We start from the raw sequence: 54,678 nt of genomic DNA, 5'->3' as shown, positions 1-54,678 counted from the left end.
ACCTCGATCGTCTCGACCTGCACGTCGGGCGCGTCGGCGTTCACCGGCACCAGGTAGTCGCCGAGGCTGGCGTTGGCCCAGCGCCCCTGGACGGGGTCCATGTGCGTGGCCTCCAGCAGGGCGTGGCTCAGGCCCCAGAGCATGCCGCCCATGAGCTGGCTGTGCGCGGCCCGCCGGTTGAGCACCCGCCCGGGAGCGAAGACGCCGGTCATCCTGCGCACCCGCACGAGGCCGAGGTCGGCGTCCACCGCCACCTCGGCGAACTGGGCGCCGAAGGTCATGCTGGCGTACTGGTCGCTCGGCGGCGGCGGGTCATAGGAGCCGACGACCTCGACGTCGCTCAGGTGGTTGCGCCGCATGAGGTCGGTGTAGGTCTCGCCGCGGTCGGCATGGTTGCGCACCATCATGCAGCCGTCCTTGACGACCACGTCGTCGGGGGCGGTGCCGTACAGCGGTGACTTGACGTCGGCGATCGCCGTGCGGACGAGCTCACCGCGAAGGGCGACGGCGGCCGCGTGGACGCCCGAGCTGATCACGCCGGTGCCGGCCGAGCCGACCGCAGCGACGGTGTTGGGCAGGGCAGTATCGCCGTGCTCCATGCGTACCGCGTCGATCCCGATGCCCAGCCCGTCGGCCGCCACCTGGGCCACCGCCGTCGTCACCCCCGTGCCGAACTCGGCGAAGGAGGCCTGGATGACCGCACGGCCGTCGGCGTAGAGCCGGGCGCGGGCCCGCTGCGGGGTGAACACGGGAGCGACCGGGTAGCACGCGGTGGCCATGCCCATGCCGATGAGCAGGTCGCCCTCCCTGTGCGAGCGCGGACGCGGATCTCGCCGCTCCCAGCCGAACAACTCGGCGCCGCGCGCGTAGCACTCCTTCAGCCCCTTGCTGGACCACGGCCTGCCGCTTTCCGGATCGACGTCGGCGTGGTTGACCAGCCGCAGCTCGAGCGGGTCCATGCCCAGCTCGTAGGCCAGCTCGTCCATCGTGGTCTCGAGCACGACCATCCCCTCGGACTCGCCGGGACCGCGGATGAACGACGGCGTGATGGTGTTGGCCTTGATCAGGCGGTAGACGCTCTCGTAGTTCGGGCACGCGTAGAGCGAGGCCGAACAACCGAGCGCGGTGCCGGCCCAGTCGTCGAACACCGAGGTCGGCGAGAGCTTGTGGTGGCGGATGGCGGTCAGGCGCCCGTCGGCGCGCGCGCCGAGGACCAGGTACTGCTCCTGCTCCTCTCGATGGCCCACCGAGTCGAACATCTGCTCGCGGGTGAGCGCGAGCCGTACCGGCCGGCCGACGTGCCTGGCCGCCAGCGCGGCCAGCGCCGGATGGTCCCAGATCATGGCCTTGGCGCCGAAGCTGCCGCCCACGAAGGTGGAGATGACCCTGACCTGCGACACCGGCACGCCGAGCTGGGCGGCGACCGTGAGCTGCGTGGCGTTCGGGCCCTGGGTGGCGTCCCAGAGGGTGAGCAGGTCGCCGTCCCACATCGCGGTCGTCGCCGAGGTCTCGATCGGGTTGTGATGGTTGGCGGCGCAGTGGAAGGTCACCGTCAGGCGGACGTCCGCCTCGCTCAGCCCCGCGTCGACGTCCCCCCTGGTGACCCGTCCCGGGACCATGCCGGCGAAGATCCGGTCCGCCTCGTACATCCAGCCTCGGCCCTGCTCGACCGTCGTGATCGCCGGTGTCTCCTCGTAGGTGACGCGCACGAGACGGGCCGCCTGCTCGGCGCGTTCGAGCGTGTCGGCGATCACGATGGCGATGTGCTGGCCCGCGTAGTGGACGACGTCGTCGCGCATCGGAAAGAAGCTCTGCCCCGGGGCCGCCGTACCCGCCAGAGAGGGCATCAGCGGAGGCTGCCGGTCGGCGATCGGGCCGAGGTTGTGATGGGTCACGATCGCCAGGACTCCGTCGGCCCGCTCGGCCTCGCCGGTGTCGATGGCCGTGATCCGGCCGCTCGGCACCCGCGCGCCGATCAGCACCGCGTGGACGAGCCCGGGCAGCGCGATCTCCGCCGAGTAGCGCGCGGCGCCCGTGACCTTCTGGCGCCCGTCGATCCGCTCGACCGGCTCTCCGATGGCGGTCATCGTTCCTCTCCCAGTGTCATCGCCGTCTCCAGCGCCCTGACCATGGTCCGCTGGGCCAGCTCGATCTTGAAGGCGTTCATCGAACGGGGAACCGCCGCCGACATCTCCGCGCGGGCGGCCCGTACGAAGGCGTCGCCGTCCGCACGCGCGCCGGTCAGCAGCCGCTCCGCCTCCCTGGCCCGCCATGGCTTGGTCGCCACGCCGCCCAGCGCCAGCCGTACCTCCGCCACGGTGCCGTCCTCGACTCGCATCGCCGCGGCCGCCGACGTCAGCGCGAACTCGTACGACTCCCTGTCACGGACCTTGAGGTAGGTCGAGCGCCGTGCGATGGGTACGGCGGGCACGTCGATCGCGGTGATCAGCTCACCGTGCTCCAGCGGGTGTTCCAGGTGCGGCGTCTCGCCGGGAAGGAGGAAGAAGTCGTCGATCGGGATCTCCCGCGTACCGCCCGGCCCCTCCACGCGCACGACCGCGTCGAGCGCGACCAGCGCCACGGCGACATCGGAGGGATGGGTGGCGATGCAGTGCTCGCTGGTGCCGAGGACGGCGTGGCCCCTGTTGACGCCGGGGATCGCGGCGCAGCCGCTGCCGGGCTCGCGCTTGTCGCAGGGCGAGTGCGCGTCGCGGAAGTAGCCGCAGCGCACTCGCTGCATGAGGTTGCCGCCCATGGTCGCCATGTTGCGGAGCTGGGCCGAGGCGCCGAGCAGCAGCGCCCTGGAGATCATCGCGTACCGGCCGATGACCGCCGGAGCCATGGCCACGTCACTCATCCTGGCCAGCGCGCCGATGCGCAGCCCGCCGTCCGGGAGGTCCTCGATCAGGGTGAGCGGCAGATCGTTGATGTCCACCAGCCGCTGCGACCATTCGGTGCCGATGCGCAGCATGTCGATCTTGGTCGTGCCGCCGGCCAGGAAGGCGCTGGTCTGATCCCCGGCGACGGCGGTGATCGCGTCGGCCACGTCGGCGACCCGCGCGTAGCTAAACGGTCGCATCCCGCACCTCCCTGATCGCCTGCCGGATGTTGGGATAGGCGGCGCACCGGCACAGGTTGCCGCTCATCCACTCGCCGATCTCGGCGTCGTCACCCGCGTGCCCTTCCTCGAGGAGCGCGACGGCCGACATGATCTGACCCGGCGTGCAGTAGCCGCACTGGAACGCGTCGTTCTTCACGAACGCGGCCTGGACGGGGTGCAGCCGGCCGTTCGCGAGCCCTTCGATCGTCGTCACCTCGCGGCCCTCACAGGCGATGGCGAGGGTCAGGCACGACACCACCCGCCGCCCGTCCACGTGTACGGTGCACGCTCCGCAGGCGCCCTGGTTGCAGCCCTTCTTGGTGCCCGTCATGTCCAGGCGTTCGCGCAGGGCGTCGAGCAGGCTCACCCTGGGCTCGATCTCCAGCGAACGGGTCACACCGTTGATCGACAGCTTCACGTGGACGGCGTTCGGACCTCGGTCGGCGCTGGGCATGATGGGACTCCCTCCTCGCGGTACACCACAGGGGAGGTTCCCAACCGTCGGTAGACTCAAGGACAGAAGTCCCAAAAGCACCCATTACCGGATATGTCGCCCGCCCCGTGCGGCCGAATCCGGGGGCCGTGACCCGGGGTTCGGGCCCGGCTGAAGGCGTCCTCGAACGCGCCCGCAGGACCGCGCGTCGCGCGGCACGGCCCACCGGCACGTCACTTCACGGCTAGATGATCTACGCCTTGTTCCCGGCTATAGGTGAAAGGGTGCGTGCGCTTTTCACGGAGACATGGGGAGCCACAGTGGGCGTGCAGCAATCGCTCTTCGGTCCGGAGCCGAGCGCCGCCGTCACTAAGCCCATGGGGGATCATCTCCACCGGCTCAAGGCGTTGATCCTGGTCAAAGCGGCGCCGAATCCCTCCCACACCCACGGCGAGACGGTATGCGTGGCCGGGATCCGTACCGACTTACAAGCCGCCGGGTGGCTCCGCCTGTACCCCGTCAACGTCCGGGCGCTCGACGACCCCAACGCGTTCAGGAAGTACGACGTCATCGAATTCGACGCCCGACCGGCGCGCAACGATCCCCGGTGCGAGAGCTGGCGGCCGGTGCTGACGACGATCCGCACCGTGGGCCGCCTCAAGAGCTGGCGGCAACGCGCCGCATGGATCGACGAGCACGTCGGCGATTCGATGTGCGATCTGCTCGACGCGGTCCGCGACCATCCGCCCGCGCGCTCGCTCGCCGCGATACGGCCGCGGGAGATCGACGGCATCACCATCGACGCCCACCCCGGATGGACTCCTGAGGAGCAGGCGAAGATCACGAACTACGTCGCCCAGCTCGGGCTGTTCGGCGACACGTCCAGACGCGCGCTCGAAGCCCCTCGTTTCAAGGCCCGGTACCGCTACCGCTGCGGTTCACGGCGCTGCAGGGGGCACCGCCAGGGGTTGATCGACTGGGAGTTCGTCGCACATCAGCGCAGGCTCTCCGGCTGGGACGACGCGAGCGCCAAAGCCGAACTCCGCAGCCGCTGGTTGGACGGCATGTGCGGCGACGACAAGGACACCGTCTTCTATGTGGGCAACCAGGCCAAGCGACAGCACGTGTTCAGCGTGCTCGGACTGTTCTACCCCTCGCGTTAGGACAGCCGGCGGGCCAGGTCCAGCACGACGGAGCGATGGCAGCGACGCTCGTCGGCCTCGAAGCACAGCACCGCGACCGGTCCCTTGCGAGCCCACGCCGCGATCTCCTCCACCGCCGCTTCGGCCTCGGGCGTGGCGACGTGAGCCAGGTAGTTGTCCCGCGCCACGGCGAGCTCGTCCGGCGAGCCCGCGAACCCCGCCCGGTTCCACCTGGGGTTGCCGAGCCTCGGCAGGTGGACGTACTCGATACCGCGCTCGGCCACGGCCGCGGCCAGGCGCCGCTTGCTGAGCCCCGGCTTGCGGGAGATCGGGTTGAGGCGAACGTCGACCAGCGCGACCAGGTCGTACGCCAGGGCATCCGCCACGACCTCGTCGAGGGACCTGCCCTCGTAGCCGATCCCCACGATGCGCGAGCTCTGAGCTGCGGTCACGGGGTGACGATACCTGCCGTGCGCGTCGCCGACACGGCCTTGTCCTGTTTCATCGCGCTCCTGTGGCACCGCGCCCCTTCCATGACAGCCTGTCGGCAAACGCGGGATCCCTGACCCGCGCAGTCTCCGGGCGGCGCGATCTCCCGGCAGGCGGTCTCCGGCCGGCGCGGTCTCCGCCCTGCGCGGTCTCCGCCCTGCGCGGTCTCCCGGGCGGCGCGGCCTCCCGGCCGGCGTCCCCTTCCGGTCGGTGTGTTCTCCGGGCCCGTGCGGGCTTTCGGCCGGGGCGTGCCGTCAGTGGGCGGTCCAGCCGCCGTCGACCGGGAGGATCGCGCCGGTGATGTAGGAGGCGGCGGGGCCGGCCAGCAGGAGCGCGGCCGCGGTCAGCTCGCCCGTCTCCGCCCAGCGGCCGGCCGGGACCTGATGGTCGAGGAAGTTCCGCACCTGCGGGTCGTCGTCGACGTTCTCGTTGAGGGGCGTGCGGAACGGCCCGGGGGCCAGGGCGTTGACGCAGATGCCGGTGCCGGCCAGTTCGACCGCCAGGCTCCTGGTGAGCTGGACCACCGCGCCCTTGCTGGCGGCGTAGCCCGCCCTACCGGCGGCGCCGACCAGGCCGAGGGCGCTGGCCAGTGTGACGATGCGGCCGTATCCCCCGGCCCGCATGTGCGGGACGGCTGCCTGGCAGGCCACGAACGTGCCGACGACGTTGACCTCCAGGCAGCGGCGGAGGGTGGCCGCGTCCAGGTCGCCGAGCTCTCCCCTGGCCTGGACGCCCGCGCTGGTCACCAGGATGTCCAGGCGTCCGAACCGGGTGGCGACCTCGTCCACGACCCGGCGTACGGCGTGCTCGTCGGTGACGTCGCAGGCCAGCCCGAGTGCCGGCCGGCCGGTGTCGGTCGCGATCCGGGCGGCGGCCTCCTCGCTGGTGTCCTCATAACGGCCGACGACCGTGACGGTCGCGCCGGCCTCGCTGAGGGCCCGCGCGATGGCGTGACCCAGCCCTGAGGTGCCACCGGTGACGACCGCGACCTGCCCGGTCAGATCCTCGCCCACGCCGCCGCCTCGCTCATGTCGTTCCCTCACCGCGCCCCGTTCGGCCGAACGTCGCCCTTCACCTGCCGAATCCTAACGGGACACGGTCCGGCCGGATCCGCGCGGAAATCTTCTCGGAAATCCAGCCATCCGCCGGCCCCCCAGCCCCGAATCAAGCGTCGAGGACTCCGGCCGGGCCCCTCTCGACCAGTAGGCACACACATCCAAAGGATCACTCGCATGAAGCTCCGGACCAACCGGCGTGCCCTGATCGGGCTGGCCGCCGCGGCGGCGCTGACCGCCTCGTCCCTCGCCCTGCTGCACCCCACGACCAGCACCGCGTCCTCGCACCGCGAGGCTCCGCTGATCGCCGGTGACCCGCGCAACGACAACACCGACGTCTACGCGTTCGTCAGCCCCGACAAGCCGGACACGGTGACCCTGCTCGCGAACTTCCTCCCCTTCGAGGAGCCTAACGGGGGCCCCAACTTCTACACCTTCGACACCCAGTCCCGCTACAACGTCAAGATCGACAGCAACGGTGACGCGCTCCCCGACATCACCTACCAGTGGACGTTCCGCGACGAGGACCGGCGCGGCAACACCACGTTCCTCTACAACAACGGCCCCGTCACCTCCATCGACGACCCGAACCTGCTGTTCAGGCAGCGCTACACGCTCCAGCGGATCACCCCCCACGGGGTCACCACGCTGGTCAGGAACGGCGTCGTCGCCCCCAGCAACACCGGGGCCGCGTCCATGCCCTCCTACGCCACGCTGCGCGCCCAGTCGATCACCTCCGTGCGTGGGGGCGGCAGATCGTTCGCGGGCCAGTCCGACGACTCCTTCTTCCTCGACCTGCGCGTCTTCGACCTGCTGTACGGCGGCAACCTGTCCGAGGTCGGCCAGGACACCCTCAAGGGGTACGGCGTGCAGACGCTGGCCCTGCAGGTGCCGAAGGACGCGGTGGCGCTCAAGGGAGACGCCAAGCGCAATCCCGTCATCGGCGTGTGGTCGACCGTGGACAAGTGGAGCCCGCAGGGCTTCAAGCAGGTCTCCCGCCTGGGACAGCCGCTGGTCAACGAGGTCGTCCTGCCGGCCGGGCTGAAGGACGCCTTCAACTCCGTGAGCCCCGACAAGGACGCGGGCCTGCCGGCCGTCGTCAAGCGGGTCACCAGCCCTGAGGTCCCGCGGCTGCTGGAGAAGATCTACGGCCTGAAGGCTCCCAAGACCCCGCGCAACGACCTGGTCGAGATCTTCCTCACCGGTGTCGCCAAGGACAACGGTCCGATCAAGGCCGACCTCAACTCGCAGATCCTCAACAAGGACGCCGGCAAGCTGCGTCCCTCCGAGATGCTGCGGCTGAACATGTCCGTCCCGCCGACCGCCTCCCCCAACAGGCTCGGTGTGCTGGCGGGTGACCTGCAGGGCTTCCCGAACGGCCGCCGTCTCACCGACGACGTCGTGGACATCGCCCTCCAGGCCATGGCCGGCGCCGCCCAGACCGGCAAGCTCGTCGACGCCCTGGCCGCGGGAGACAAGGTGGACGCCAACGACAAGGCGTTCGGCATGTCCTTCCCCTACGTCGCGCTCCCCGGCAACGCCTCGGTCAACACCGGCTCGGCGCGCTGAGCCCGCCGCGGGGCCGGGCACCCCGGCCCCGCGTCTCGTCTGCGACACCCGCACCCCTTCCACCGGAGGTCATCGTGATGCCATCGCGACGCGGGGTGGTGCTCGCCGCAGGCGGCCTGATACTGGCCGTCGCACTGACCATCGCCGCGACCCTGCTCCCCTCGTCCGCTCCGCCGGCCGCCTCGGCGCCCGCCCCCGCCGCGCAGGTCGAGACGGCCCTGTCCGCCACGTCCGCTCGCGCGGCCGTCGACGCGCTGAACGCCAGACTGCGGCGGCTGCCGCTCGATCACCACGCGTGGGCGCAGCTCGGCGCCGCCTACGTCCAGGAGGCCAGGATCACCTCCGACCCGTCCCTCTACGCGCGGGCCCAGCAGGCCCTCGACCGCGCGGGCGCGCTGGCTCCCGGCGATCCGGCCACCCTGACGGGAAGCGCGGCCCTGGCCGCGGGACGGCACGACTTCGCGCGGGCCGTACGGCTGGCCCGCCAGGCGATCGACGCCAACCCGTACGGCGCGACCGCCTACGGGGTGCTCTCCGACGCCTCCACGCAACTCGGCCGCTACGACGACGCCGCGAAGGCCGCCGACCAGATGATGGCGCTGCGCCCTGGTATCTCCTCCTACACGCGCGCCTCCTACGCCGCCGAGCTGCGCGGCGACCTCACCCAGGCCCGCAAGCTCCTGGACTACGCGCTCCTCGACGCCTACGCCCCCGAGGACGTCGCCTACGCACGCTTCTCGCTCGGCGAGCTGTCGTTGCACGCGGGCGATCTGCCCGCCGCCGCCGAGCAGTACCAGCTGGCGCTGGACGTCGCGCCCGCCTTCACCCCCGCGCTCGCCGGGCGGGCCAGAGCGGCCGCGCTGTCGGGGCGGCTCCCGCAGGCGCTGGACGACTACACGGCGCTGGTCGCCCGCCTGCCGCTGCCGCAGTACATCATCGAGTACGGCGAGGTCCTCGCCGCGGCGGGCCGCGACCCCTCCCCGCAGTGGAGGCTGCTGGAGGCCCAGCGCGCGCTCATGGACGCCGCTGCCGTGAAGGACGACCTGACGTGGGCCGAGTTCGAGGCCGACCACGGCTCACCGGCCAAGGCGGTGGCCCATGCCCGCGCCGAGTACGCCCGTCACCCCAACCTGTCGGCCGCCGACGCCCTGGCGTGGGCGCTCCACCGGGCGGGACGCGACCGCGAGGCCCTGCCGTACGCGGTCAAGGCCACCTCGACCGGCTGGCGTAACGCGCTCGTGCTCCGGCACCGCGCCGCCATCGAGCGCGCGCTCGGCGACACCGCCGCGGCCGCCCGCACCACCGCCCGCGCAGAGGCGGCCAACCCCACGTTCGTGCCCGCCCTTCCCGCCCTCGCGAGGTTCTCATGAAACGGTACGGCCGCGCGGCCGGCCTGTGCGCCGCTCTGGCGCTGGCGTCCGCGCTGATGGTGACGACCGCGCAGCCTGCGGCCGCCGAGGGCGGCAGGCTCGCCCACCCGCTCGGCAACTTCACCGTCAACCACTACGACGGCCTGAAGGTGCTGCCCGACCGGATCGAGAACCTCGCGATCGTGGACAGCGCCGAACTGCCGACACTGCAGGCCAAGCCGTCGGTCGACGCCGACGGGAACGGCGCGGTCTCGGACGCGGAGCGCGACACGCACGCCGCGGCGCAGTGCGCCGCGCTCGCCTCGGCTCAGCGGCTCACCGTGAACGGCGCGGCCAGGCCGTGGCGGGTCACCGAGGCGGGCTACGGCTACACGCCCGGCCAGGGTGGGCTGTGGACCAGCCGCCTGACCTGCCGGCTGAGAGCGGACGGCGAGCCGGGGACCGTCGGGTTCAGCAACGGCTTCCTCACCGACCGCATCGGCTGGCGAGAGATCACCGCGGTGGCCGAAGGCGTCCGGCTGGCCCGTTCGACGGTGCCCGCCGCCAGCGTCAGCCAGGAGCTGCGCCGCTACCCCGACGACCTGCTGTCCAGCCCGCTCGACCAGCGCACCGCCGACCTGTCCGTCGTCAGGGGCGCGGGAGCGGGCTCGGGTACCGCCACGCCCGTCCTGCCTCTTCCCGCCGGAGGCCCGATCGGCGACGCGCTCGCGACGCTCGACCGCACCTTCACCGGGCTGGTGGGCGCCGAGTCGCTCACACTGCCGCTGGGGGTGCTCGCGGTGCTGCTGGCCGCCGTCCTCGGAGCGGGGCACGCGCTGATCCCCGGGCACGGCAAGACCGTCATGGCCGCCTACCTGGCAGGGCGCAGGGGCCGGCCGAGGGACGCGCTGCTCGTCGGCGCGACGGTGACCGCGACCCACACGGCCGGTGTGCTGGTGGTGGGGCTGCTGCTGACCGTGTTCTCGAGTCTCGCGGGTGAGACGGTGCTGGCCTGGCTGGGTACGGCGGGCGGCCTGCTGATCACCGCCATCGGAGCGGGGCTGGCCCGTTCGGCATGGAGGTCGGCTGCTACGGGCACCGCCGCCACCGCCTTCCACGGACACGGACACGGACACGGGCACGAGCACGAGCACGGGCACGGACACGGACACGGACACGGACATGGGCACGGGCACGGACACGGACATGGGCACGGGCCTGGGCACGGGCCCGAGGATGGGCATGGCCATGGGGACGGCCGCGGGGACGGGCACGAGCAGGGGCACGGGCGCCTGGAGGCGTCCGCGACGGCGACCCTTCTGAAGGAGCGGCCGCAACAGGACTCCGCCTTCACCCCCGTCTCACGGGCCCCCGGCCGTCGCGGCCTCATCGGTCTCGGCGTCGCGGGAGGTCTGGTCCCCAGCCCGTCCGCGCTGGTCGTGCTGCTGGGCGCGATCGCGCTGGGCCGCACGTGGTTCGGCGTCGCCCTCGTCCTCGCCTACGGCCTCGGCATGGCTGCCACGCTGACCGCCACCGGCCTCCTGCTGGTCAAGCTGGCCGCCCGCCTCGACCGGCTCGCGCACGCGGGGCGGGCCCTGCCGGCCCGGCTGTCGGCCCTCGCGCCCGGGGCCACCGCGCTCCTCGTGGTGCTGCTCGGTCTGGGCCTCACCCTGAGAAGTCTCGGCGACCTCCTCTGAACCCACCTTTCGGAGCGGCCCCGGAAGCCCGCCGCTCTGAGCCGCCCTGGGCTCACCGTCCAGACCGGCCCCGAAGCCCGCTGTTCGGGCCGCCCCGGAGCCCGCCCTCCCCTTGAGACCGCCCCGGACCACGGCCCCGGTCCGCGGTGAGAGGGCCGGTGGGGTCGCGGGCCCCGGGGTGCAGGGGCCGGAGAGCGCGTGGGTGGGCACGGGGGCATTGACAGCCGGCCCGTGCGCGCTGGAGCGTGATGCACGCGGGCCACGAATCATCGCATCGCACCCGTCCACTAGCCGAGCGGCTGCGAATGACCAGTATGCGGATGGTGACGGGAGGGCACATGCGGTCGGAGCCGGAGTCGGAACGGGACCGGTCGGGCGACGGCCGAAGTCCCGGGTTGGAGGAACTGCTGGGCCGGGTGGCCCGCGGCGACCGTTCCTCGTTCGAGCAGGTCTACGAGCTGGTGGCGGCACGAGTCTTCGGCATGGTGGTCCGCGTTCTGCGCGATCGGGCGCAGAGCGAGGAGGTCGCGCAGGAGGTCCTCGTGGAGGTGTGGCGCAACGCCGCCCGCTACGAGCCCGGTCGCGGTTCGGCCATGGCCTGGATCATGACGATCGCCCATCGCCGCGCCATCGACAGGGTTCGCTCGGCCAGCGCGGTCACCGAGCGCGAGGACAGGGTCGCGCGCATGGACGTGCGCAGGCCCTTCGACGAGGTCGCCGAGTCGGTGGAGAACAGCCTGGAGCGTGAACGGCTGCGCAGGTGCCTGACGGGATTGACGGAGCTGCAACGGGAGTCGGTGACGTTCGCCTACTTCGGCGGTTACTCCTACCGTGAGGTCGCCGAGCTGCTCAAGGTTCCGCTCGGCACCGTGAAGGCCCGCATGCGCGACGGCCTCATCCGGTTGCGCGATTGCCTGGGAGTGGAGCGATGAACGGCGGGCAGGACGTGCACATGCTGGCGGGCGCCTACGCGCTGGACGCCATCGACGACGAGTTGGAGCGCAGGCGCTTCGAGGCGCACCTCGACGGGTGCGGCGACTGCGCGCAGGAGGTCAGAGGGCTCGCCGAGACGACCGCCCGCCTCGGCCAGGCGATGGCCCAGACGCCGCCGCCCGAGCTGAGGAGCCGGGTGATGGCCGAGATCGGCCAGGTGCGGCAGCTTCCTCCGGTCGTGGCGCGGCCGGGATCCCGCCACAGGTTCGCCCGGCGGAGGGTGGACGGACGGGTCGCCAAGGCGGTCGCCGCTGTGGGAGTGGCCGCGGCGGTCGCGCTGGGCGCGCTCGCCTACCAGGCCAGGACCGAGCTGGACGATCTGCGCGCGGCCAACAGGCAGGTGGAGGCGGTTCTGGCCGCGCCCGACGCGCGGCGGGCGAGCGTCAAGGAAGGGCAGGGCGTCGAAGGCACCGTGGTGCTCTCCCGCTCGACGGGGCGGATGGTGTTCATCGCCTCGGGTCTCGAGCCGCTTCCCGGTGACAAGACCTACCAGCTCTGGCAGCTCTCGCCTGGGCAGGCGCATCCGGCCGGGTTGCTGCGACCGGATGACAGCGGCTACACGGCGCCGACGCTGGCCGTACCGGTGTCGGGGGCGACGTCGGTCGGGCTGACCGTCGAGCCGGCGGGCGGCTCGGCCGCCCCGACCACGACTCCGCTGCTGGTGATGGACATCCCGGCCGCCTGACCTGGATGCCTGTCACCGCTCCGCATCGGTGGCAGGCCGATGGGCGAGGTAGGCCGAGGTCAGCGACGTGTGGTCACCGTCGAAGATCGCGATCGTGCCCGCGCGGGGCGCCAGCCCCGTGCCGCACCCGATCTCCAGCACGGTGGCCGTGGGCGCCAGCGCCCTCCAGCGGATGGCGCTGGTACCAGCTCGGACCGAACAGCCGGATCTCGTCGACCCCGCCGATCAGCGCCGTGAAGTGGGGCTGCTCACTGCGCGGACCTACCCGGGGCCCCGCCTGCCTCGCGGGGTCTTCCCGGCCCGCTCAGTCGAGGGCGACCGCGGACACCTTGGTGTGGATCTCGGACACCAGGAACAGCCGCTGCCCGCCGAGCCTGAACAGCGAGGTGTGGGCCAGCCCGATGAGGTCGCGCGAGTAAGCGGGCCCCATGGCGCCACCCGATCCGTCGGAGAGCTTCAGCCGGTACGGCTGGGGCGGCTCCTCGTAGGTTCCGTCCCGCATGACCACGACGGTCTCGCGGTCGATCGCGACGGGGATCGCGGTCGCCTCCTCGCCCAGGCTCCTGCTCCAGAGCAACTCGGCCTTCGGGAGGTCGATCGCCACGACGGCGTTGCTGGAGCGGTAGTCGTTGACCCTGCGCTCCTTCGTGATCGTCACCATGGTGCGGCCGGTGACGAGCGTCCTGAACCGGCCGCGATCGGTGCCGGTGAGACCCACGGCGGACATGTCGAGCGTGCCGTACTCGCCGGTCTGCGGGATCGTCGTGACCCGCTTCCCGTCCTTGCCGAGGACCAGGTAGCGCGGCTCGCCCATGACGGCGGCCAGCACGACGGGTTCGGCCGCGACCAGCCAGGTGGCCACGCCCGAGTCGCGGCCCACCTGCTCGGCGGTCAGGTCGGTCCGCCAGCGCCTGGCGCCGGTCGAGGCGTTCACGCCGAGCACCGCCACGGGGTAGGCCCTGTCACACGAGGCGAGCATGACGGCGCCGTCGGGCGCGGCCAGCACGTCGGTGAAGGCGCAAGAGCCACCGTCGCCCTTGCCGCGCGTGTCCTTGGTCTCCCAGCGTTTGGCGCCGTCCGCCAGGTCGTATCCGACGGCGCTGGAGCCGTATGCGACGACGACGGCCCGTCCCACGATCGCGAGTGAGGTCCGGTCGGGCGGGGACAGGCCGCCTCTGCGCAGTGAGCGGTAGTTGCCGGTGTCCCTGAGGTCGGCGCTCCACAACCGCGTGCCGGTGGCGAGGTCGACGAGCGTGATCGCCGTGCAGTCCACGTGCGTCATGCCCTGAACCACCTCCGATGCCCTGATGGAGCCGTAGGCCAGGACCGCCGTGCCGTTCTGGGACTCCTGGCCGACGCCGCAGAACTTCCCGCCGTCGGGAGGCGGCAGCTTCCAGCGCGGCTTGCCCGTCACGGCGGCGCGGGCGACCACGCCGGCGGCGTCCGCGCGGACGAGGAGTCCGGCGGCGAGCCACGAACCGAACGATCCCGCGTGTCCCCCGCGATCCCTGGCGGTGGCGGCCACCGCCCACGCCTGCTTGCCGGTCAGTTCGGCTCGCACGCTCGGGGAGGCCTGCGCCGCCGGCTCGTCGCGGGAGCCGCCGTCGGCCGGGGAGCCGGCGCCGCCGTCCCACGGGCGTGCGAGGACGACGACGGCTCCCGCCACCACGACCGCCAGGAGCACGACGCCGGCCAGGGCGGGAACGAGCCGGCCCCTGCCTCGGCGGGGCCCCTGCGGAGGTCGCGGATACGGAGGTCGCGGGTATGGAGGCTGTCGGTACGGCGGTCGCCGATCCCCCTGATGCACAGCAGTCACCTTAGTAACGGGACCGAGACAATGGGCTCAAGCGGGACCTCTTCCGCGAGCCGACCAGCGGACGCGCGGCGTCCCGTGCCCACCACCCGATACGGCTCGGCCGGCCGGCTGCCATGTGCGCGCGGCCGCCGCCGCGTCTACGGAGGGCAGGCGGTGGAGGGTGGCCGGCCGTCCTCGACTGTCGCGATGGGGTCGCCGGCGAGATGGCGCAGCGCGTCCCTCAGCACGGTGCGCGCGGTGTCGTCGAGCCCGGCCAGCAGCCGGTCCTCGATCGCCTGGATGGCGGCCCGAGCGGCCTGGAGCGCGTCGTTTCCCGTGGGGGTGACCTCGATGATGCGCGCCCGGCGGTCGGCCGGGTCGGGGCGGCGCTGGACCAGGCCGGCGCCTTCGAGCTCGTCCAGGATGACGACCAGCTTGCTCTTGTCGACCGATATGGCCTGAGCGAGGGCGAGCTGGGTGGGGGCGGGAGCCTCGACGACCGCCATCAGCACCGTGTAGCCCCACAGGCTCATCCCGTGCTCGACCACGGCCGCGGCCTCCGCCGTGGCCAGCCCCTGCTTGAGCCGGGCGAAAAGCCAGTGGAGGTCATCGTGCAACGAGCCGGCGGTCATGGCCCTCATAGTAGCAAGAACAAATCTTCTTGACTTGAAACCATCTTGTTCTATATTGATTTCAATCTCAGATCATCTGAAGCGAGGAGTAATTTTCGATGGACACTGATCTCAACGGCCGCGTGGTCATGGTCACCGGCGCGTCGAGCGGGATCGGCGCCGCCACCGCCCGCGCCTACGGGCGGGAGGGCGCCCGAGTGGCGATCACCTACCGATCCGGGAGGGACAAGGCCGAGAAGGTCGCGGCGGACGTCGAGGCGGCGGGCGGGCAGGCCCACGTCGTCCCCCTCGACCTGGACGATCCCCCGAGCATCGATCGGGCCGTCGCGGACGTCATCGAACACTGGGGCGGCATCGACGTCCTGGTGGCCAATGCCGTCCAATGGGGCGGTGACGGGCCGCCTGACCCGTCCACCAGGTTCGAGGACGTCCCGGTGGCGGCATGGGAGTCGATGACCCGGGCCAACCTGGTCGGGACCGCGGCCTCGGTGCGCGCGGTCCTGCCCGGCATGCGCGCGAAGGAGTGGGGCCGCATCGTGCTGATCTCCTCGGGCGTCGCCGAGGAAGGCCTGCCGGGACCAGGCCCCTACGGCACCGCCAAGGCGGGACTGTACGGGCTCGCCCGCGGCCTCGCGTGGAACGCCGGCAGGGACGGGATCCTGGTCAACGTCGTGGCGCCGGGCCTGACCCTGACCGAGAGCCGCCCCGGCATCCCGCAGGCCGTCCTCGACACGCTCGCCGCCGCCACCCCGAGCCGCAGGCTGTCCGACCCCGACGACGTGGCCAGGCTGATCGTCTTCCTGGGGTCGGGGGCCAACGGCAACCTCACCGGCGAGCTGGTCCGCGAAGGATCCTCAGCGGCCCGCGCGCCCCACATCGGCGGCTGACCCGACGCGCCCACCACCGGCCCGGCGGGCGACGTCCCCCGCCGCGAAGACTCTCGGAGCGGCCGCCGGGCACGGGTCGACGCTCACCCTCATGACGGGCTCCCCCTTCACCAGGCGACCGGCAGCGCGTGCACGCCGTAGACGGCCATGTCCGTGCGCAGCGGGATCTCCTCGCCGTCCGCCGCGAGACGCAGGCCGGGGAAGCGGCGCAGCAGGGCGTAGGCGAGACGCATCTCGATCCTGGCCAGCTGCCGGCCCAGGCACTGGTGGATGCCGTGGCCGAAGGCGAGGTGTCCCGGGCCTGCTCTCCGGGTCGAAGGACTCCGAGCCGGCGATGCGGCCCACCCCCGTCCGCAGCAGGCTGGTCGCGGCGGTCCCCGCCCTGCGGGCGCGGTGAACGGGTTCCAGATGCTCGACACGTCGGCGCCCGCCGGGTCGCGACCTCGGGGACACAATTCCTTACAGCGTAATGTATTCTCTTCCTCGGGAACGGCTTACGCCGTATAGAGATCATGGAGAGGACGAGCACATGCCATCCGCGACCCTTCACGACGGATCCACGATCGAGATGGAGATCCACGGCGCAGGACCGACCCTCCTCCTGCCGGTCAACCCCGCGCCGGCGGAGGAAGGCCCCCAGGCCGAGGAGATGCGCAAGTGGGGCGCCGACCCCTCTCTCGGCCACTCCCTCATCACCGGGCTGAGCGACGCGTTCCGCGTCGTGGCCTTCGACTACGAGGGGCACGTCCTGAGCGTGCCGAAACCCGGCACGCTCACCCCCGACAACATCGCGGCGGATGTGCTCGCCATCGCCGACGCGGCGGGCGCCGACCGCTTCGCCTACTACGGGTACTCGTGGCTGGCCGTGCTCGGCATCCAGCTCGCGATCCGCACCGATCGCCTCACGGCGCTCGTCCTCGGCGGCTACCCGCCCGTCGACGGGCCCTACGGCGACATGCTCAAGGTGACCACCGCCGCCCACCGGATGGCCGTCGACAAGCCGGAACCGGCGTCCACCAAGGGGGAGCCGGGCGACTGGTCGAGCGTCACGGTGTCGATGTCGCACGACCAGACCCGCCAGTTCATGACGCTCTACCTGGCGCTGCGGGACTTCGACGACCGGGCCGCCCAGGACCGGATCACCTGCCCCAGGCTGTGCTTCGCCGGGTCGGCCGACACGATCGTGTACGGGCCCGAATGGGGGGACGCGCGCGTGGACATCGCCGGGCCCGTCCTCGCCGGGCGGGCCGAGCTCCAGCGGCTCGGCTGGCAGGTGCGCGTCCTCGACGGGCTCGACCACATGCAGGCCATGCAGGCGGGCCAGGTCCTTCCCGTCATCAGGCCGTGGCTGGCCGCCGAGCTCTCGTCAGTCGCGGGCTGACACCACGCGCCCCTGGCCGGAGGACCCGGGCGCGACCTGGTCGCGCCCGGGTTCGGCGAGGATGGCCGTCGTCGGGAGGCGGGCCTCCACCAGGGTGCCGCCGCCTCGACGGGAGGTGATGACGCAGGAGCCGCCGAGCTCCGCCGCGCGCTCGCGCATCGACGACGTGCCGACGCCTGCCCTGCCGTCAGGACGCAGGCCCACGCCGTCGTCCTCGACGCCGACCACGAACTGCGCCGCCTCGCGGACCAGGGCGATCCTCACCGTGGAAGCCCCCGCGTGCCGCCGCACGTTCGTGACCGCCTCCTGCGTGATCCGGTACGCGGCCACCTCGACGGCCGCCGGCAGGTCGCCGAGCTCGCCGTCCACCGTCACCTCGACGGCCGTCCCCGCCTCGCCGATCGTGGCCAGCGTCGCCTCCGCGAGCTGCCGCACCGCCTCCGCCAGGCCGAGGTCGTCGAGCGCGGGCGGCCTCAGGCCGTACACCAGCTCGCGGATGTCGCCCGTGACCGCCTCCATCCCGGAATGCAGGTCCTTGAGCAGGTCGTCCGCGGTGCCGGGGGCGCGCTTGATGCTGATGCGGGCGATGTTGATCGTCATGGCCATCGCGCCCAGTGTCTGTCCGAGCCCGTCGTGCAGGTCGCGGCGCAGCCGCCGGCGTTCCTCCTCGCGGGCGGCCAGGATGCGCTCCCTCGAGCGCTGCAGATCGGCGGCCATACGCGTGGCGTGCGCCACGTCGGCGACGTACGGCAGCAGCGTCGCGATGACCCGCTCGTCGTGCGCGGCGGCGAACCTGCGCGCCCCCGGGCGGCCGATGAACAGGTGGCCGACCGGCTCGCCGTGCCAGACCAGGGAGATCTCGCGCGGTGCGGGGCCGGTGTCGCCGCTCTGGACGGACAGGCCGCCGGTCACCCTTACGGCCGCGCCGTCCACCGCCAGCCCGTCGCGCACGACCTCGACCACCACGCCCAGCGCCTCGGCAGGATCGGCCCGCCTGACCTCGTGCGTGAGCCGTTCGGCCAGGAGCCGGGGGTCGCCGACGGGACCGTACATCAGCCGGTCCACCGCCCGTTGCAGGGCGCGGCGCATCGGCTGGAAGAACGCTCCTGAGAACAGCGCCGCGGCGAGCCCCGCGACCTGGTGGTACTCGGCGACCAGCAGGCTCGACACGGCGCCCACGCCGAAGTAGACGCCGCTGACCGCCGCGATGAGACCCGCGGCCACGAAGGCGCGGCTGATGACGGTGTCGATGCCGAACAGCCGGTATCGCAGCACCGACGCCATGACGGCGACGGGGATCAGCCCGGTCCAGACGACGGCCGGCGCCCAGTAGTCGTCGCCGAGCAGCAGGAAGACTATGTAGATCGCGAACGCGACGAGCGGCCAGGCGATCTGGCGCCGGGTCGCGGGGTCGCCCCTGCGAAAGCGGGTGACGAGCGCGAGCAGTGCCACGACGACGCACACCTCCATGGCGAGGTAGGCCGCCTCGTAGAGCTGGGCGTGGACCGGCGCGAGCGCCTCGATCTTCAACGGGTTGGGGATGACCGTGGGACGCGGCAGCGCGGCGGGAGGGGGCTTGGGCCGGACGGCGAGGAGGAAGGCGAGCGTGGCGAACACGACCGTGCTCACCACGAGATGCACCCTCCACCGGGGCGAGGGCAGCCTGCCGTCCGGCGAGAGCAGCGGCACCAGCATCGCGAGTGTCCCGCCGCCCAGCGCCCACGCGGTGGTCGAGACGATGCGCAGCACGCCCGCCGCGTCCAGCGATCCCGCGCCCGCCGCGTGGAACATCAGCATCGCGGTGGCGACGCTGATCGCGGCGGCGAAGCCACCTGCGCACATGAGCCAGCCGACGACGAGCCGCGGCCGCCGCGACACCACGAAGGCGCCGACGAGAGGGAACGCGAGCCCGGCCGTGTGGTCGGGCGTGGCGGGGACGTTGGGCCGCCATGCCGCGGGCAGCCGCGCCTGGATCAGGAACGCCGCCACCACGGCGAACAGGGACATGACCGCGACACTCCACGCGACGACGCGCGTCCACGCAGCTCCCCGACCTTCCACCCGGGGATTATGTCCGGAATGAGGCGGCGCCCGCCAGCCAGGGCGCGCCACCGCTTCCGGACGGCGCGAGCGCCCAGGTCAGTCCCTCCCCTGCCAGGTCGTCACGCAGGCCTCGTTGCCCTCAGCGTCGGCCAGGACCCAGAAGGCGGGCGCCGCTGTGTCGGACAGCAGCACGCCGCCGGCCGCCAGCGCGGCCTTGATGCGGAGTGGGGCCTCGTCGTGCGGGACCGAAATGTCGAAGTGGATCCTGTTGCGCTGCGGCCGAGGCGCGTCCATCTGCTGGAACCAGATCGCGGGTCCCTGTCCGACGGGGTCGACGAGGGGATCCTCGGGCCCTGACGCGCCCGCCTCGTCGGTGTAGCCCATCACGGCCTTCCAGAACGGGCGGATCCCGGCGATGTCGAGGGCGTCGATCGCGATCTCGACGATCTGCACCGACCGCGGGCCCTGGTCGCCGATCTCGGCGTCGGCGCGCAGCCCCAGCTCGCTCACGGCCGCGGAGATCCGGCGGGCGAGCTCGACCTCCAGCGGCGTCACCCAGCCCGTGGCGAGGGACTGGAGCGTGAGGACCACCCGATCCGCGCGCACGTCCATCCACAGGCTTTCGTCGCCGTCACCGCCCGCCGTGGCCGCAGCGCGGGCCGCGACCTCGGCCGCCTGTGCCAGCGACCTCACGGGCACCGACGTGCGCGCGGCTCCCAGCACGAAGCGCCAGCCCGAGCCGCCGATCGCGTCCGAGATCTCCCGCCTGCTCAGTCTCAGTGTCATGGCGACATGATCCCAGCGGCTCAGGCGCCGGCGACCTCGTCGTAGGTGAGCCGGGACTTCGCCACGTACTCGCGGTGCTCCTCGGCCCACCTGATGAGCGAGCTGACCTCGACCGACAGCGTCGCGCCCGCGGGCGTCAGCTCGTAGTCCACCCTCGGTGGGGACGTCGGCGTCACGGTCCTGGCCACCAGCCCGTCTCGCTCCAGGCTTCTCAGTGTCAGGGTCAGCATCCGCTGGGAGATCCCCTCGACGGCCCGCCGTAGCTCGGAGTAGCGCCGGGGCCCGGTGCCGAGCAGCGCCATGACCAGCACGCTCCACTTGTCGCCGACCCTGTCGAGAACGTCGCGCAGCTCGCAGGTCGCGGGCAGGTCGCGCACATCGATGTGCGTAGGGCTGGGCAATGTGCCGTCTTCCGTCATCCCGGCATTGTGCAACAGACTCAAGGCACGCACAAGAAGTAACCAACGCACAGAAGGTAAGGATGGATCGGATATGAGAGCGGTAGCGTTCCACGACTTCGGCGCCACCCCCACGAGCGTCGAGCTGCCCGTGCCCCAGCCCGCGGCGGGCGAGGTGCTCGTTCAGGTCACGGCCTCCTCCGTCAACGGGTTCGACCTGGCCGCACTGGGCGGCTACCTCAAGGGGGTGTACGAGTACGAGTTCCCCGTGGTGATCGGCAAGGACTTCGCCGGCAGGGTGGCGGCGACGGGCGAAGGAGTGACAGGACTGGCCGTCGGCGACGAGGTGTTCGGCGTCGTCCTGCGACCCACGCTCGGGCAGGGCGGCTTCGCCGAGTACGTGGCGGTGACCGCGGACCACGGCATCGCGCCCATCCCCGACGGGCTCGACCACGCCCGGGCGGGGGCGCTCGGGCTGGCGGGCACCGCGGCGCTCAACGCGGTCGACGCGGTGGCTCCGCTCGCGGGGGAGACGGTGCTCATCTCGGGCGCGACCGGCGGCGTCGGCGCGTTCGCGATCCAGCTTGCCGCCGCCCGCGGCGCCACCGTCATCGCCACCGCCGCCCCCGGCGAGCAGACCGCGTTCGTGACAGCGCTCGGTGCCCGCCACGCCGTCGACCCCGCCGACCTGGCCACGCGGGTGCGCGACCTCGCGCCTGACGGCGTGGCCGCCGCACTGCATCTCGCAGGGGACGGCGACGCGGTCGCGGGACTGCTCGCCCCAGGTGGCCGGTTCGTCTCCACCATGCACCACGTCCCCGACACGACCGAGCTCGGCATCACGGCGAGCACGGTCATGGCCGCCCCGGACAGGGCGACGCTCGGCAGGCTCGCCGCCGACGTGGTCGCGGGCCGCCTCCGTGTCCCCGTCGCCAGGGTCTACCCCCTGGAGGAGAGCGGGCGCGCCATCGCCGACTTCACCGGCGGGACGCTGGGCAAGCTCGGCATCACCATCTAAATGACCGCATTCGTCCGAGCATGACCAGGTACGGGAGCTATTTGACCGGTATTTATCGATCACGTGATTGGCCGCGCAGATGCCAGATCCTAATGTCACGTGTATGACGTCAGGAAGAGGTGGTGAGCGGGAGCGCATTCTCCAGGCCGCGACCAGGCTCTTCGCCGCGCTCGGCTACGACGCGACCGAGATCGTCCAGATCGCGGAGGCGGCGGGACTGAGCACGAAGGCCGTGAGCTCGCAGTTCGGCGCCAAGCGGGATCTCTACCTCGCGGTCATGGAACGCGCCCACGCCTCACACGCGGCCGTCGTGGAAGAACGGGTCAAGGCCCTGCAGGCCGCCCCGCCCGCGGAGAAGGTGGCCGCGGTGCACCGGTTCATCGACGCCTACATCGACTTCGCCGCCGAGCATCCCGAGGTGCCCGCTCTCTGGATGCACCGGTGGCTGGCCGACGCCAGCGACGCAGGCAACCTCGAGGCGGAGTACGTGCAGCCGCTGGCCGAGTTCGCCATCGAGAACATCATCCCCGCCACGGAGGCGGAGGACGCCGACGTGCACTACACGATCAACACGCTCGTCTGGTGCGTGCACGGATTCGTTCTCAGCGGGGTGTTCGACGCGGCCGGACGGCGGCGGGGCGCCGACGACCCGCGCGCGATGCGGCGCTTCCGCGCTCACATGCACCAGATGATCCACCGCACTCTCGGCCTGCCGGGGTCCCCTCCCCCGGCCCGCTGAGGATCCCGCCGTCCGTTGAGGATCCCTCTGCCCGTTGAGGATCTCGGCGTCACTTGAGGATCTCGGCGAAGGCCTCGACGAACGGGCGCTGCTCCTGGCCGACGTGGTGCAGGTAGATCTCGTCGAACCCCTGCTCGCCGTACGAGTGCAGGAGTTCCGCGTGGCGGCCCACGTCGGCAGAGACGTGCACGACCTCGGCCACCTTCTCGGGCGGGACGTCCTCGGAGACGATGTCGAACAGCTCCACGCTGTCCAGGTCCCAGCAGACCGGCGGCGGGAAGACGTTCGAGCGCCACTGGTCGTGGGCCAGCGACAGCGCCTCCTGCTCGGTGGGAGCCCAGCTCAGATGAACCTGTACCCGCAGCGGGCCGCGCCCGCCCGCCTCCCTGTAGGCCCGTGCCACACCCGCCGCCTGGGGCCCGCCCACGGTGATCAGCCCGTCCGCCCATTCGGCGCACCAGCGCGCGGTCGGCTCGCTCACCGCCGCGCCGACGAGTGCGGGCGGGTCGGCGGGCAGCGTCCACAGCCTGGCCCTGTCCACCGTGACGAGCCCGTCATGAGTGACCTCCTCCCCCGCCAGCAGCGCCCTGATCACGTCCACGCACTCGCGCAGCCGCGCGTTGCGCACCTGCTTGCGCGGCCACCGCTCACCGGTGATGTGCTCGTTGGACGCCTCGCCGCTCCCGAGCGCCGCCCAGAACCTGCCTGGATACATGGCGGCGAGAGTGGCGACGGCCTGTGCGATGATCGCCGGGTGGTAGCGCTGACCTGGGGCGTTGACCACGCCGAACGGCAACGACGTGCGCTCGAGCGCGGCGCCGAGCCAGGACCAGGCGAACCCCGACTCACCCTGCCGGGCGCTCCACGGCGAGAAGTGGTCCGACGACATTGCCGCGCCGAAGCCGGCCTCCTCCGCGGCCGCGACCGCGTCGAGGAGCGCCCTGGGCGAGACCTGCTCGTGCGAGGCGTGGAATCCGTAGGTAGGCATGGAGCCCCTGCTACCCGATCACGTTCGCGGCGAACCTCGTGGGCCGTTGGCCTCGCGCTCGTCGCCCTTCAAGGGGGATGCTGGGTAGATGGCCGCATCCTCACGTTCGTGACATGGGAGGCGTCATGAATACCAAGGAGTGGACCGTCAAGATCCTCATCAGCGAGGACGACGAGGACAAGCGCACCTCGGCCACGGCCGTGCTGTACGCGCCCGACAACCGACGGCACGAGAGCGTCGGCTACGCCCGCCGCAACCCCGACGACCGGCCCGTCCCCGAGATCGGCGACGAGCTGGCGGCGGGGCGCGCGCTGATGGACCTGGCCGACAAACTCCTCGGCGACGGCGCCGAGGACATCGCCGAACTCTCGGGCCCTGCCCGAGCCGTCTGACGTTCGCCCGGCGCAGCCTCGAGGCGGGCCCCACCACCTGGCCGCCCGCCTTGTCGGCCTGCCCCGGCGACAGGGCCGGACGGTGAGGCTCAGGCCCGGATGGGCGCGCCGACCGCGTGCAGGTGCCTGAGCATCTCCCTGTACGACTCGATCAGCCCCGTCTCGTAGTACGGCACGTCGATCTCGGCGCAGTGCCGCCGGACGATCGCCTGGGCCAGGCGCAGGTGCGGCGTCGGCATGTTCGGGAACAGGTGGTGCTCGATCTGGTAGTTCAGGCCGCCCATCGCCACGTCGACGAACCGGCCGCCGCGCACGCCGCGGGTGGTCAGCACCTGCCTGCGCAGGTAGTCCAGCTTCTCTCCCGGCTTCAGCGTGGGCATGCCCTTGTGGCCTGGAGCGAACACCGATCCCATGTAGACGCCCCAGAGCCCCTGGTGCACGGCGAAGAAGAGCAGCGCCTTGAGCGGAGAGAGCACCAGGAACAGCGCGCCGAGGTAGCCGAAGACGTGCAGCATGAGCAGGGCGCCCTCGACGAGCCGGTGCTTCGTGTTCGGCCTGAACAGCGCCCGGAAGCCGGAGACGTGCAGGTTCAGGCCTTCGAGCAGCAGCAACGGATAGAACAGGAACGCCTGGCGGCGGCCGACGAACCTGGCGACCCCCCGGCTCACCCTGGCCTGGTCCGTGGACCACACCAGGATGTCGGGAGAGACGTCGGGGTCCAGCTCCTCGTGGTTGGGGTTGGCGTGGTGCCTGGTGTGCTTGTCCATCCACCAGCCGTATCCCATGCCCACGAGCAGGTTGCCGGCGACCCACCCGGCCAACCGGCTCGGGCGTTCGGTGCGGAAGACCTGGCGGTGGGCGATGTCGTGCCCCAGCAGCGCCACCTGGGCGAACACGATCGCGAAGAAGGCGGCCACGAGGATCTGCCACCAGGAGTCTCCGAGCGCGACGAAGGCGGCCAGTCCGCCGGCGTACAGGCCGCCGACCGCGACCATCCTGGCCGCGTAGTAGCCGGGCCGCCGCCGCATCAGCCCCGCCGCCGTCACGCGCTGGAGGAGCCGGGCGTAGTCGCTGCCGGTCGCGGGCCTGGCAGTCTGGTCAATGGTCATAGGGGCGAGTCTGTAGAAGATCCCGCACCCGGAGAATGCCGCTGTCCCCCGCGTGGGCAGGGGGGCCAGCACTACCGGCAGAGGAAGGCGAGGGCGTCGCGGGCGAAGCGCCTGTCGGTGAACGTGGCGTTGTGACCGCGGTTCTCGTACACCACGAGCCGGGCACGGGGAATGCCGTCGACGGTCTCCCTGGCCAGCTCGAGCGGGTAGACCAGGTCCTTCGCCCCCTGGATCAGCAGCGTGGGGGCGCTGATCCCGCCCAGTCCGGCGCCCAGGTCGAACCCGTCTTCGGCGTGCAGGACGGCGACCGCGTCGGTGCGGTCACCACGCGCGCCGTCCGACAGCCACAGCAGGGGCCGCAGCAGGAGCCTGCCCAGCGGCGAGGTGGTGACGATGTCGGCCAGCGCCGGGCTGGGACGCCGTCCGTCCAGGGCACGTGTCATGTAGGCGCGCTGCGCCCGGCGGCCGAGGGGGCCGAGGGTGCGTGCCGTACCGCCGAGGACCAGGCGGTCGACCAGCGCCGGGTGGTCGGCGGCGAGCTGCAGCGCGATGGACCCGCCGGTGGAGATGGCCAGCACGGGCACGGGGCCCTCGAACGCGGCGGCGAACCGCTCGGCGTACACCTGCGCCAGCTCGGGCATCGTGATCGTGGCAGGCAGCCCCACGGGCCGGTTGACCAGGCGCACGTCGAAGCGGGCGGCGAACGGCCGCAGCATCCGCATGGCCGACCAGCGGGCGCTCCCGGTGATCTCACCGCCCCGAGGAGTGAACAGCAGGACGGCCAGCGGCGACGCGCTCATGAGGTCAGCCCTTCGGTCACGGCGTCGATGAGCCGGTCCATCACCGCGGGGTAGAGCTCCTTGTCCAGGTGGTCGGCGTGCAGCGGGGTGAGCAGCACCGCGCGGAGGACGCCCAGCAGCACTTCAGGGTCGCCGTCGAGGTGGTCGCGCAGGAAGTCCAGCAGGCCGCCCATCGGACCGCCGGCCGCCACCGCCATGCGCTCGGGGGTGAGCCTGGCGGCGACGGCGGCCATCTCCTCGGGGTGCGCCATGAGCCTGCGGTAGAGCGGGTTGGCGTTCAGCTCGGCGACGGTGGCCCGCAGGAAGCGGCGCAGCGCGTCGCGCGGGTCACCGCCGCCGAGCAGCGCCTCGTCGATGAGACGCCGTCTGACCTGCTCGTTCTGTCGGAGCGCGGCCTCGAAGTAGAGGTCCTCCTTGGAGGGGAAGAAGGCGTAGAGCGAGGTCTTCGCGATCCCGGCGGGAGCGGTCAGCTCCTCCAGCGAGGTCTTGCGCAGTCCCTGCGTGGCGAACAGACGCGTGGCGGTGTCGAGCAGGCGCTCGGTGATCCGCTCCCGTTCCCCTTCGGTGAAGGCGGCCGGCATGGCTATCTCCATATGAACAAAATGGTTTTTCGTTCATAGTAGCTCCTACGCGTCCGGCCGCGGTCAGCCTAGGGGCGCTCGGGCGAACTCCCTCATGCCCTCCCCGAACCCGATGGCGGCGGTGAACCCCAGTTCCTTGCCCGCGAGGGACGGCGAGGCCACGATGTGGCGCACGTCGCCGAGCCGGTACTCCCCCGTCGTGACCGGCTCGGGCCCGCCCCGCTCGGCGGCCAGCGCCGCGGCCATCTCACCCACGGTGTGCGGCTCGCCGCTGGCGACGTTGTAGGCGGCCAGCGTGCCGGGTCTGCCCGCGTCGAGCGCGGCCACGTTCGCCCTCGCCACGTCGCGTACGTGCACGAAGTCGCGGCGCTGCCCGCCGTCCTCGAAGACCCTCGGCGCCCTGCCCGCCTCCAGGGCGGAACGGAAGATCGCCGCCACTCCCGAGTACGGCGTGTCCCTCGGCATGCGCGGGCCGTACACGTTGTGATAGCGCAGCGCCACCGCCACGCCGCCGGTCTCCCTGGCCCAGTTGGCGGCCAGGTGCTCCTGGGCGAGCTTGGTCGTGGCGTAGGCGTTGCGCGGATCCATCGGCGCGTCCTCCCCGATCGACGCGGATGTGAGCGCCGCTCCGCATCGTGGGCAACGCGGCTCGAAGAAGCCCCGTACCAGGTCGTCCTCCGCGCGGGCGGCCGGACGGACCGCGCCGTGCTCGGCGCAGTCGTAGGCGCCCTCGCCGTACACCACCATCGACGAGGCGAGCACCAGCCTGCCGACACCGTGCCTCGCCATCGCGGCCAGGAGGACGGCGGTTCCGTACACGTTGACGGCGGCGTAGTCGGGCAGGTCGGCCACGTCGACGCCCAGCCCGACCTTGGCCGCCTGATGCACGACGACCTCCGCGCCGGGCATCAGCCTGTCCACGGCCGCACCGTCCCTGACGTCGGCGCCCGCCCGCAGGTCGAGGCCGGCCACCTCATGGCCGGCCTCGGTCAAGGCCTCGGCGACGTGACTTCCGATGAACCCGGCCGAGCCGGTGAGCAGTACCTTCACGCCGCCGAGACTAAGCCGATCCCTCTCTCCGGGGCAGTACCCGGCGAAAGACGTCAGCGGACGGTAAGGACCGGGCGGTACGGCGAGCGCCGAACCGCCCGGGTGGAGCTATCCGCAGTGCTCGAAGGGGCTGTCGTAGACGGACGAGCCCGCCTTGCCGCCCCACTTGACGCACTTGTCGGCCGCGCTGGCGCGCACCGGGCCCGCGTAGTACTCGAAGCTGCCGCTGTCGGTGACGCGTGCCTTGCCCTGCACCTCCAGGTAGGCGGTGGTGGCGGTGGGCGTGCCGAGCGAGGTCTTCTTGATCGTGGCGACGCAGTTGTTGCCGTTGCCCGAGTTGTACAGCAGGTAGACCGTGCCCGCCGTGCCCAGGGCCGCCGAGTCGATCACCTTGTAGCCGCTGCCGCACACCGACTCGGCGGTGTGCGGGTTGCCGCCGCCGCTTCCGCCGGTGACGTACTGCATGTACTTGGTCCAGTCCCAGTTCGGGCCAGGGTCGGTGTGGTCGGACTCGGGGACCTGGTTGTGCCCGACGATGTGGGTGCGGTCCTTGGGGATGCCGTACCGGTCGGCGATGTTGCGGGTCAGCGCCGCCGAGGCCCGGTACATCGAGTCGGTGAACCAGGAGGCGTTGTTGACGTAGCCCTCGTGCTCGATGCCCACCGAGCGCCTGTTGTAGGTGCCCGCGTGGAAGGCCCTGTCCTTCTCCCTGACCATCTGCGTGATGTCGCCGTCGGAGGAGCGGACGACGTAGTGCGCCGACGTGGGATCCGGCCTGGGACCGGTCTGGAACCAGGAGATCGTCCCGGCGTAGGAGCCCTGGGCCACGTGGATGACGATGCGGTCGATCACGTCGCTGGTGGGACGGTTGGAGACCGCGTAGTTGCTGCTGTGGGCGGGCACCCAGTGGGCCGACGGGTAGTCGACGGCCGCGGCGGCCAAGCTGCGGTTCAAGTCCTTGGCCTTGGCGTACGTGCCCCGGTCGGGCTGGACCGAGCGCGGCTGCACGGTGACGGTCTCGCCGTCGGGCGTGTCGGCGTCGACACCCTTGCCCAGCAGGTCGTAGACGGTGTCGGCGTACAGCCTGGCCACGTCGGGCGAGGCGGCGTTGCCGTACTTGGCCACCGCCGGGTACCACTTGGCCGCGTCCTTGCGTGCCGTGGCGTCCAGGCCGAGCTCGTCGGCGTAGGCGCGCAGGACGGCCGCGCCGCCGGCGATGTTGGCCGCGTCGTCGGCTTTCAGCGCGGAGGCGGGCTGGTTCGTCAGCGTGGCCGCCCGCTCCAGCGTGTGGACGGTGGGGTTGCTGACCAGGTGCATCACGCCGTAGCCGCCGCTCGCGCTGGGCTCGCCCTTATGCCCGTCGAGGTGGGTCTCGGCGTAGGCGAGGGTGACCAGCAGGTCGCGCGGGACCTCATAGGTCGTGGCCGCGCGGGCGAACGCGTCGGTCATGGGATCGGCGGCGACGGCGTTCGCCGGCTGTCCCATCAGGAGGGAAAGGGGGATGAGCGAGCCGGTCAGCAGGGCAGCCGAACGGCGGAGTCGAGCCTTCACAGGTTCTCCTCGGAGGATGGGGGGTCGATCGAAGAAGCCGGCTCCCGCGCGGGGAGCCGGTGCTCGCGCGTCAACTGCCGCAGTGCTCGAAGGGGCTGTCGTAGACGGCCGAGCCGACCTTGCCGCCCCACTTGACGCACTTGCCGGGGGCGCTGCCGCGCACGGGGCCGGCGAAGTAGGCGAAGTTGCCGGTGTCGGCGGCGCGGGCCTTGCCCTGCACTTCGAGGTACGCGCTGACGGCGGTGGCCTGGCCCAGCGAGGTCTTCTTGATCGTGGCGACGCAGTTGCTGCCGTTGCCCGAGTTGTACAGCAGGTAGACGGTGCCGGCGGTGCCCAGGGCGGCCGAGTCGACGACCTTGTAGCCGCTGCCGCAGACGGACTGCGCGGTGTGCGGGTTGGTGCTGCCGCCGCCCCCTCCGCCGCCGCACTTGTTCTTCGACGTGAGGGTCTGCACGCCGGCCTGGTAGTTGAAGGTGGACCCGTTGAAGACGGCCTTGCGGATGTTTCCGGGGTAGCCGGTGCCCTGGCGCACCTCATAGTGCAGGTGCGGCGAGATGTTGTTGCCGGGCCTGCTGGTGTTGCCCACCGTGCCGATCTTCTGGCCCTGGGCGACGTGGGCGCCCGCGCTGACGGAGCGGTTGGTCAGGTGCGCGTAGAAGGTCTGCCAGCCGCCACCGTGGTCGATCTTGACCAGGTTGCCGAAACCGTTGAGGGACCCCTGGTGGGAGGAGATGACGACGGTGCCCGCCGCGGCGGCGACGACGGTGTCACCGCGGTCGGCGTCGGGCGTGCTGCCCCTGTTGAAGTCGATCTCGTAGGCCCTGTGCGCGCTGCTGCCGATGTTCTTGCCGGTCCAGGTCTGGCCGCAGGGGAAGGGGAGCTGGAAGTTGGTCGACGCCATGAGGGTCACCGACCGCTCGGCCACGTTGACCTCGTTCGGCGGGTCGTTGTTCTCGTCGGGCGTGGCGGTCGGGGCGGGCGTGGGGGTCTGCGTGGAGGTGGGGCTCGGCGAGGGGCTGGCCGGTGGGTTCGCGGCGGCCGCGGCCGTCGCGCCGGTGAGCCCGAGGATGCCGGGTAACAGGACACATCCAGCAGTGATCATCAGCTTGAGTCTCACGTTGATCCTTTCTGGATGCCGGTGGGCGTGCGGCCCCGCCGGCATGGAAGAGGTCGGCCGTCGCATCGCGCATGAGGTGCGGATTTCCGGCCATTCACCCGCCGATGCGCGTCGCACATCGTGCGGAGGAGCCCGTCACGGATGTCTCACCGTTCAGGGTGGCGTTGGCTCCTGAGCTGAAGTGGTGATCAGCTTGCCACGCCCTCACCAGAAAAGGGGAGATATCAGGCCAATTTGCTTACCGAAGAGGCGAATACGAGCATTCGGACCGGCTCCTGCCTGCGGAGACGCAAGATTTTTCGTCTGGGCGCCGTGCCCTGGCCGCGGGCATGCCGGAGCGGGCCTCCGCGCCGGTCGTGAGCGCGCGGCGCGAAGGCCCGGATACGGCGGGCGGTCAGCCCGCGAGCAGCTTGTCCGCCGGGATGATCTGGCGCGGAATGCTCGGGCTCGACCAGCGCAGTTCGGCGATGGCGTCGTAGCCCTTGTCGTAGAACTCCATCGTGATGTCGTGCGCACCCGCGCTCAGCGCGATCTGTCCGGTGTCGTCACGCTTGGAGTGGTCGGTCCAGTTGTCGACGAGCAGCGTGCCGTCCACCCACAGCCGCACGCCGTCGTCGCTGGTGGTGATGAAGGTGTAGGTCTCCGCCCTGTCGGCGACGACCTTGCCCGTCCAGCGCGCGCTGAAGGTGTCGGGCGCGATGGCAGGATCAGGGCCGCCCGAGCCCCAGTCGAAGTTCACGGTGGCGTCGATCCTGCTCACCTTGGGTCCGGTGAGGTCGAGGTTGTCGAAGTAGGTCGCCGACAGCCCCTGCTGGTCGATCACCAGGGTGGTCACCGATCCCGGGGGCAGCGTCACGGTGGACTTTCCTGCCGCGATGGCCGCGGTCCCGGTCTTGTGCGGGACCCAGGCGTCCGACGTGCTCCGCCAGATCGCCGCGGTGCCCGCGGTCACCCCGGTGAGCGCGAGGGCCGCCTCGACGGGCTCGGTGCCGACGTTGACCATGACCACGTTCTTGGCGTGGTCGGAGGCGAACACGTGCAGCTTGTCGCTGGTGGCGCCCGCCTGCACGATCGTCGTGCCGAAAGGCCTGAAGAGCCCCTCGCCGGTGTACATCCCGATGCCGTGGTAGATGGGCAGCGGGTCGCTGCGCGGGATGCCGCCCTCGCCCTTCGTGCTGGTCAGGCCGAGCTGGCCGTTCTTGTCGCCGTACTGGAAGGCGCCGGCGCCCGCGTGCAGCATCTGCCCGAGCGCCGCCGCTCCCCACACCGTGTTGAAGTGCGTCAGCGTACGGTGCCCGTCGTCGTCCTTGAAGTCGGAGTTGAACTCGCCGATCTGCAGCGGGATCGGGTGGCCGAGGATCGACTCGGCCAGGCCGCTCACCTGCTTGATGTCGGTCTCGTACGAGCGGATCACCTCACCGAGGAGCTTCTCGTCGGTGATGGGCTCGTCGCCGTTGCCGTAGTCGTGGTAGTCGAGGAAGTCGACCCGGTCGCCGGCACCCTGGAGCAGAGCCCTGATGTGGTCGAGGTCGTTCCACGCCGTGGCGGGGCCGCCCACCTTCACCGCGGGATTCTCGGCGTGCAGGGCGTCAGCGATCATGGTGAAGCGCCTGGTGTACTCCGCGGCCGGCATCTCCGGCTTGTCCGGTGTGCAGGCGCAGTTGAGCTCGTTGCCCAGGATGAAGCGCTGGAGCGGCCTGCCCGTGGCGGCGAAGTGCCGGTACAGGGCCACGGCGTCGTCGCGGTTGACCTCCGCGGTCTGCCGCCCGTCCACCTGGAGGATGACGACGGGTTCGGCGCCCAGGTCCCGGATGGCGGCGATCCAGGCGTCGCCGGTCACCTCCGTGGCGCACTTGTAGCCGCCGCATACGATGGGGCTGGCGTGGTTGCCCGGCTCCTGGTAGTGGAGCTCTATCCGCATCCGGCCGACCCCGAGCTTGCGCAGGTGGTCGCGGTGCTTGCTGTCGTTGGTGATGTACGAGCCCTCGCCGTACCCCGTGATCGAGACGCCGAAGTCGGCGGGAGAGATCGTCCTGATCGGCTTGGTGAAGTCCACCGAGACGGTGGCGGCCACGGCCGCCCCCGCCGGTGCGCCCGCCGGCCAGATCACCGCGGCGGCGGCTAAACCGCTCGCGAGAACGGCGCGCAGCGTACGCCGTGCCAGTGCACTCATCCTTCTCCTGTCAGAAAAGTCCACAAGATCCCGTGGATCATGACATAGCCGGATGACCAAGGAGTTACATGTGAAGGATTTCCTGTTCGGCTACTCTCCGCGACATTTCCACTACCTCGCCACTCCGGCGAACACGCCGTGATCGGCCGCTGACCACGCGTTCGCGCTGCCCGGCAGGGACGGGCTCAGGCCGGCCTCGCCTCGGGGTAGGCGCCGCGGATGTCACTGAGCGCGATCTCGGCGGCCCTGCGCATGGCGGCGACCACCTGCTCGGGCGGGTCGGCCCGCTGTACCGTGACGATGGCGGCCGCGGTGACGGCGCCCACGACCGCCCCGACCACGGCCGCCGCCGCGACCGGATCGAGCGTGCCGGGATAGGCCTTGCCCAGCGCGTCGGCGATCGCCGTCTGCGCGTCGGCGAGCCGCTGAAGCATCCGCGCACGCACCTCGGGAACCGACAGGATGAGCCGCACGCGCGTGTAGGCCAGGCCGCTGGCCAGCCCGGTGTCGCCGACATGGGCGATCATCTCGTCGACCGCTCGCAGGAGGAGGTCCGCGGCGTGCTCGCCGGGCGGGCGGTCCTCGACGATCCGCAGGCCGGCCGCCACCCGCTCCTCCGTGTCGGCCAGGAGCAGGTCCTCCTTGGTGGGGAAGTGAAGGAAGAAGGTCCTGGTGGACACGTCGGCGTCGGCCGCGATCCGCGCGACCGTGGTCCGCTCGTAGCCCTCGCTCTCGAACAGTTCCAGCGCCGCCGCGATCAACGCCTCGCGGGTGCGCTGCTTCTTGCGTTCCCTCAACCCCATGCCGCAACGTTACTACATGAGATGAATCAATGCATTGACTGCACTAATGCAGATGATGTAGCCATAGAGCCATGGACAAGCGCACCTATGTGGTCACCGGAGCCGCCTCGGGGATCGGCGCGGCCACCGCGACCCTCCTGACGAAGACCGGCGCGAGAGTGATCCGATGCGACCTTCGCGACGCGGACGTCGCGGCCGATCTGGCCACGCCCTCAGGACGGGACCGGCTCGTCGCCGAGGTCACCGCGGCCGCCGACGGGGTGATCGACGGACTGGTGGCCGTGGCCGGCATCGGCGCGGCCGATCCCGTCACGGTCCGGCTGAACTACTTCGGCACGATCGCCTGCCTGGAAGGCCTCCGGCCGCTGCTCACCGCCTCCGCGCGCCCGCGGGCCGCCGTCGTCTCCTCGCTGAGCGCGATCGTCGCCGCGGACGAGGCGATCGTGCGGGCCTGCCTCGCCCACGACGAGAGCGCCGCGGCCGCCGCCGCGGAGGCGGCCGTCCTCACAGGCCAGGGACGGATCGTGTACCCCTCCACCAAACGGGCGCTCGACATCTGGCTGCGCCGCACGGCCCCTGGGCCCGGCTGGGCGGGTGCGGGGATCCCGCTCAACGCGGTCGCGCCCGGCGTGGTCGACACCCCCGCCGCCCGGACCATGGTCTTCGAAGACCCCGCGACCGCCGAGGCCGTCCAGGCCATGATGCCGCAACCGCTCGGCTTCCCCGGCCCTGTCGACGCCGTGGCCTCCCTCCTCGCGTGGACCGTGAGCGAGGCCAACTCCTTCATGACCGGCCAGGTGCTGTACATCGACGGCGGCGCGGAGGCACTCCTGCGCGGGGAGGCGACCGTCGAGGCTGGTTAGGGTGGCCCAGACCGGCCGAATCGGAAGGACCGCCCATGCTGAGCCTGACGCGGACCGACGTCGAGAGCCTGCTCGACGCGACCGACTACATCGATCTCGTCCAGGACGCCTTCGCCGCCCCGCCTGCGTTGCGTGGGACGGGAAAGGGCCGCCTGGACGCCGACGAGATCATCGTGTTCGACTCGACCGGCACCGCCGTTCAGGACGTGGCCGCCGCCCGGGCCCTCTACGCGGCGGCCCTGAGCCGTGGCGCCGGAACCGTGCTGCCCCTCTGGGACTGACCCGGCTCAGGCCGGCGGGCGACAAGCGACGGGCCGCAAGTGACGGGCGGCTCAGCCGCCGCCGTGCAGCCGCCGGCGCAGCGCGAGGTACTCCCTGCCCTCCCCGGTGATCGTCACGTAACGCCTGAGGTCGAACTCCTCGTCGCGGCCGGCGTGGTCCTGCGGGATCGCGTTCAGTCCCCTGAGGTCCGTCGGTTCGATGAACCCCATCGCGTCCAGGCGCTCCAGCTCCAGTTGCAGTTTGCGGTCCTGCCTGAACCTGACCCAGGCGGGCTCCTGCCCCGCCAGCTTGCTCAGGTGGTCCCACTCGTACTTGGTCACCACGCCGGTCAGCGCCACCCGCAGCGCCTCGACCTCGGATTCCAGCGCGCTCTGCCTGGCCTCGGCCCTGGCCAGGCGGGCGCTGACCCCGCCGGACCCGACGGACAGGTCCGTGATCGAGTAGGAGGAGGCCGACAGCCAGACGCCCGCGAGGAGGGCGAGCGCCAGGATGATCTCGGGGACGCCGAGCCTGTCGCCCTCGGGCACCAGTCCCAGCGGGACGGCCAGGACGTAGGCGAGATACGCCGCGGCGATGACCGCCGCGCAGGCCATGCCCAGGCGGCGCAGCGCCGTCTCCACCATGGGTCCACCTCCGGCCGAGGAGCGGCGGCCGCCCGGCCGCCCTGCCCACAGGCTCGTCTCGCGGGGCGGCCGCGTCAACGCCTCACCCGAGTGCGGCGGCCGCATCGGGTACGCGGGTCTCGGCCAGGCGCGGCGGGCGACGGTAGCCGGTGGAGGGCGGGCGCTCGGGGATCGTCAGCCTGGCCCGCCGTACCCGCTCGTAGGGGATCGTGGACAGCAGGTGGGAGATCATGTTGATCCTGGCCCGCCGCTTGTCCTCGCTCTCCACGTCGTACCAGGGCGCCTCGGGGATGTTGGTGTGGATGAGCATCTCGTCCTTGGCCCTGGAGTACTCCTCCCATCTGGTGATCGACTCCAGGTCCATCTCCGACAGCTTCCACTGCCGCATCGGGTCGTCGAGCCGGTCGTGGAATCGCCGCTCCTGCTCCTCGTCGCTCACCGAGAACCAGTACTTGCGCAGCAGGATGCCCTCCTCGACCAGCAACCGCTCGAAGATCGGACACTGATGGAGAAACCTCGCGTACTCCTCCTGCGTGCAGAAGCCCATCACGCGCTCGACGCCGGCCCTGTTGTACCAGCTGCGATCGAACAGCACGATCTCCCCCGCGGCGGGCAGATGCTGCACGTACCGCTGGAAGTACCACTGCGACTGCTCCCGCCCGGTGGGCGCGGGCAGCGCGACGATCCTGGCGACCCGCGGGTTGAGGTACTCGGCCACCCGCTTGATCGTGCCGCCCTTGCCCGCCGCGTCGCGTCCCTCGAAGATGACCACGACCCGCTGCCCCTCGGCGCGCACCCACTCCTGGAGTTTCACCAGCTCGCCCTGCAGGCGGAGGAGCTCTTTCCTGTACAGCTTGCCCGGCAGCCTGTCCCGTCCCATGCCTTCGGATGGTAGACGGAGCGACCTCAGCGGGCGCTGAGCGTCATGGCCGCCACGGCGAGCAGCATCCCTCCCGACACGTCGGTCAGCCGCCTGGCCGCCTTCGGCGTTCCCGTGAACCCCCGTCCCGCGCGGGCGGTGACGAGCGCGGGACCGCGGGAGAAGAAGCGGCGGGCCGATTCTGCCGCCGACCGTGTGTGACGCGGTCAGGCGCCGCGCAGGTCAGCAGCCGTCGGTCCCGCATGCCGCGCCCGTGAGTGGCCATGGCAGCGCGTCCTCGATCGCCCTGCGCAGCGCCGCGGTGTCGGGGACGCCCTCGACGCGGTGGCGCCCGTTGATGAGAATGGTCGGGACGACGGTGATCTCGTGGGCTCCGGCCTCGGCGAGCGCGGCCCTGTGCGCCTCGCCGTACGCGCCGGTGGTGAGGGCGCCGCGGTAGTCGGCCGCGGGCAGGCCGAGCTCCGCGGCCAGCCCGGTCAGGATCTCCACGTCCCCGATGTCCAGCCCTTCCTGGAAGAACGCGCGCAGCAGCCGGTCGTTGTAGGCGCCGCCGAGCCCGTGCTCCCTGGCGTACTGGTAGCCCTCGAAGGCGAGCCTGGTGTACGGCTGGGGCGACACGTCGGGTAGATGGATGGCGACGCCCATCCGGCGCGCCATCGGGTAGACCGCCCTGCGCCACACGCTCTGCAGGTAGTCGCCCTCGGGTCGCAGCGTCGGGCTCGGCTCGGCGCGCAGCTCGAACGGCATCCATTCCACCTCGACGTCCAGCCCCGCGACGGCCTCGTCGATGGGCTTCTTCGCCAGCAGACAGAACAGGCACACATAGTCGGACCAGACTCGCAGGTGGACGCTCATCGGGGGTTTCTCCAGATCGTGAAGGGGGTGTCGGCGCCGGGGATCGGCATGTGCTCGGCGGGCATGTCCCACTGCTCGGTCGGGACGGCGAACAGGCTGTAGGACGAGACGTAGTCGAAGCCCGCCTCCGCTGCGGCGTGCCGGTCGGCGGCGAAGACGACCCTGCCGATGCCCGACCACAGTGCGGCGGTGTAGCAGAGCGGGCACGGCTCACCCGAGGCCAGCAGCGTGGCGCCGGCGACGGCGCGCAGCCCGTGGCGGCCGGCGGCGTCGCGGATGGCGACGATCTCGGCGTGAGCGGTGGGGTCGCGATGGGCGCGCACCCGGTTGACGCCGGTGCCGAGGACGGTGCCGTCGGCCGCGACGACGAGGCCTGCGAACGGAATCCCGCCCGCCTCCACCTCGACGGTGGCCAGGTCGACGGTTTCGGCGAGCCGCGCCGGCAGCCAGGAGGGGTTCGTGGCATTCATTGCTTGTACATGCATATTGCTATCGTAAACCAAGGGTGCCGCGGTCGCACGCCTACCTCCGGGGTAATCGCGGTGCCGCGCCTGGCATGGCGAGAATAGGCGTCCCGATAGAGCAGACCGGAGGGGGCCAGTCATGACCGCATCCACGCGCGCCGTGGTGGAGGAGCTTCTGCGCAGGATCGGCGCGGGCGACCCCGAGCGCGTCGCCGAGCTGTACGCCGACGGCTGCGACTGGAAACTGGACTGGCCGGAGGCCGAGCACGGCAGGGCCGAGACCCCGTGGATCCGCCACCGGTCCTCGCGCGCCGACGCCGCGGAGCACTATCGGCAGCTCGGTGAGCACCACCTGCCCGAGCAGGTCGCCACCGAGATCGAGCGGATCCTGGTGGACGGCGACGACGCGGTCGTGCTCGGCGAGATCCGCCAGGCCGCACGGTCGACGGGGCGGGCCTACCGTTCGCGGTTCGCCCTGCACCTCACGATCGAGGACGGCCTGGTGACCCGGCATCACGTCTACGAGGACAGCCTGGCCGTCGCGCAGGCGTTCGCCGTGAACGACCGCTGAGCCCCACCATCCCGGCGTCCGCGCCCAGGAAGCGGTGCCGCGACGCGGGCGCGGGATGGTGGACCCGTCAGGCGGTGGTGCGGTCCATGCGCTCCAGGCGGTTGCGGACCCCGTCGAAGTGAGCGTGGACCGCCGCGTCCGCGGCCGTCCTGTCGGCGGCCAGCACGGCCGCGTAGATGTCGCGGTGCCTCCTGGCCACGTCGTCCGAGGGCTCGTCCGGCGCACCGAGGCGGTCGCGGAGCTGGTGGTAGACGTCCCAGAACGCGCCGAGCAACTGGCTGACCAGCGGGTTCCCGAGCGGCCGGTAGAGCAGGTCGTGGAAGAGCCTGTCGGTCTCCGGAGAGACGACGCCCACCGCGGCCTCGGCCTCCATGCGGGCGATGACGTCGGCGACCGAGGTCAGGTCCGCCTCGGGGCCGAGGTCGATGAGCCGCTGGACCAGGCCCGCCTCGAGGATCTCGCGGATCTCCACCAGGTGGGCCAGGTGGTTCCTGCCGTCCTGCAGGGTGATGCGGCTGTGGAAGGCCAGCTCGTCAACCAGGCCTGACAGCGACATCCGGCCCACGAACATCCCGAACCCGTGGCGGATCTCGACGATCCCGACGGCCTGCAGCGCCTTGAGCGCCTCCCTGACCGAGTTACGGCTGACGCTCAGCTCTTCCATGAGCTCCGACTCGGTGGGCAGCGGGTCCCCCGCCACCAGCCCGCGCTTGAGGATGAGGTCCTTGACGCCCTCCTGGGCCTCGACCGCACGGCTCAGCCGCGCGCGCGGGACAGCGGTCATGAAGAATTCCTCTCTCATAGGCCCTTGCGTAACATTCCGGAAATCGAGTGTTGACCACAAGCAGGGTTGCCATCTAGCGTCCACTTACCGCAAACATAGGACATGGGATGTCCCACGTTCTACCCCCCAGGAGGAATCCGTGAGCTCTGATTTCAGCCGCCGCGACTTCCTGCGTTACAGCGGAGCTACGGGTGCGGCGGCGTTCATCGCGGCCACCCTCTCCGCCTGCAGCGGAGGCCCCGCCTCGACCGGCTCGGTCGGCTCGGGAACGAACAAGGACCTGATCACCGCTGTCATCGGGTACGGCAACGACCAGAGCTGGGACCCGACGCAGACCGCCTCCGCCTTCGCGATGGCCGGCATCAGCCACATCTACGAAGGCCTGCTCGACACCGACCCGATCACCCGGGAGCCGTACCCCGCGCTGGCGACCGCGCTGCCCGCCGACGTGAACGCCACCTCGTGGAAGTTCACCCTGCGCGAGGGCGCGAAGTGGCACGACGGCCGGCCGGTCACCGCCGACGACGTGATCTTCACCTTCGAGAGGGTCCTCGACCCCGAGGCCAACGTGCTGGTCGGCAACTTCTTCAAGTCCTGGCTGCAGGAGGTCAAGAAGATCGACGACCGCAACGTGGAGCTGGTCTTCAAGTTCCCGTTCCCCGACGCCGCGCCCAGGCTGACCATCGCCAAGATCATGCCCAAGCACGTCTTCAGCCAGCCCGGCGCCTGGGACGCGGCCAAGAGCGGCAAGGCCGTCGGCTCGGGGCCGTACCGGCAGACCGCGCACAACCCCAAGTCGAACACCTCCTTCGAGGCGTTCGCCGACTACAACGGGCCGCGTCCCGCCACCGCCAAGAAGATGAACTGGCTGACGATCGTGGACGCCGCCGCCAGGGTGGCCAAGATCTCCGGCGGCTCGGCGGAGGCGCAGATCGCCGACAACATCCCGTACGCCAACGTCGAGCAGCTCAAGCAGCAGGGGCTGACGGTCGAGGGTGGCGCCGGCATGAACCACATGTTCCTGATGTTCAACACCGGCACCAAGCCGTTCGACGACGTCCGCGTCCGGCAGGCGCTGCACTACGCGATCGACAAGAAGAAGATGATCGACGTGGCGCTGAAGGGCCACGGCACCGCCTCCAGCTCCTTCCTCAACGAGGGCCACCCCGACCACAAGCGCGCCTCGGTCGTCTACGACTACGACCCCGACAAGGCCAAGGCGCTGCTCAAGGAGGCGGGCGTCACCAACCTGACGATCAACCTCATGTCCGTCAACGTGAGCTGGATCGTCGACTGCCTGCCCACCATCGCCTCGTCGTGGGAGGCCATCGGCGTCAAGACCACGCTGGAGCCGCAGGACACCGCGGCGCTGTTCACCAAGATGGACCAGTTCCAGGACTACCAGGTGGTCGCGGCGGCCTCGAACCCGAACCAGTTCGGCATGGACCCCGACCTGATCATGCGCTACAACTACGTGGCCGGCGGGCTCTGGATGAAGTACGCCCACTACGACGGCGGCAAGGACGCCAAGGCGCTGTTCGCGATGATGGACAAGGCGACCGAGGAGCCCGACAAGGCCAAGAAGACCGAGGCGGTCCACGCCTACCTGGACGTCATCGCCGAGCAGGCCGTGCTCTACCCCGTCGTCCACACCGAGCTGATGACCGCCTGGGATCCGAAGAAGCTGTCGGGCGTCCGCGCGCAGCCGTACCCGGGCATCAACATGCTCCAGGCCAAGCGCGTCTGAGCCGCCATGGTCCTCATCGCCAGAATGCTCGTCAGGCGGGTCCTCATCCTGGTCCCGTTGCTGCTCGGCGTCGTCGCGTTCGTGTTCGTCGTGATGCGCTTCTCCAACAGCAAGCCGGAGTACGCCTACTTCCAGGGCGCGAACCCGACCGCCGAGCAGATCCGCCAGTTCCAGCTGGAGAACGGCCTGCTCGACCCGCTGCCCGTGCGCTACCTCCGCTTCGTCGCCGACCTGCTCCAGGGCGACATGGGCACCAGCGTCCTGACCAAGAAGCCGGTGATCGAGTCGGTCACGACGGCGCTGCCGCTGACCCTCCAGCTCACCTTCCTCGGCCTGACCGTGGCGGTCGTGCTCGCGCTGGTGTTCGGCGTCACGGGCGCGTTGTTCAGGGACCGCTGGCCCGACCAGCTGATCCGCATGGTGTCGCTGGTCGGGGTGGCGGCCCCGGCGTTCTGGCTGGCGCTGCTGATGATCCAGTGGCTGGCCGTGGGCGAGGGGTTGTTCCCGACCGGCGGCTACATCAATCCCGCCGACTCCGTGAGCGGCTGGCTGCGGTCGATGACGCTGCCCGCCCTGTCGCTGTCTCTGCCGGTGGCCGCCCAGCTCACCCGCATCATCCGGACCTCGATGGTGGAGGAGCTGGACAGGGACTACGTGCGCACCGCGATCGGCAGCGGGCTCCCGCCGATCGTGGTGGTCGGCAGGAACGTGCTGCGTAACGCCCTGATCAACCCGCTGACCGTGCTCGGCCTGCGCATCGGCTACCTCATCGGCGGCACGGTCGTCATCGAGCAGATCTACGGCCTGCCCGGCATGGGCCAGCTCATGATCAACGCGGTGCGCGACGGCGACCCCGCGGTCGTCCAGGGCGTGGTGCTGACCATCGCCGTCGGCTTCATGGTCGTCAACCTCGTGGTCGACGTCCTCTACCTGCTGGTCAACCCCCGGCTCAGGAGCGCCTCATGAGACGAGGACTGGCGGACCGCCTGTCCGGACGCGACGTGGGTTTCAGGCGGCTGCGGCCGCTCTCGTGGGCGGCGGTCGCGATCATCGCGCTGGTGGTACTGGCGGCCGTACTCGCGCCGCTGATCGCGCCGCACTCGCCGTACTTCCAGGAGACCGCCGGCGGCGGCCCCTCCGCCGAGCACTGGATGGGACTCGACAGCGCCAACCGCGACATCCTGTCCAGGCTCCTGTACGGCGCGCGGTGGTCGCTGATCATCGGCCTCGGCGCCACGGCGCTGGCCCTGGTGGCGGGCGCCGTCATCGGCGCCGTCGCCGCCACCTCCCGGAAGGCGGCCGACGAGACGATCATGCGGGTGCTCGACGTGATCATGGCCTTTCCAGGAATCGCGCTGGCCGCGGTGCTGGTGGCCGTGTTCGGCGGCAGCATCCCCGTGCTGGTCATGGCGATGGCCTTCCTCTACATGCCGTCGGTGGCCAGGGTCGTGCGGGCCAACGTGCTGGCGCAGTACGGCGAGGACTACGTGGCCGCCGAACGGATCATCGGCGCCCGCACCCCGCACATCCTCATCAGGCACGTCGCCGTCAACTGCGCGGCGCCCGTACTGGTGTTCTGCACGGTGATGGTGGCCGACGCGATCGTGTTCGAGGCGTCGCTGTCGTTCATCGGCGCGGGCGTGCGCCCGCCGAACCCCTCGTGGGGAAGCGTCATCGCCGACGGCAAGAACCTGGTGCTGCTCGGCGGCTGGTGGGCCACGGTCTTTCCCGGCCTGCTGATCCTCGTCACCGTGCTGGCGCTGAACATCCTGTCCGAGGGCATCTCCGACGCGTGGGCCGCCCCCGCCACCCGCAAGGCGTCCACCAGGAAGGACGACGCCTTCGAGCAGGCCGAGCCCGGCACGGGCCAGCTCACCGAGCTGCCGGGGCTGGCCGAGGCCGCGCTCAGGCTGGCCGAGCGCGCCCGCCCGCTGCCGCAGGGGCCGCCGATCCTGACCGTGCGCGACCTGCGGATCGCGTTCGACGCGGGCGTGGACATCGTCGACGGCATCTCCTTCGACGTCCGGCGTGGCGAGGTGCTGGGCCTGGTCGGCGAGTCGGGCTGCGGCAAGTCGCTCACGGCGCTGACCGTCATGGGCCTGCAACCGCGCAACGCGCGCGTCAACGGCGAGATCGTCTTCGACGGCAGGCCGCTCCTGACGATGTCACGAACCTCGCGCAGGCGGCTGCTCGGCCACGACATGGCGATGATCTACCAGGACGCGCTGTCGTCGCTGAACCCGGCCATGACCATCAAGGCCCAGCTCAAGCAGGTCACCCGCCGTGGCGGCCGCCGCTCGCCCGCCGCATTGCTGGAGCTGGTCGGCCTGGACGCGCGCAGGACCCTCTCCTCCTACCCGCACGAGCTGTCCGGCGGCCAGCGGCAGCGGGTGCTCATCGCGATGGCGCTGTCGCGCGACCCCAAGCTGATCGTCGCCGACGAGCCCACCACCGCGCTCGATGTGACGGTCCAGGCGCAGGTCATCGAGCTGCTGTTGAAGCTGAGGGAGGAGCTGGGCTTCGCGCTCATCCTCGTCTCGCACGACCTCGCGCTGGTCGCCGACGTCACCGACCGGGTGGTCGTCATGTACGGCGGGCAGATCGTCGAGGCGGGGGCGACCGCGACCCTGGTGGCCGCGCCCGCCCACCACTACGCGCGCGGCCTGCTCGGCTCGGTGCTGTCGCTGGAGTCGGGGGCCGAGCGGCTCACGCAGATCCGCGGCGTGGTCCCCTCGCCCGCCGACTTCCCCGCAGGATGCCGGTTCGCCGATCGCTGCCCGATGGCCACGCAGGTGTGCAGGACCGAAGCCCCGGCGCTGGAGGGCGACGCCGGCCTGCACACCGTGGCCTGCCACCATCCGGCGGTCGTCCTCGTGGGAAGTGAGCGACATGCTTGAGCTGAAGGACGTGCACGTCGTGCACAAGGCGCGCTCGGGCGGAGTGTTCTCCCGCGATCGCGTCCACGCGCTGACCGCCGCCGACCTGACCATCGGCCGCGGCGAGACCGTGGGCGTCGTGGGCGAGTCGGGCTGCGGCAAGTCGACGCTGGCCAAGGTGCTGGTCGGGCTGCAGCGGCCCACGTCGGGGACGGTCTCCTTCCTCGGCAGGGATCTGTGGTCGCTGAAGGAGTCGGAGCGGCGGGCACTGGTCGGCTCCAGCATCGGGATGATCTTCCAGGACCCTTCCACGGCGCTGAACCGGCGGCTGCCGATCAGGCAGGTGCTGCGCGACCCGCTCGACGTGCACAGGCGCGGCACCCCTGCCGAGCGCGACGCCCGCGTGCGGGAGCTGCTCGACCTGGTCGGCCTGCCCGCGAGCGTCGCCGACGTGCTGCCCAGCCAGCTGTCCGGCGGGCAGCGCCAGCGTGTGGCCGTGGCCAGGGCGCTCGCCCTCGAGCCCACGCTGCTCATCGCCGACGAGCCCACCAGCGCGCTCGACGTGTCGGTGCGGGCGCAGATACTCAACCTGCTGCTCGACCTGAAGGAACGCCTCGGGCTGGCGCTGGTGTTCGTCTCGCACGACATCCAGACGGTGCGCAGGATGAGCGACCGCGTGGTCACCATGTACCTCGGCAGGATCGTCGAGCAGACGCCCGCCCATGCCGTACCCCTGCGGGCGCGGCATCCGTACACCAGGGCGTTGTTCTCGGCCACGCCGGGACTGATCTCGCCGATCAACCCGATTCCGCTGGTCGGCTCGGTGCCGTCGGCGACCAGGCCGCCGAGCGGCTGCCCCTTCCGCACCCGCTGCTGGCGGGCGGACGAGGTGTGCGGGGCCGCGTGGCCCGCCGCTCGAAGCGATGACGACCACCTGTTCCACTGCCACCACCCGGTGGCGGCGGGAGCGACCGACCTCGAACTGATCCAGGAGCGCGCATGACGACATCCGATATCGCCGGGTCCGCGACATTGACCGGGGTGATCCCCCCGGTGTGCACCCCCTTGACCCCCGATCATCAGGTGGACACCGCCTCGCTCACCCGGCTGGTCGACCATCTCCTCGCGGGCGGGGTGGACGCCCTGTTCGTGCTCGGCTCCTCGTCGGAGGTCGCCTACCTGCCGGACGCGCAGCGCAAGGTCGTGCTCGACACGGTGACGGGGCACGTGGGCGGGCAGGTGCCCGTGCTGGCCGGAGTGATCGACATGACCACACCACGGGTGCTCGAACACGTCCGTGTGGCCGTCGAGGCGGGCGCGGCAGGGGTGGTGGCCACGGCGCCGTTCTACACGCGCACCCATCCCACCGAGATCCGCACCCATTTCCGGATGATCGCGGACGCGGCGGAGGTACCGGTCTATGCCTATGACCTGCCGGTCTCCGTGCACACCAAGCTGAGCGCGTCGTTGTTGCTGGAGTTGGCGGACGAGGGCGCGCTGGCGGGAGTGAAGGACTCCAGCGGTGACGACGGCGGCCTGCGCCAGGTCATCATGGGCAGGAAGGCGCCGTTCAGCGTGCTGACCGGCTCCGAGGTGACCGTCGACTCGGCGCTGTGGATGGGCGCCGACGGCGTGGTGCCGGGGCTGGGCAACGTGGACCCGCACGGCTACGTCCGGTTGTTCGGGTCGGCGGCGCAAGGAGACTGGGAGGCGGCCAGGAAGGAGCAGGAGCGGCTGGTCCGCCTCTTCGAGATCATCCAGGTGGGCGGCGCGCGCATGGGCGGCAGCTCCTCCGGCCTGGGCGCCTTCAAGGCGGCGCTGCATCTGCGGGGGGTCATCGACTGCCCGGCCACCGCCCTGCCGCAGGTCCCCCTGAACGACGACGAGGTCGCCCAGATCGGCATGCTCCTGGCCGCGGCCGGCCTGCTGTAGGCCGCCGTCGGCGGATCTCGGCCGCCACGGCGTCGGCGAGGGCCCCGTCCAGGGCATGAGGACCTCGGCACCTCGATCGAGTGGTACGACCGTCGCGGGCCTGCTCATCACGATCTCGCTGGTCGGCGTGTACTGCACGGCCCGCCTCAAGCGGCAGGAGAGTCCGGTCATCACCCCCGCCTGACACACAATGTTCTGCTGTGAGAACCCGATCGCTTCCATCGGGAGACAGCAGGCATGACACGAACACCACCGGCGGAGACGGTCGAGGCGGACGACGCCGAGCTGATCCGCCGGTCCCATGACGACCCCGAACAGTTCGCGACGCTGTTCGACCGCTATGTCCGGCAGATCCACCGCTACGTCGCCAGGCGACTCGGCACCCAGGTGGCCGACGACATCGCGGCCGAGACCTTCCTGATCGCCTTCCGCCGCCGCGCGGCCTACGACGTCACGCAGCCGCTGGCCAGGCCGTGGCTGTACGGCATCGCGACCACCCTCATGGCCAGGCATCGGCGCGACGAGGAGCGCTTCCTTCGCGCGCTGAGCCGTACAGGGATGGACCCGCTACCCGAGCCGATGGCCGACACGGTCATCGGCCGCGTCGCCGCGCAGGAGGAGGACCGCCGCATCGCGGGGGCGCTGGCGGGCCTGTCCCAGGGCGATCGTGACGTGCTGTTGCTCGTGGCCTGGGAGGACCTGGCCTACGAGGAGGTGGCTCAGGCGCTCGGCGTGCCGATCGGCACGGTCCGCTCGCGTCTGCACAGGGCGCGCAGGAAGACCAGGGCCGCCCTCGGGGGCGCCGATCCGACGAGAGAGGTCGCGTGATGGACGAGATCAGACAGTTCCGCGGATCCACGCCGGTGATGACGCGTGAGGCGGAGGACGCGGCCCGCAGCCGGCTGCTGAGGGAGATGCGCGATCCGGCCCTGGCACTGGCACCTGCGCCGGCATCGGTGAAGCGGCGCAGACGGCCGCGCCTGGCGTGGCGGCTCGGCCTCGCCGCCGCGGCGGCGGTGGCGATCGCCGGGGGCATGACCGTCGTGCGCGGCGCCGACCATCCCGCCACCGTCACCGTCGCCAGCGTCCAGGAACTCGGCGAGCGGGCAGCCGAGGCCTCCGAGGCCGACCCCGACGGTGTCGTTCCCTCGCCGGGCCAGTGGCGCTACTGGAAGATCACGCGCGCCACACAGATCTCCGAGCCGCGGCCCGAGATGGATCCGGTCAAGCGCGAGACCGTGGAAGGCTGGGACAGCCTGGACGGCAGGCAGACGGCGTACATCGACGAGACGGGCAAGATCGCCATCGAGCAGATCGTCCAGGACTTCGAAGACGTCGTGGAGGACGTCCCCCGCGTCTCGGGCGCCGACCTCGCCCAGGAGCCCGTCACTCCCGAGGGGGTGCTCGCGAAGGTGACGGAGATCGTCGAGAAGGCCCCTGCGTCCCCGTTCGGGGGCGACGCCTCCAAGCAGCAGCTGGTGTTCCAGGCGATCCTCAACCTCATGAGCCAGGAGCCGCTCACGCCCGAGGCGCGTGCCGCGCTGTTCCGCGCGTTGCCGATGATCGAGGGGGTGACGCTCAAGCAGGACGCCGTCGACGCGGCGGGCCGCGCCGGGGTCGCCTTCGCCTTCGCGGGAGAGACGGAGCGCCTCGAGATCATTCTGAGCTCGGAGGATTTCAGGTTCCTCGGAACCTACAGCGAGACGCTCACGGAGCAGTACCACAACCAGGGGATCGGCCTGGTGAAGCCGGGCTCCATCATGGGATGGACCGCGCAGCTCGGGGTCGGGGTCGTCGACAAGCCGGGCGACCGCCCCTAGCGAAGCCTCAGGGGCCTTCGGGAGCGGGATCGGCCATGCGATGCTCCGGGAGGCCCCTGATGATCATCTCGATGGCGGTCTCGTAGGTCTCGTCCGCCTGGTCGGCGGAGATGTGCCCGAGCGTCTCGGCCAGCAGGAGTCCGGAGACGAACCCGTGCAGCACATCCGCGGTCCGCCACCGCTTGTCCTCCGGCACGCCCGCCGCGGGCATGATCCTGAACAGCACGTCCCACAGTCCGCCCTCCTTCGGCTCGATGACCTCAGGATGGTTGTGCACGTACGTCCACAGGGCGGGCTGGGTGCGGGCCAGCCTGCGATAGGCGTGGGCGAGCGCGCGGAGCTGGTCCTGCCACGGCCTGCCGTCATCGGGCGGCAGGCCGAGGAACGGGGCGACGTTGCCGAGGCAGACCTCCCTGATGAGCTCCGTCTTGTTCGCCACGTGGTGATAGAGCGACATCGGGTTGACGTCGAGCTCGGCGGCGAGCTTGCGCATCGACAGGGACTCCACGCCGCCCGCCTCGATCAGCCGGAGTGCGGTGGACCTGATCTCCTCGACCGTCAGGGGTGTGCCCCTCCGTGCGCTCACTGCCATACAGCGTATGGTAGCGTCAGCCATACGGTGTATGGCTACGCATGGAGCACTCATGAAGGCGATTCCCGCCCCGCAAGGACTGCCGCTGCTCGGCAACACGCTGCAGATGCCGAGCCGAGCCCCCATCCTGTTCCTGGAAGAGATGGCAGGCAGGTACGACGAGGGCATCTTCCAGCTCGACCTCGTCGGCCGCAGGGTCGTGTTCGTCCACGACCCCGATCTGGTGGCGGAGGTGTGCGACGAGACCCGCTTCTACAAGGGCATCAACCCTCCGCTGTCGATCGTGCGCGACTTCGCCGGCGACGGACTGTTCACCGCCAGGCACGACGAGCCGGTCTGGGGCCACGCGCACCGCATCCTGATGCCCGCGTTCAGCCAGCGCTCGATGAAGGCCTACTACCCGCAGATGCTCGAGGTGGCCGAGCAGCTCATCGCCTCATGGAGCCGGCGCCAGGGCGAGGACCTGCACGTGCCGGACGACATGACCAGGCTCACGCTGGACGTCATCTCGCTGACCGGGTTCGGCTACCGGTTCAACTCGTTCGACTCCCCCGAGCTGCACCCGTTCCTGCGGGCGATGGGCGGCGCGCTGACCGAGGCCATGCACCGCAACCGGCAGCTTCCCTTCGTCACCAAGCTCAAGCGCAAGAACGAGGAGGCCTACCAGCACGACATCAAGGTCATGCGCGACCTCGTCGACGACGTGATCAGGCAGCGCCGGTCCACGGGAGCGGGCGGCGCCAAGGACCTGCTCGGCCTCATGCTGGAGGCCTCCGACCCGAAGAGCGGCGAGCGGCTGTCGGACGAGAACATCCGGAACCAGGTGCTCACCTTCCTCATCGCGGGACACGAGACGACCAGCGGCCTGCTGTCGTTCGCCCTGTACAACCTGCTGCGCGACCCGCACGCGCTGGCCCTGGCGTACGACGAGGTGGACAGGCTGCTGCCCGGCGACGAGCCGCCCTCCTACGAGACCGTCATGAAGCTGGACGTGATCCCGCGGATCCTGGAGGAGACGCTGAGGATCTGGTCCCCCATCCCCGCGTTCGCCGTGAACGCCTTCGCCGACGACAGCATCGGCGGCTACCCCGTGGCCAAGGACCAGCCGGTCGTCGTGCTCCTGCCGCCGCTGCACAGGAACCCGAAGGCGTGGGAGCGGCCGGACGAGTTCGACATCGACCGCTGGCTGCCCGAGCAGAAGGCACAGCACCACCCGGGCGGCTACAAGCCGTTCGGCAACGGCGAGCGGGCCTGCATCGGGCGCCAGTTCGCGCTGACCGAGGCACGGCTCGCGCTGGCGATGATCCTGCGCCGCTTCGCGATCTCCGACCCCTCCGTCTACCGGATGAAGATCAAGCAGACGCTCACTCTCAAGCCTGACGAGTTCACGATCAGGGTCCGTGAGCGCAGGGCACACGAGCGCGCCGCGGCCGTCGCGCAACCCGTCGAGCAGGCCGAGCAGCAGGACGTCGCGGTCACCGGCGTGCCGCTCACCGTCGCCTACGGTTCGAACCTCGGCACCTGCCAGGACCTCGCCGAACGATTCGCCGAGCGGGCGGGCCGGTCGGGCTTCAGCGTCACGCTGACGACGCTGGACGAGCTCCAGCCGCCGGCCGAGGGCCTGCTGCTGGTGATCGCCTCGTCCTACAACGGCAAGGCGCCCGACAACGCCCAGCGCTTCGACGCGCTGGAGGAGCTGCCCGACCTGTCCGGGGTACGGCTGGCGCTGCTCGGCTGCGGCAACACCCAGTGGCCCACCTATCAGGACTTCCCGCGCCGCGCCTTCGGCAAGCTCACCGCGGCCGGCGCCGTTCCGCTCGTCGAGCGGGGCGAGGCGGACGCGGACGGCGACTTCGACGGCGACGTGTCGGCCTGGACGGCGAAGCTGTGGGCGGCGATGGCCGAGGAGTACAGCGCGTCGGCCGCCGACGCGGGACAGCGCTACGAGATGGACGTGCTCACCGAGGCGGAGGTCAGGCCCGCCGTCGTGTCGGCCAGGGCGGTGCCGCTGAAGGTCGTCGTCAACGAGGAGCTGACCGGCGACCCCGAGGGGCTGTGGGACTTCTCCGTCGAGCAGCCGCGGCCCGGCGTGCGCTCGATCGTCGCCGAACTGCCCGAGGGCGTCGCCTACGAGCCGGGCGACCACCTGGCGGTGTTCGCCAAGAACGACCCCGAGCTCGTCGAGTGGGCGCTGCGCACCCTGCGGGTGCCGAGGGACCAGGTCGTCAGGCTGCGCGCGCACGGCCCCACCCACCTGCCCGTGGACACGCCGGTGACGGCCGGCCTGCTGCTCACCGAGTTCGCCGAACTGCAGGAGGTGGCCACGCGCGCCGACCTGGACGCGCTGGCCGCCCACACCGGCTGCCCATGGACCACGGGACAGCTGGCCGAGCTGTCGGCCACCTACGCCGACGAGGTGCTCGCCAAGCGGCTGTCGGTGCTCACGCTGCTGGAGCGCTTCCCCGCGGTGGAGCTGCCGCTGGCGGTGTTCCTGGAACTCGCGGGGCCGATCAGGCCGCGCTACTACTCGATCTCCTCCTCGCCGCTGGCCGAGCCGGGCCGGGTGCGGATCACCGTCGGCCTGGTGGAGGGACCCGCGTGGTCCGGCAGCGGCGCCTACCGCGGCATGTGCTCGGCCTACCTGGCGGGGCTGGCCGAGGGCGAGGTCTTCTACGGCTACATCAGGGTGCCCGCGCCGCCGTTCAGGCTGCCGGAGGACCCGAGCACGCCGGTCATCCTGGTCGGTCCAGGGACGGGGTTCGCGCCGCTGCGCGGGTTCCTGGAGCAGCGGGCCCTGACCGGGGCCGCCGGCAGGGCCGAGGTGTTCACCGGCTGCCGCCACCCCGACCATGACCTGCTGTACCGGCAGGAGGTGGAGGCGTGGGCGGCGGCCGAGGGGGTGCGCCTGCACACCGCGTTCTCGGCCGTACCCGGCCACCCCTACCGCTTCGTCCAGGACGCCGTCGCGGCGCAGGCCGACGCGGTGTGGGAACTGCTCCAGCGGGGCGCGCACGTCTACGTCTGCGGTGACGGGCTGCGCATGGCGCCTGCCGTACGGCGGGCGCTGCTGGAGATCCACCGCGAGAAGACGGGCGCGGACGGCGAAGCCTGGCTGGCCGGACTCGAGCGGCAGGGCCGCTACCAGCAGGACGTGTTCGCCTGATCCGGGACAGGCGGCCCGCACGTGGTGGCCGGTCGTCCCGCGGCCGGCCTCGCACGACCACAGGCCGACCGCCACGGGGCCGGCTTCCTCTCGCGGATCACTCCTCCGTCGCGGACGGCAGCGCGCGCAGCCTGGTGACGGGGGAGGCGACGAGCCCGACGACGACGAGGGCCGAGCCGGCCGCGGCCATGGTCAGCGCGGCCCTGGCTCCGACGTGCCCGGCCAGCAGTCCCGCCGACAGCCCGCCGAGCGCCCCGCCGCCGAACAGCAGCGTTCTGAACACCGCCGTCATCCGCCCCATCATCGACTGAGGGGTGAGGGCCTGGCGCAGGCTGACGATGATGACGCCCGCGACGCCGAGCCCGAGGTAGGTGGTGAAGAAGGACAGCACGAACATCCCGATCATCACCGGCTCCGGTCCGGCGGCCGGCACGATCAGCGCAGGACCGAGAAGCAGGGCCGACTGGGCGACCAGGTAGACGCGGCCGATCGGGAACCGGCCGATGACCCTGCCCGAGATCGCCGCGCCGACGAGGCCGCCGACCGAGGCCATGGCGAAGACGCCGCCGAGGGTCGTGGAGGACAGGTGCAGGTCGCGCGTGCCGTACAGGAGGAACATCGTCCACACGGTGACCATGGAGAAGTTGCAGCAGAAGCCGATGAGCGCCAGCGCGCGCAGCACCCGGTCGCCGAACACCCAGCGCAGGCCGTCGCGCAACTCGGTCAGCGCGTGCCGCCTGGCGGCGGGGCGCGGCCGGGGCTCGGGCGTGCGGATCAGCAGCAGCGAGACCACCGAGAGGGCGTAGGAGAAGGCGTCCACGACCAGCGCCACCGGCGCGGTCAGGGCGGAGACCAGCATGCCCGCGACGCCGGGACCCGCCACGTCGGCGGCGGAGGAGCTGATGCTCATCTTCGCGCCTGCCTCCACGTAGCGTTTCGGGCTCCTGACCAGGACCGGCACGTAGGACATCCAGCTCACGTCGAACACGACCGACGCGACGCCGATGGCGCACGCGATGACCATCAGCGTGACCAGGTTCAGCGCCTGCCACCAGTACAGAAGCACCACGAGGGCGAGCAGGGTCATCCTGGCGAGGTTGGCGGCGAGCATGAGCGGCTTGCGCCTGGCCCTGTCGCTCCACACTCCGATCAGCAGGGCGAGCCCGAGGTAAGGGGCCAGCTGGAGGAAACGCAGGATCCCCACCTGCTCGTCGGTGGCGTCGAAGGCGAGGATGGCGGCGAGCGGTAACGCCAGGTTCGTCACCTGGGCGCCGAGCAGCGACACGGTCTCGCCGATCCAGAAGGTGAGGAAGTCGCGGTCCCGCCAGAGGCTGCGCTCCAGCAGCGGTTCTGGTCTACCTGTAGAAGCGCTACCATGTGGTTTCATGTCAGACAGTAGCACTTCCGCCGATCTGGTCACCAGCCTGCGCGGGCTGCTGGCCGGGCTGTCGCCGGGCGACCGCCTGCCGACCAGCAGGGAGCTGACCCAGCGCTTCAAGGTCGGCCCCGGCACCGTCGCCAGGGCGATCGCCGCGCTGGCCGCCGAGGGCGCCGTGGTCACCCGCCCGGGCAGCGGCACCTACGTGGCCCACCGCTCCGGCAGGGGAACAGGCGAGCTGCCCGACATGTCCTGGCAGGCGGTGGCGCTGGCCGGACGCGACTTCGACACGGCCAACGCCGCCGAGGCCGTCCAGCCCCTTCCCGAGGGTGGGATCGCGATGGCGGGCGGCTACCTGCACGAGTCGCTCCAGCCGACCAGGGCGCTGGGCGCCGCGCTGGCGCGGGCCGCGCGCCGCCCCGACGCGTGGCACCGCGCGCCGACGGCAGGGCTCGCCCCGCTTCGCGCGATCTTCGCCAGGCCGGCGGGCGGCGGGGTGAACCCCGACGACGTCCTCATCACCGGAGGCGGGCAGGGCGCCCTGTCGATGCTGTTCAGGGCGATCGCCGCACCCGGCAGCCCTGTCCTGATGGAGTCGCCCACCTACCCCGGCGCGCTGGCCGCGGCGAGAGCGGCTGGGCTGCGTCCCGTGCCCGTCCCCATGGACGACGAGGGCATCCGGCCCGACCTGCTGGCCGACGCGTTCGCCATGACGGGCGCCCGCCTGCTGTACTGCCAGCCGACGTTCCACAATCCGACCGGCACCGTGCTCGCGCCCGCCAGGCGCGGCCAGGTCGTCGACGTGGCCCGCGCCGCCGGCGCCTTCCTCATCGAGGACGACTTCGCCAGGCACCTCGGCCACAGCAGGCAGGTGCCGCGCCCGCTGGTGGCCGACGATCGCGACGGCACGGTGGTGCACGTCACGTCGCTGACCAAGCCCGCGTCGCCGAGCCTGCGCATCGGCGCGGTGATCGCCAGGGGCCCTGTCATGCGGCGGCTGCAGGGCATGCGGTTCGTCGACGACTTCTTCGTCACCCGGCCCCTGCAGGAGGCGGCCGTCGAGCTGGTGAGCACCCCTGCGTGGGACCGGCACCTGCGGGAGCTGTCGGCGGCGCTGCGGGAGCGCTGCGCGGTGCTCGCCGACGCACTCGCCCGCGAGGTCCCCGAATGGACGCTGACCGGGTTCCCCTCGGGCGGGCTCCACCTGTGGGTCGAGCTCCCGCAGGGAAGCCAGGACGCCGTGATGGCCGACGCCGCCCGCGCCTACGGCGTGGCCGTCAACGCCGGCGGCCGCTACTTCCCCGCCGAACCGCCTGGCGCCTACCTGCGGCTCGGCTTCGCGGCCGCCGCCGACACCGCCGAACTGGTCGAGGGCGCCCGCCGCCTCGGCGCCGCGGTCCGCGACGGGTCGTGAAGGACGGGTCCTGCGACGCGATGGTCCGGGCGGCGTGATCACGTCGCCCGGACGCCGAGCAGGTCAGGCCCAGCCCACTGGGAAGGCGCCCCCGCCCTTCGGGCAGGGGCGCCGGCAGGTCCCGGCTACTTCGGCGGGCACTTCACGGTGTAGGAGATCTCCTTCACCGGCTTGTTGTGGTTGAGCACCTCGAAGCGGGCGGTGCCGCTGACGGCCACCTGATGCGTCCCGCCGACGATCCTGGTCGTCCCCTTGCCGAGGGCCTTCTTGAGCTCGAAGGAGCGCCCGCCGACAGTCCAGCGGTACTCCACCTCACCGGCGCGGTCCAGGGTCAGCGTCACGTCCACCGCGACCCGCGGCGACTCGGCGCAGCCGGGGTCGGGGTAGCTGACGTAGTGGTCGATCTTGTCGATGCGCACGGCGACGGCCGGGGACTCGGCCAGGCACTTGAGGACGAACGTCCGCTCGGCGGGCTCGGATGGCCCGCCTTCGACCATGAGCCCGAGGGTGTGGGTCCCGGACTGCTGGTCGCCCAGCGAGAACGTGCCGAGTACGTACTGGACGCGCGTGCCGTTGTCGGCCGGGATGTCGACCTGCTGCTTCTTCCAGGGCGTGCCGTCCAGGATCCACCAGTAGGTGATCGTGACCGCGGGTCCGGCGGGCAGTTGGAGGTGGCCCCAGGCGTTGTACTGGACGGGCGCCGTGCAGGTGCCCTCGTAGTCGCCGGGAGACATCTCCGGGATGGTGACCACGGGCTTCGGCTTCGGCGGCTCCGTCGGCTTCGGGCCTGGGGTGGACTGCGTGGGACGGGGGGTGGAGCCTGGCCCGGGCTCCGGCGAGACGCCCGTGCAGGTCACCTGGTAGGCGGCGCGGCCGGAGTCGTGCCCTGCCGTCACCTGGATGGCCTTCCATCCGCTGGTGGAGCTGCCCACGGTGAGCGGCAGCGTGACCTGCCTGAGGCGAGGGCCGCCCGCGGGGAAATCGAGGTACTCCACGGGCCCCTCCCCCTGAGCGCTGTCGACCCACCGGTACGCCACGCGGGCCGGAGTCCTGGACACCTGGACGGTGCCGGTGAAGCGCACGATCGCCGGGCAGACGCCGTTGTAGGCCGGCGGCGTGACGTCCACGTCCGCGGCGGCGACGAGCGGCCCGCTCGCGCGAGCGGGAAGCAGGTGGGTCGCGTCGTACAGTTGGGCCGGGCCGTCGCAGCGGACGCTGAAGTGGGCCTTGCGCGACAGGCCTGCGCGGCCGAGGACCTCGACGGCCTGCCAGCCCGTCACGGACTCCTCGAACGTCAGCCGGTCCCTGACCACGACCTTCCGGCCACCGCTGACCGTGAAGCTCCTGATCGCTCCCTTGGACCCGTCGCCACGCACCCAGCGATAGCGAACGGTTCCGCGGCCCTTGGCGGCCAAGGTCGCCGAGAAGCCGAGCGTGGTGGGGCAGGCGCCGGAGCGCTTCGAGGGGGTGGCCTTGACCTTGGTGACCGTCACGTCGACGGCCGGCGCGGCCACGGCAGGGGGAGCCAGCAGCCCGCCGAGCAAGAGTACGCCCAGCAGCAACGCTGTCCTCTTCATGGGGTTGTGCCTTTCTAGCGAGAAGGGCACAACGTACGCGGCGTCACTGGAGTCCCACTGGTATCTGACTTGTGGCCGTCTCAGGACCGCCGGATCATCCGA

The 54,678-nt window shown here is 71.3% G+C and carries 52 protein-coding genes and 1 pseudogene (1 of these 53 only partly in view); 24 read left to right on the top strand and 29 right to left on the bottom strand.

Features of this window, described 5'->3' with window-relative positions:
* The 3 genes in view from AC3EO4_RS33955 to AC3EO4_RS33945 are tightly spaced (each overlapping or abutting the next) and all read right to left on the bottom strand, a layout consistent with a single transcriptional unit that may run on beyond the window.
* Positions 1–2,087, bottom strand: the 5' portion of a protein-coding gene (locus tag AC3EO4_RS33955; protein WP_431899471.1) for a xanthine dehydrogenase family protein molybdopterin-binding subunit. 148 nt of this gene lie to the left of the window's left edge; only the first 2,087 of its 2,235 coding nucleotides appear in the window; the start codon lies at positions 2,085–2,087; the stop codon falls past the left edge of the window.
* The gene (locus AC3EO4_RS33950) at positions 2,084–3,079 is read right to left on the bottom strand and encodes an FAD binding domain-containing protein (RefSeq protein WP_379570040.1); all 996 of its coding nucleotides are present in this window, start codon (positions 3,077–3,079) and stop codon (positions 2,084–2,086) included. The genes AC3EO4_RS33955 and AC3EO4_RS33950 overlap by 4 nt, the downstream gene beginning before the upstream one ends.
* Positions 3,066–3,554, bottom strand: coding sequence for a (2Fe-2S)-binding protein (locus AC3EO4_RS33945; RefSeq protein ID WP_379570042.1), 489 nt, complete (start codon positions 3,552–3,554; stop codon positions 3,066–3,068). Before AC3EO4_RS33945 ends, AC3EO4_RS33950 begins: the two co-directional genes overlap by 14 nt.
* 356 nt (positions 3,555–3,910) lie before the next feature.
* On the opposite strand from AC3EO4_RS33945, the gene AC3EO4_RS33940 reads away from it, so the two are divergent.
* The gene (locus tag AC3EO4_RS33940; RefSeq protein ID WP_431899468.1) at positions 3,911–4,696 is read left to right on the top strand and encodes a hypothetical protein; all 786 of its coding nucleotides are present in this window, start codon (positions 3,911–3,913) and stop codon (positions 4,694–4,696) included.
* Here the strand turns inward: AC3EO4_RS33940 and AC3EO4_RS33935 are convergent.
* Together AC3EO4_RS33935 and AC3EO4_RS33930 are read right to left on the bottom strand one after the other, a co-directional pair.
* Positions 4,693–5,127 (bottom strand): DUF488 domain-containing protein, encoded by a 435-nt coding sequence (locus tag AC3EO4_RS33935; protein ID WP_379570046.1) that lies wholly within the window; start codon positions 5,125–5,127, stop codon positions 4,693–4,695. The genes AC3EO4_RS33940 and AC3EO4_RS33935 overlap by 4 nt on opposite strands.
* Before the next feature lie 291 nt (positions 5,128–5,418).
* Complete coding sequence (locus AC3EO4_RS33930) at positions 5,419–6,177, bottom strand: SDR family NAD(P)-dependent oxidoreductase (protein ID WP_431899467.1); 759 nt, start codon at positions 6,175–6,177, stop codon at positions 5,419–5,421.
* A 219-nt stretch (positions 6,178–6,396) separates the two neighbouring features.
* On the opposite strand from AC3EO4_RS33930, the gene AC3EO4_RS33925 reads away from it, so the two are divergent.
* From AC3EO4_RS33925 to AC3EO4_RS33905, 5 genes are all read left to right on the top strand, one after another.
* Positions 6,397–7,788, top strand: coding sequence for a DUF4331 domain-containing protein (locus AC3EO4_RS33925; protein ID WP_431899465.1), 1,392 nt, complete (start codon positions 6,397–6,399; stop codon positions 7,786–7,788).
* Between the two features lie 77 nt (positions 7,789–7,865).
* The gene (locus AC3EO4_RS33920) at positions 7,866–9,158 is read left to right on the top strand and encodes a tetratricopeptide repeat protein (protein WP_431899464.1); all 1,293 of its coding nucleotides are present in this window, start codon (positions 7,866–7,868) and stop codon (positions 9,156–9,158) included.
* Positions 9,155–10,834: a High-affinity nickel-transporter gene (locus tag AC3EO4_RS33915; protein ID WP_431899463.1), complete on the top strand. Its 1,680-nt coding sequence runs from the start codon at positions 9,155–9,157 to the stop codon at positions 10,832–10,834. Before AC3EO4_RS33920 ends, AC3EO4_RS33915 begins: the two co-directional genes overlap by 4 nt.
* A gap of 338 nt (positions 10,835–11,172) precedes the next feature.
* A complete protein-coding gene (sigK, locus tag AC3EO4_RS33910) occupies positions 11,173–11,766 on the top strand; it encodes an ECF RNA polymerase sigma factor SigK (protein ID WP_379570056.1) in 594 nt (197 codons plus the stop codon).
* Positions 11,763–12,512: an anti-sigma factor gene (locus AC3EO4_RS33905; protein ID WP_379570058.1), complete on the top strand. Its 750-nt coding sequence runs from the start codon at positions 11,763–11,765 to the stop codon at positions 12,510–12,512. Before sigK ends, AC3EO4_RS33905 begins: the two co-directional genes overlap by 4 nt.
* 12 nt (positions 12,513–12,524) lie before the next feature.
* Here AC3EO4_RS33905 and AC3EO4_RS33900 read toward each other — a convergent pair whose 3' ends face one another.
* The 3 genes from AC3EO4_RS33900 to AC3EO4_RS33890 form a co-directional block, all read right to left on the bottom strand.
* On the bottom strand, positions 12,525–12,653 hold the full coding sequence (locus AC3EO4_RS33900) for a hypothetical protein (protein WP_379570060.1): 129 nt from the start codon (positions 12,651–12,653) through the stop codon (positions 12,525–12,527).
* 163 nt (positions 12,654–12,816) lie between these two features.
* Positions 12,817–14,196 (bottom strand): outer membrane protein assembly factor BamB family protein, encoded by a 1,380-nt coding sequence (locus AC3EO4_RS33895; protein WP_379570062.1) that lies wholly within the window; start codon positions 14,194–14,196, stop codon positions 12,817–12,819.
* Between the two features lie 269 nt (positions 14,197–14,465).
* Positions 14,466–14,939, bottom strand: coding sequence for a MarR family winged helix-turn-helix transcriptional regulator (locus AC3EO4_RS33890; RefSeq protein ID WP_379570064.1), 474 nt, complete (start codon positions 14,937–14,939; stop codon positions 14,466–14,468).
* A gap of 98 nt (positions 14,940–15,037) precedes the next feature.
* On the opposite strand from AC3EO4_RS33890, the gene AC3EO4_RS33885 reads away from it, so the two are divergent.
* A complete protein-coding gene (locus AC3EO4_RS33885) occupies positions 15,038–15,826 on the top strand; it encodes an SDR family NAD(P)-dependent oxidoreductase (protein WP_431899461.1) in 789 nt (262 codons plus the stop codon).
* A gap of 107 nt (positions 15,827–15,933) precedes the next feature.
* On the opposite strand, the pseudogene AC3EO4_RS33880 reads toward AC3EO4_RS33885, so the two are convergent.
* Positions 15,934–16,134, bottom strand: a pseudogene (locus tag AC3EO4_RS33880) (cytochrome P450); the annotation flags it as partial.
* A gap of 221 nt (positions 16,135–16,355) precedes the next feature.
* Here AC3EO4_RS33880 and AC3EO4_RS33875 point away from each other — a divergent pair.
* Complete coding sequence (locus AC3EO4_RS33875; protein WP_431899460.1) at positions 16,356–17,207, top strand: alpha/beta fold hydrolase; 852 nt, start codon at positions 16,356–16,358, stop codon at positions 17,205–17,207.
* Here the strand turns inward: AC3EO4_RS33875 and AC3EO4_RS33870 are convergent.
* From AC3EO4_RS33870 to AC3EO4_RS33860, 3 genes are all read right to left on the bottom strand, one after another.
* Positions 17,193–19,214, bottom strand: a complete 2,022-nt coding sequence (locus AC3EO4_RS33870) for a sensor histidine kinase (protein ID WP_431899458.1) — start codon at positions 19,212–19,214, stop codon at positions 17,193–17,195. The genes AC3EO4_RS33875 and AC3EO4_RS33870 overlap by 15 nt on opposite strands.
* Positions 19,215–19,346: 132 nt before the next feature.
* Positions 19,347–20,036 (bottom strand): VOC family protein, encoded by a 690-nt coding sequence (locus tag AC3EO4_RS33865; RefSeq protein WP_431899456.1) that lies wholly within the window; start codon positions 20,034–20,036, stop codon positions 19,347–19,349.
* A gap of 20 nt (positions 20,037–20,056) precedes the next feature.
* A complete protein-coding gene (locus AC3EO4_RS33860; RefSeq protein ID WP_379570072.1) occupies positions 20,057–20,455 on the bottom strand; it encodes a winged helix-turn-helix transcriptional regulator in 399 nt (132 codons plus the stop codon).
* A 73-nt stretch (positions 20,456–20,528) separates the two neighbouring features.
* Between AC3EO4_RS33860 and AC3EO4_RS33855 the strand changes: the two genes are divergently transcribed.
* Entirely contained in the window at positions 20,529–21,452 is a 924-nt protein-coding gene (locus AC3EO4_RS33855; RefSeq protein WP_431899455.1) for an NADP-dependent oxidoreductase, read from the top strand.
* Positions 21,453–21,555: 103 nt separating this feature from the next.
* Positions 21,556–22,191 carry a TetR/AcrR family transcriptional regulator gene (locus AC3EO4_RS33850; protein ID WP_379570076.1) on the top strand — a complete coding sequence of 212 codons (636 nt, stop codon included), beginning with the start codon at positions 21,556–21,558 and terminating at the stop codon, positions 22,189–22,191.
* A gap of 49 nt (positions 22,192–22,240) precedes the next feature.
* On the opposite strand, the gene AC3EO4_RS33845 is transcribed toward AC3EO4_RS33850, so the two are convergent.
* Positions 22,241–23,179 (bottom strand): TIGR03885 family FMN-dependent LLM class oxidoreductase, encoded by a 939-nt coding sequence (locus tag AC3EO4_RS33845; RefSeq protein ID WP_379570078.1) that lies wholly within the window; start codon positions 23,177–23,179, stop codon positions 22,241–22,243.
* 125 nt (positions 23,180–23,304) lie between these two features.
* On the opposite strand from AC3EO4_RS33845, the gene AC3EO4_RS33840 reads away from it, so the two are divergent.
* Positions 23,305–23,571 (top strand): DUF1876 domain-containing protein, encoded by a 267-nt coding sequence (locus AC3EO4_RS33840; RefSeq protein ID WP_379570080.1) that lies wholly within the window; start codon positions 23,305–23,307, stop codon positions 23,569–23,571.
* Positions 23,572–23,660: 89 nt separating this feature from the next.
* Here AC3EO4_RS33840 and AC3EO4_RS33835 read toward each other — a convergent pair whose 3' ends face one another.
* The 8 genes from AC3EO4_RS33835 to AC3EO4_RS33800 form a co-directional block, all read right to left on the bottom strand.
* Positions 23,661–24,680 (bottom strand): fatty acid desaturase family protein, encoded by a 1,020-nt coding sequence (locus AC3EO4_RS33835; RefSeq protein WP_431899452.1) that lies wholly within the window; start codon positions 24,678–24,680, stop codon positions 23,661–23,663.
* A 71-nt stretch (positions 24,681–24,751) separates the two neighbouring features.
* The gene (locus tag AC3EO4_RS33830; protein ID WP_431899451.1) at positions 24,752–25,480 is read right to left on the bottom strand and encodes an alpha/beta fold hydrolase; all 729 of its coding nucleotides are present in this window, start codon (positions 25,478–25,480) and stop codon (positions 24,752–24,754) included.
* Entirely contained in the window at positions 25,477–26,073 is a 597-nt protein-coding gene (locus AC3EO4_RS33825) for a TetR/AcrR family transcriptional regulator (RefSeq protein ID WP_431899449.1), read from the bottom strand. The genes AC3EO4_RS33830 and AC3EO4_RS33825 overlap by 4 nt, the downstream gene beginning before the upstream one ends.
* A gap of 51 nt (positions 26,074–26,124) precedes the next feature.
* A complete protein-coding gene (locus tag AC3EO4_RS33820; protein ID WP_431899624.1) occupies positions 26,125–27,102 on the bottom strand; it encodes an NAD-dependent epimerase/dehydratase family protein in 978 nt (325 codons plus the stop codon).
* Positions 27,103–27,219: 117 nt separating this feature from the next.
* Positions 27,220–28,662, bottom strand: a complete 1,443-nt coding sequence (locus tag AC3EO4_RS33815) for an N-acetylmuramoyl-L-alanine amidase (RefSeq protein ID WP_431899447.1) — start codon at positions 28,660–28,662, stop codon at positions 27,220–27,222.
* A gap of 70 nt (positions 28,663–28,732) precedes the next feature.
* Positions 28,733–29,779, bottom strand: coding sequence for a M23 family metallopeptidase (locus AC3EO4_RS33810; protein ID WP_431899446.1), 1,047 nt, complete (start codon positions 29,777–29,779; stop codon positions 28,733–28,735).
* A gap of 394 nt (positions 29,780–30,173) precedes the next feature.
* Positions 30,174–31,952: a PA14 domain-containing protein gene (locus AC3EO4_RS33805; protein ID WP_431899444.1), complete on the bottom strand. Its 1,779-nt coding sequence runs from the start codon at positions 31,950–31,952 to the stop codon at positions 30,174–30,176.
* Positions 31,953–32,137: 185 nt separating this feature from the next.
* Positions 32,138–32,755: a TetR/AcrR family transcriptional regulator gene (locus tag AC3EO4_RS33800; RefSeq protein ID WP_431899442.1), complete on the bottom strand. Its 618-nt coding sequence runs from the start codon at positions 32,753–32,755 to the stop codon at positions 32,138–32,140.
* Between the two features lie 71 nt (positions 32,756–32,826).
* Here AC3EO4_RS33800 and AC3EO4_RS33795 point away from each other — a divergent pair, with 71 nt between their 5' ends.
* Both AC3EO4_RS33795 and AC3EO4_RS33790 read left to right on the top strand, forming a co-directional pair.
* On the top strand, positions 32,827–33,618 hold the full coding sequence (locus AC3EO4_RS33795; protein WP_379570098.1) for an SDR family oxidoreductase: 792 nt from the start codon (positions 32,827–32,829) through the stop codon (positions 33,616–33,618).
* Between the two features lie 35 nt (positions 33,619–33,653).
* Positions 33,654–33,899 carry a hypothetical protein gene (locus AC3EO4_RS33790; RefSeq protein ID WP_379570100.1) on the top strand — a complete coding sequence of 82 codons (246 nt, stop codon included), beginning with the start codon at positions 33,654–33,656 and terminating at the stop codon, positions 33,897–33,899.
* A gap of 51 nt (positions 33,900–33,950) precedes the next feature.
* On the opposite strand, the gene AC3EO4_RS33785 is transcribed toward AC3EO4_RS33790, so the two are convergent.
* The 4 genes from AC3EO4_RS33785 to AC3EO4_RS33770 form a co-directional block, all read right to left on the bottom strand.
* Complete coding sequence (locus tag AC3EO4_RS33785) at positions 33,951–34,523, bottom strand: hypothetical protein (RefSeq protein ID WP_431899439.1); 573 nt, start codon at positions 34,521–34,523, stop codon at positions 33,951–33,953.
* 82 nt (positions 34,524–34,605) lie between these two features.
* Positions 34,606–35,403, bottom strand: a complete 798-nt coding sequence (gene ppk2, locus AC3EO4_RS33780; RefSeq protein ID WP_379570104.1) for a polyphosphate kinase 2 — start codon at positions 35,401–35,403, stop codon at positions 34,606–34,608.
* A 222-nt stretch (positions 35,404–35,625) separates the two neighbouring features.
* The gene (locus AC3EO4_RS33775) at positions 35,626–36,258 is read right to left on the bottom strand and encodes a DsbA family oxidoreductase (protein ID WP_431899437.1); all 633 of its coding nucleotides are present in this window, start codon (positions 36,256–36,258) and stop codon (positions 35,626–35,628) included.
* Entirely contained in the window at positions 36,255–36,743 is a 489-nt protein-coding gene (locus tag AC3EO4_RS33770; RefSeq protein ID WP_379570110.1) for a nucleoside deaminase, read from the bottom strand. Before AC3EO4_RS33770 ends, AC3EO4_RS33775 begins: the two co-directional genes overlap by 4 nt.
* A 118-nt stretch (positions 36,744–36,861) precedes the next feature.
* Between AC3EO4_RS33770 and AC3EO4_RS33765 the strand changes: the two genes are divergently transcribed.
* Positions 36,862–37,293: a nuclear transport factor 2 family protein gene (locus AC3EO4_RS33765; protein WP_431899436.1), complete on the top strand. Its 432-nt coding sequence runs from the start codon at positions 36,862–36,864 to the stop codon at positions 37,291–37,293.
* 67 nt (positions 37,294–37,360) lie between these two features.
* Here AC3EO4_RS33765 and AC3EO4_RS33760 read toward each other — a convergent pair whose 3' ends face one another.
* On the bottom strand, positions 37,361–38,077 hold the full coding sequence (locus tag AC3EO4_RS33760) for a FadR/GntR family transcriptional regulator (protein ID WP_379570113.1): 717 nt from the start codon (positions 38,075–38,077) through the stop codon (positions 37,361–37,363).
* Positions 38,078–38,216: 139 nt separating this feature from the next.
* On the opposite strand from AC3EO4_RS33760, the gene AC3EO4_RS33755 reads away from it, so the two are divergent.
* Genes AC3EO4_RS33755 through AC3EO4_RS33720 form a run of 8 tightly spaced genes read left to right on the top strand, consistent with a single transcriptional unit; the run spans position 38,217 to position 46,452 of the window.
* Positions 38,217–39,824: an ABC transporter substrate-binding protein gene (locus AC3EO4_RS33755; protein ID WP_379570115.1), complete on the top strand. Its 1,608-nt coding sequence runs from the start codon at positions 38,217–38,219 to the stop codon at positions 39,822–39,824.
* A gap of 24 nt (positions 39,825–39,848) precedes the next feature.
* Positions 39,849–40,790, top strand: a complete 942-nt coding sequence (locus tag AC3EO4_RS33750) for an ABC transporter permease (RefSeq protein WP_488186368.1) — start codon at positions 39,849–39,851, stop codon at positions 40,788–40,790.
* Positions 40,787–42,721 carry a dipeptide/oligopeptide/nickel ABC transporter permease/ATP-binding protein gene (locus AC3EO4_RS33745; protein ID WP_431899432.1) on the top strand — a complete coding sequence of 645 codons (1,935 nt, stop codon included), beginning with the start codon at positions 40,787–40,789 and terminating at the stop codon, positions 42,719–42,721. Before AC3EO4_RS33750 ends, AC3EO4_RS33745 begins: the two co-directional genes overlap by 4 nt.
* Positions 42,714–43,703, top strand: a complete 990-nt coding sequence (locus AC3EO4_RS33740; protein ID WP_431899431.1) for an ABC transporter ATP-binding protein — start codon at positions 42,714–42,716, stop codon at positions 43,701–43,703. The genes AC3EO4_RS33745 and AC3EO4_RS33740 overlap by 8 nt, the downstream gene beginning before the upstream one ends.
* Positions 43,700–44,632, top strand: a complete 933-nt coding sequence (locus tag AC3EO4_RS33735) for a dihydrodipicolinate synthase family protein (protein WP_431899429.1) — start codon at positions 43,700–43,702, stop codon at positions 44,630–44,632. The genes AC3EO4_RS33740 and AC3EO4_RS33735 overlap by 4 nt, the downstream gene beginning before the upstream one ends.
* A gap of 55 nt (positions 44,633–44,687) precedes the next feature.
* Positions 44,688–44,816 (top strand): hypothetical protein, encoded by a 129-nt coding sequence (locus AC3EO4_RS33730; RefSeq protein WP_431899428.1) that lies wholly within the window; start codon positions 44,688–44,690, stop codon positions 44,814–44,816.
* A 53-nt stretch (positions 44,817–44,869) separates the two neighbouring features.
* The gene (locus tag AC3EO4_RS33725) at positions 44,870–45,460 is read left to right on the top strand and encodes an RNA polymerase sigma factor (protein ID WP_379570127.1); all 591 of its coding nucleotides are present in this window, start codon (positions 44,870–44,872) and stop codon (positions 45,458–45,460) included.
* On the top strand, positions 45,460–46,452 hold the full coding sequence (locus tag AC3EO4_RS33720) for a CU044_5270 family protein (RefSeq protein ID WP_431899427.1): 993 nt from the start codon (positions 45,460–45,462) through the stop codon (positions 46,450–46,452). The genes AC3EO4_RS33725 and AC3EO4_RS33720 overlap by 1 nt, the downstream gene beginning before the upstream one ends.
* Before the next feature lie 7 nt (positions 46,453–46,459).
* On the opposite strand, the gene AC3EO4_RS33715 is transcribed toward AC3EO4_RS33720, so the two are convergent.
* Positions 46,460–47,044: a TetR/AcrR family transcriptional regulator gene (locus AC3EO4_RS33715; RefSeq protein ID WP_379570131.1), complete on the bottom strand. Its 585-nt coding sequence runs from the start codon at positions 47,042–47,044 to the stop codon at positions 46,460–46,462.
* Positions 47,045–47,096: 52 nt separating this feature from the next.
* Between AC3EO4_RS33715 and AC3EO4_RS33710 the strand changes: the two genes are divergently transcribed.
* Positions 47,097–50,207: a bifunctional cytochrome P450/NADPH--P450 reductase gene (locus tag AC3EO4_RS33710; protein WP_431899425.1), complete on the top strand. Its 3,111-nt coding sequence runs from the start codon at positions 47,097–47,099 to the stop codon at positions 50,205–50,207.
* A gap of 97 nt (positions 50,208–50,304) precedes the next feature.
* Here AC3EO4_RS33710 and AC3EO4_RS33705 read toward each other — a convergent pair whose 3' ends face one another.
* The gene (locus AC3EO4_RS33705) at positions 50,305–51,594 is read right to left on the bottom strand and encodes an MFS transporter (protein WP_431899423.1); all 1,290 of its coding nucleotides are present in this window, start codon (positions 51,592–51,594) and stop codon (positions 50,305–50,307) included.
* On the opposite strand from AC3EO4_RS33705, the gene AC3EO4_RS33700 reads away from it, so the two are divergent.
* The gene (locus AC3EO4_RS33700) at positions 51,593–52,999 is read left to right on the top strand and encodes an aminotransferase-like domain-containing protein (protein ID WP_379570137.1); all 1,407 of its coding nucleotides are present in this window, start codon (positions 51,593–51,595) and stop codon (positions 52,997–52,999) included. The genes AC3EO4_RS33705 and AC3EO4_RS33700 overlap by 2 nt on opposite strands.
* Before the next feature lie 125 nt (positions 53,000–53,124).
* Here the strand turns inward: AC3EO4_RS33700 and AC3EO4_RS33695 are convergent, their stop codons facing one another.
* On the bottom strand, positions 53,125–54,576 hold the full coding sequence (locus AC3EO4_RS33695; RefSeq protein ID WP_431899421.1) for a hypothetical protein: 1,452 nt from the start codon (positions 54,574–54,576) through the stop codon (positions 53,125–53,127).
* Positions 54,577–54,678 lie beyond the last annotated feature (102 nt).

The sequence above is a fragment of the Nonomuraea sp. bgisy101 genome (assembly GCF_057708945.1).
This window is presented reverse-complemented; position numbering and strand designations above follow the sequence as displayed.

What these genes read in the sequence shown, in the direction of transcription:
- AC3EO4_RS33950 (WP_379570040.1), bottom strand. Translation starts at nt 3,079, where the DNA reads ATGCGACCGTTTAGCTACGCGCGGGTCGCCGACGTGGCCGACGCGATC.
- AC3EO4_RS33945 (WP_379570042.1), bottom strand. Translation starts at nt 3,554, where the DNA reads ATGCCCAGCGCCGACCGAGGTCCGAACGCCGTCCACGTGAAGCTGTCG.
- AC3EO4_RS33940 (WP_431899468.1), top strand. Translation starts at nt 3,911, where the DNA reads ATGGGGGATCATCTCCACCGGCTCAAGGCGTTGATCCTGGTCAAAGCG.
- AC3EO4_RS33925 (WP_431899465.1), top strand. Translation starts at nt 6,397, where the DNA reads ATGAAGCTCCGGACCAACCGGCGTGCCCTGATCGGGCTGGCCGCCGCG.
- AC3EO4_RS33920 (WP_431899464.1), top strand. Translation starts at nt 7,866, where the DNA reads ATGCCATCGCGACGCGGGGTGGTGCTCGCCGCAGGCGGCCTGATACTG.
- AC3EO4_RS33915 (WP_431899463.1), top strand. Translation starts at nt 9,155, where the DNA reads ATGAAACGGTACGGCCGCGCGGCCGGCCTGTGCGCCGCTCTGGCGCTG.
- sigK (WP_379570056.1), top strand. Translation starts at nt 11,173, where the DNA reads ATGCGGTCGGAGCCGGAGTCGGAACGGGACCGGTCGGGCGACGGCCGA.
- AC3EO4_RS33905 (WP_379570058.1), top strand. Translation starts at nt 11,763, where the DNA reads ATGAACGGCGGGCAGGACGTGCACATGCTGGCGGGCGCCTACGCGCTG.
- AC3EO4_RS33890 (WP_379570064.1), bottom strand. Translation starts at nt 14,939, where the DNA reads ATGACCGCCGGCTCGTTGCACGATGACCTCCACTGGCTTTTCGCCCGG.
- AC3EO4_RS33885 (WP_431899461.1), top strand. Translation starts at nt 15,038, where the DNA reads ATGGACACTGATCTCAACGGCCGCGTGGTCATGGTCACCGGCGCGTCG.
- AC3EO4_RS33875 (WP_431899460.1), top strand. Translation starts at nt 16,356, where the DNA reads ATGCCATCCGCGACCCTTCACGACGGATCCACGATCGAGATGGAGATC.
- AC3EO4_RS33870 (WP_431899458.1), bottom strand. Translation starts at nt 19,214, where the DNA reads ATGTCCCTGTTCGCCGTGGTGGCGGCGTTCCTGATCCAGGCGCGGCTG.
- AC3EO4_RS33865 (WP_431899456.1), bottom strand. Translation starts at nt 20,036, where the DNA reads ATGACACTGAGACTGAGCAGGCGGGAGATCTCGGACGCGATCGGCGGC.
- AC3EO4_RS33860 (WP_379570072.1), bottom strand. Translation starts at nt 20,455, where the DNA reads ATGACGGAAGACGGCACATTGCCCAGCCCTACGCACATCGATGTGCGC.
- AC3EO4_RS33855 (WP_431899455.1), top strand. Translation starts at nt 20,529, where the DNA reads ATGAGAGCGGTAGCGTTCCACGACTTCGGCGCCACCCCCACGAGCGTC.
- AC3EO4_RS33850 (WP_379570076.1), top strand. Translation starts at nt 21,556, where the DNA reads ATGACGTCAGGAAGAGGTGGTGAGCGGGAGCGCATTCTCCAGGCCGCG.
- AC3EO4_RS33845 (WP_379570078.1), bottom strand. Translation starts at nt 23,179, where the DNA reads ATGCCTACCTACGGATTCCACGCCTCGCACGAGCAGGTCTCGCCCAGG.
- AC3EO4_RS33840 (WP_379570080.1), top strand. Translation starts at nt 23,305, where the DNA reads ATGAATACCAAGGAGTGGACCGTCAAGATCCTCATCAGCGAGGACGAC.
- AC3EO4_RS33835 (WP_431899452.1), bottom strand. Translation starts at nt 24,680, where the DNA reads ATGACCATTGACCAGACTGCCAGGCCCGCGACCGGCAGCGACTACGCC.
- AC3EO4_RS33830 (WP_431899451.1), bottom strand. Translation starts at nt 25,480, where the DNA reads ATGAGCGCGTCGCCGCTGGCCGTCCTGCTGTTCACTCCTCGGGGCGGT.
- AC3EO4_RS33825 (WP_431899449.1), bottom strand. Translation starts at nt 26,073, where the DNA reads ATGGAGATAGCCATGCCGGCCGCCTTCACCGAAGGGGAACGGGAGCGG.
- AC3EO4_RS33805 (WP_431899444.1), bottom strand. Translation starts at nt 31,952, where the DNA reads ATGAGTGCACTGGCACGGCGTACGCTGCGCGCCGTTCTCGCGAGCGGT.
- AC3EO4_RS33800 (WP_431899442.1), bottom strand. Translation starts at nt 32,755, where the DNA reads ATGGGGTTGAGGGAACGCAAGAAGCAGCGCACCCGCGAGGCGTTGATC.
- AC3EO4_RS33795 (WP_379570098.1), top strand. Translation starts at nt 32,827, where the DNA reads ATGGACAAGCGCACCTATGTGGTCACCGGAGCCGCCTCGGGGATCGGC.
- AC3EO4_RS33790 (WP_379570100.1), top strand. Translation starts at nt 33,654, where the DNA reads ATGCTGAGCCTGACGCGGACCGACGTCGAGAGCCTGCTCGACGCGACC.
- AC3EO4_RS33785 (WP_431899439.1), bottom strand. Translation starts at nt 34,523, where the DNA reads ATGGTGGAGACGGCGCTGCGCCGCCTGGGCATGGCCTGCGCGGCGGTC.
- ppk2 (WP_379570104.1), bottom strand. Translation starts at nt 35,403, where the DNA reads ATGGGACGGGACAGGCTGCCGGGCAAGCTGTACAGGAAAGAGCTCCTC.
- AC3EO4_RS33775 (WP_431899437.1), bottom strand. Translation starts at nt 36,258, where the DNA reads ATGAGCGTCCACCTGCGAGTCTGGTCCGACTATGTGTGCCTGTTCTGT.
- AC3EO4_RS33770 (WP_379570110.1), bottom strand. Translation starts at nt 36,743, where the DNA reads ATGCATGTACAAGCAATGAATGCCACGAACCCCTCCTGGCTGCCGGCG.
- AC3EO4_RS33765 (WP_431899436.1), top strand. Translation starts at nt 36,862, where the DNA reads ATGACCGCATCCACGCGCGCCGTGGTGGAGGAGCTTCTGCGCAGGATC.
- AC3EO4_RS33760 (WP_379570113.1), bottom strand. Translation starts at nt 38,077, where the DNA reads ATGACCGCTGTCCCGCGCGCGCGGCTGAGCCGTGCGGTCGAGGCCCAG.
- AC3EO4_RS33750 (WP_488186368.1), top strand. Translation starts at nt 39,849, where the DNA reads ATGCTCGTCAGGCGGGTCCTCATCCTGGTCCCGTTGCTGCTCGGCGTC.
- AC3EO4_RS33745 (WP_431899432.1), top strand. Translation starts at nt 40,787, where the DNA reads ATGAGACGAGGACTGGCGGACCGCCTGTCCGGACGCGACGTGGGTTTC.
- AC3EO4_RS33740 (WP_431899431.1), top strand. Translation starts at nt 42,714, where the DNA reads ATGCTTGAGCTGAAGGACGTGCACGTCGTGCACAAGGCGCGCTCGGGC.
- AC3EO4_RS33735 (WP_431899429.1), top strand. Translation starts at nt 43,700, where the DNA reads ATGACGACATCCGATATCGCCGGGTCCGCGACATTGACCGGGGTGATC.
- AC3EO4_RS33730 (WP_431899428.1), top strand. Translation starts at nt 44,688, where the DNA reads ATGAGGACCTCGGCACCTCGATCGAGTGGTACGACCGTCGCGGGCCTG.
- AC3EO4_RS33725 (WP_379570127.1), top strand. Translation starts at nt 44,870, where the DNA reads ATGACACGAACACCACCGGCGGAGACGGTCGAGGCGGACGACGCCGAG.
- AC3EO4_RS33720 (WP_431899427.1), top strand. Translation starts at nt 45,460, where the DNA reads ATGGACGAGATCAGACAGTTCCGCGGATCCACGCCGGTGATGACGCGT.
- AC3EO4_RS33715 (WP_379570131.1), bottom strand. Translation starts at nt 47,044, where the DNA reads ATGGCAGTGAGCGCACGGAGGGGCACACCCCTGACGGTCGAGGAGATC.
- AC3EO4_RS33710 (WP_431899425.1), top strand. Translation starts at nt 47,097, where the DNA reads ATGAAGGCGATTCCCGCCCCGCAAGGACTGCCGCTGCTCGGCAACACG.
- AC3EO4_RS33700 (WP_379570137.1), top strand. Translation starts at nt 51,593, where the DNA reads ATGTCAGACAGTAGCACTTCCGCCGATCTGGTCACCAGCCTGCGCGGG.
- AC3EO4_RS33705 (WP_431899423.1), bottom strand. Translation starts at nt 51,594, where the DNA reads ATGAAACCACATGGTAGCGCTTCTACAGGTAGACCAGAACCGCTGCTG.
- AC3EO4_RS33695 (WP_431899421.1), bottom strand. Translation starts at nt 54,576, where the DNA reads ATGAAGAGGACAGCGTTGCTGCTGGGCGTACTCTTGCTCGGCGGGCTG.